The following is a 57,671-nucleotide window of genomic DNA, read 5'->3' as shown; positions in this document are numbered from 1 at the left end:
ATTCCAAATTCAATCGTAGAATGATTCCATGGACAGTTCCTTCTTTTTTGCTGGCTTCCAGGATTCTCTCAAATTCCACTCTTCTTCCCAGAAATATTTCCAACACAACTGCTACCGGAACATAATCTTCCAGCTTGGGAAGTTCTCGATGATCCTTCAGGGAGTTGATCAGATAATCCACCATGCCCGTGTTGGATGGAACCTTCTTCTTCCATTTTCTGATTTGTTCCTGAAATCCTCTCAGGGTTTCGTTCAAAGGTAGTTCCGCAGCACTTTCTAGGTATTCCTGAATTTGCTTAAAGGAAATTTGTTCGGTCAAAGCAAAAAGTGCTTTTTCCAATTTGATATAAAGCAGCCCACTTCCTTCTTTTTCATATTGGTCTTGACTCATTTCCAAACCCAAGAGCTCACGTTCTTTGGTTTCCAGAAGGTAAATATCACTATAGTTGGAGATGAACTTTTGGTCAATTAATGCTCGAATTCTTTCTGTTCCCAATGAATCAATATCCATGGCTCTTTTAGAAACAAAGTGCTCAATTCTTCCCAAAACCTGAGGAGGGCAGGATTCAGCATTGGGACAAAAGTGCTTTGCTTCACCTTCTTTTCTCTCCAATGCAGTTCCACATTCAGGGCAGGTTTGGATGTATTGAATAGGCTGGGTGCCAGCTTTCCTTTTTTGAAGATTAACCGCTGTTATTTTAGGGATAATTTCACCGCCTTTTTCAACGGCTACTATATCACCCTCATGTATTCCTAATCTTTCGATTTCGTTGGCATTGTGGAGGGAAGCACGTTTTACAGTGGTTCCGGCTAGGCTAACCGGAGCTAAATTGGCAACAGGTGTGATAGCTCCTGTTCTCCCGACTTGATAAGTAATAGACAGCAGTTCGGTCTCTGCACTTTCCGCTTTGTATTTGTAAGCAATCGCCCAACGAGGAATTTTAGCAGTAAACCCTAATTCTTCCCTTTGCTCATAATTATTGATTTTGAGAACTACACCATCAGTATCCAAGGGTAAGGTATGGCGCTTTTCTCTCCAGGTTTCAATGTATTTTAAAACCTCTTCCACATTAGAGGCTTTTGTGTAGGTCTGTGAGACATTAAAGCCCCATTTTTCAATTAGATGAATAGCTTCTGCATGGGTTTCAACCCCAATATTTTCTCCCAAAAGCTGATAAAAATAGCAATTCAACCTCCTTTTGGCGACGACAGAGGAGTCCTGCATTTTCAATGTTCCCGAAGCTGCATTTCTAGGATTAGCCAGCAGCGCGTCTCCCTTTTCCGTCCTTTCTGCATTGATTTTTTCAAATTCTTTCAATGGCAAAAAGATCTCTCCTCGGACTTCAAACTTTTCAGGAATATTTTCTCCTGATACTGAAAGTGGGATGTTTCGGATGGTTCTCACATTGGCTGTGACATCATCTCCTTTGGTACCGTCTCCACGTGTCACTGCCCGGATTAATTTGCCATTTTCATAGACTAAACTGATGGCCACTCCGTCGAATTTCATTTCGCAGAAATATTCGTAATCCGAATGCCCCAATCCTTTTTGTACGCGTTCGTCAAAGGCTTTAAGCTCTTCGATCGTATAGGTATTGCCCAAAGAAAGCATGCGGTATTCATGCGCGACAGTTTGAAATTCCTTGGTAATCGTACCACCAACTCGCTGACTTGGACTATCTGGATCCAACAAATCCGGATATTCGGTTTCAAGCCGAATTAATTCTTCCAGCAACTGATCAAACTCATAATCAGATATTTCAATTCTGCTCTCTTGATAGTACAAGTGATTATGATAATTGATTTGTTGGCTGAGTTCTGCGATCCTTTTGGCAGCTTCTTGGTGGTTCATGGATTGAAAAGAATTTTGGGTGGGTAAAAATACCCCTTTGCATTTGGCTTCACAAGGAGATTATCCTTCAAAATATGCAACTAAAAATAAAGATAGCTGTTGGATACCTTTGTATATATATTTGTTTCTAAATCTGTTCCTATGAGCAAAAAGACAAGTGTAGAAAGTAAAATTTTGGAAAAGGCTTATCAGCTTTTTTTGGAAAAGGGATATCGTCATACAACTATGGATGATATAGCTCAGGAATTGACGATGAGCAAAAAAACGCTATACAAGTATTTTCCTGGCAAACTGGAATTGCTTTCCGCATCCTTTGATAAGCTTAAAACTAAAATGACAGCGAAAGTGGAGGCTATTTTGGATAATAGATATATCACATTTCCACTAAAGCTGAAGTCTACACTTTCAGTGATTGCTACCCATTTGGCCCCCATCAATCCAGACTTATTTGAAGATTTAAGGGAATATGCCCCTGAGATTTGGGTGGAATTGCAAGAGTATATCAATGAGTCAGCTTTTCTTCGATTTCAAAAGCTGATAGAGCAGGGGAAGGAACAGGGTTTGGTGAAAAACAACCTGAATGTCAGCTTGGTAGTGACTTTGTATGCAGCTGCTGTTCAGTCATTATTGGATCCGAAATTTTTGAGCCAGTTTCCGGAGAATATCCGAAAGGATATGAGTTTGCCACCCTCTGATATTTATGATCAGGCGATCACGATTATCTACAATGGGATTTTGACGGAGGATGCCAGAGATGAATTTACCAATGCATAAAGGCCCCTTTAAGGGTTTTTCCTATCTTTGCGACCTGATTAGAAATTTGTGATCACCCATTCAGACATGTCTAAGAATTTCAAGCGATATACAGTTACCTCAGCTTTACCTTATGCCAATGGGCCCTTGCATATCGGCCATTTAGCGGGATGCTATGTTCCTTCAGATATTTATGTACGCTACCTTCGATCCAAAGGAAAAGATGTAGCCTATATCTGCGGATCTGATGAGCATGGAGTAGCCATTACAATCAAAGCGAAAAAAGAAGGAAAAACTCCCCAGGAAGTAGTGGATCATTATCATGAAATGATGAAAAAAAGCTTTTCCGAATTCGGAATCAGCTTCGATCATTATTCCAGAACTTCCGCCAAAATCCATCATGAAACGGCTCAGGGATTTTTCAAGGATTTGTATGAAAAGGGAGAATTCTTGGAGCAAAGTACTGAGCAGTATTTCGACGAGGAAGCCGGGCAATTCTTGGCCGATCGCTACATAGAGGGTACTTGCCCTAAGTGCGGAAATGAAAGTGCCTATGGAGATCAGTGTGAGCGATGTGGATCTTCTTTAAGCCCTACTGATCTGATTAATCCTAAATCCAAATTGAGTGGGGCAACACCGGTCCTGAAAGAAACCAAGCATTGGTTTTTAGACTTGGCTCGCTATCAGAATTTTTTGAAAAAATGGATTTTAGAGGAGCATGCTCAGGATTGGAAAAACAATGTATTGGGACAATGCAGATCCTGGTTGGAAGCTGGCGATGGCTTGCAGGCAAGGTCCATGACAAGAGATTTAGATTGGGGAATCAAAGTACCCTTGCAAGATGCAGAAGGGAAGGTGCTCTATGTGTGGTTTGATGCACCAATTGGCTATATCTCCTCTACGAAGGAGTGGGCTGCCGAAAAGGGAGTTGACTGGAAGCCTTATTGGAAAGATGAGGAAACCAAGCTAGTTCACTTCATCGGAAAAGACAATATTGTATTCCATTGCATTATTTTTCCTGCTATTTTGAAGACTCACGGAGGCTATATTCTTCCTGAAAATGTTCCGGCCAATGAGTTTTTGAATTTGGAGGGAGATAAGATCTCTACCTCCAGAAATTGGGCAGTGTGGTTGCACGAATATTTGGAGGAATTTCCTGGAAAGCAGGATGTGCTTCGCTATGTTTTGACTGCCAATGCCCCAGAGACGAAAGACAATGATTTTAGCTGGAAGGACTTCCAGGCTAGGAATAATTCAGAGTTGGTAGCCATCTATGGGAATTTTGTTAATAGGGCAGTGGTTCTAACTCATAAATATTATCAAGGAGAGATTCCACAGCGAGGAGAGTTGACAGGCTATGATGAGGAAGTGCTTCAGGCCCTTTCTGAGTTTCCTGAAAAAATTGAGGCTTCCATTGAACGATATCGATTCAGAGAGGCATTAGGAATCATGATGGATTTGGCTCGATTAGGGAATAAGTATCTTGCTGATACCGAGCCTTGGAAAGTCGTGAAAACGGACGAAGTTCGCACAGCCACCATCATGAATATTGCCCTCAATATCGCTGCAAATTTGGCGATCGTTTCCGAGCCATTCTTACCATTTACAGCCCAGAAACTAGTGGAGCTTTTCGGCTTGGAAGCTCCAGACTGGACTCAGGCAGGTAATGGACAGCTTTTGAAAGAAGGCTCAAGCATTGGTCAAATGGGCCTTTTGTTTGAGAAAATTGAAGATGAAGTAGTAGATAAGCAATTGAATAAACTCCAAGAATCCAAAAAGATGAACGAAGCAGCAAACGCACCAGCAGTACCGATGAAAGAGATTATTACTTATGATGATTTCGCAAAATTGGATATGCGTGTAGTGACCGTTTTGGAAGCTGAAAAGATGCCTAAATCCAAGAAATTGATCAAACTGAAAGTAGATACCGGCTTAGGATATAGAACTGTTTTGAGTGGAGTAGCTGAGCATTTTGAACCGGAGTTTTTGGTGGGTAAGCAAGTGACTATGCTGATCAACTTGGCGCCAAGAAAAATGATGGGTATTGATTCCGAGGGAATGATTTTGATGGCTGAAGACAAAGATGGTAAGCTGAAGCTATTGACTCCTCATGAGGGAACGGCGAGCGGTTCGACAATCTCATAATATTGAGATGCTAGAGACTAGAAGCGAGAGATGAGAGTTTAGAATCTAGAGCCTACTAAAAAAAGAAAGCCATCGGATTTAACCAGATGGCTTTCTTTTTAGATATACCTGTCTAATTTCTAACATCTAACTTCTCGCTTCTGTCAACTAGGTATATTTTTTTGATTTCTAGCATCTCGCTTCTCGTCTCTCAAAATCAATGCAGTGGCCTTTTTTTAATCATCCCTCCCTTGGTATCCTTGATCGGATATTGGATTACAAATGCTTTGGGGTCAATTTTGTCGATTTCGGTTAGGACTCTGGTGACTTCCAGTCGGGTTACCACACAGAATAATACATTTCGGTCAGGATTTTTCGCCTTTTCACCGAATCCGCCATCTGCTTTGAAAGCAGTCACTCCTCTACCTAGATCATAGGTGATTTTGGTTTTGATATTTTCATTGTATTCTGATATGATCATCACGCCAATGTATTCTTCCACTCCGTTGATTAAGAAGTCAACTGTTCGGGAAGCTGAAAAATAAGTTAACATTGAATACATGGCCGTTTCCAAGTTGACCATCAATGCTGCTACCAAAAACAAGCACACATTAAAAACAGTGATAAAATCACCTACAGTTAAGCTGGATTTTCTTGATACCTGAATGGCCAATACTTCCGTACCGTCAATGACTGCTCCTCCTCGAATTGCAAAGCCAATTCCACTTCCCAAGAAAAAACCCCCAAAAACAGCTATAAGTAGCTTATCAGCAGTAATCGTGGGTAATTGTATATAATGGACCAACAGTGCTAAGGCAAATATGGCTAGGGTGCTTTTCAGTGCAAATCGAAGGTTGAGTTGCTTGTAGCCTAGATATATAAATGGAATATTGACCAAAATAATGAGGTAGGAGAGGTCCAGAGGTGTCAGGATTTCCAATAGCAAGGAAACCCCCATAGCACCGCCGTCAAAAAATCCATTGGGCAATAAAAATCCTTTTAGCCCAATACTCGCCATAATTACTCCTATTCCAATGAATAAAACGTCCTTAATTTGTCTCCAAGTTGTCACTTGTTGTACCCAATTTTTGTCCGTTACTTTAAGTATACCTTTCGCCATATGCGAAATTAATCTAAAAAGGGGAAACAATTTTATTTTATGGATTAGCAGTTTTTTTCTGATATTATTCAGATAAATGAAATTTTAAGCTGTTCTATTGAAAAAGTCTTAATCATCGCTATGATTTTTGAATTAATGTAAAATTCATTTATCTTATCCGAGGACTCCGTAAATTTTTGAAATGCCCATGAGGAAAAATTTCACACAACTTGTCCCGTCCGCCGCGGCGGATAGGGAGGGGGATGCCCCGATAAATCGGGGTAGGGCATTCCATCTGACTTCTAAAAAACAAATTATAAACAGATGAAAATAGAAGGATATAATGCTGGAGAGCATTATGATGAGATGTTTACACCCCAAGGAGAAATACGCCCTCATTATGAGGAGTTTTTTCAAAGCCTGAAGAAAATTCCCAACAGGAAGATGAATCACCTGCAGTTTTCTGCCAATCAAACTCAGCGGGCAATGGGGATGACCTTTAATGTGTATCACGACAATCAGGGATTGGAGAAGATTCTGCATTTGGATATTGTCCCACGAATTATCCCTAATCAGGAGTGGAAACACTTGGAGGCAGGACTTAAGCAAAGGACATATGCTCTAAATCTTTTTCTTCAGGATATTTACAATGATAGAAAAATACTCAAGGATAAAATCATTCCGGAAGAATTAATATTAGGCAGTAAGGATTACCTCAAGCCTTGTATTGGCTTGACGCCTCCTAAAGGAATTTGGTGCCACATCACGGGGACAGATTTAATCAAAAATAAGGATGGGGAATATTATATTTTGGAGGATAATCTTCGCTGTCCATCAGGGGTATCTTACATGTTGGAAAGCAGGGAAATTATCAAACGGGCTTACCCTAATTTGTTTAATAAAAAGGGAGTGATGCCTGTCTCTGATTATCCTGCTAAGTTGCTTCGGATGCTTCAAAATCTCTGCAATAAGGCCAAACCTGTGGTAGGCGTATTGACTCCTGGTATTTACAATTCTGCTTATTATGAGCATTCCTATCTGGCTCTGCAAATGGGGGTGGAATTGGTCAATGGGGTAGATTTAATCGTGCAGGATAAGAGGGTATTTATGCAAACCACCCAAGGTTTGCAGCAAATAGATGTGCTGTATCGTAGGATTGATGATGTGTTCTTAGATCCTTTGGCTTTTAGACCAGATTCTATGTTAGGGGTGCCCGGGTTATTTGAAGCCTATAAGGCAGGTAATATAGCTTTAGCAAATGCACCGGGAACAGGGGTGGCAGATGATAAGGCGGTGTATGCTTACGTTCCCAAAATCATCAAATATTACTTAGATGAAGATCCCATTCTCAATAATGTTCCCACCTATTTATGTAGAGAGGAAAAGGACCGGAAATATGTTCTTGAGCACATTGGTGAATTGGTAGTAAAAGAAACCAATGCGGCGGGAGGATACGGGATGCTGATAGGGCCTAAAGCCAGTAAGGAGGAACACAATAAATTCCGTGAATTGATCAAAAATAATCCTACTAATTATATAGCTCAGCCCACTTTATCACTATCTACTGTTCCAACACTCACTGAAGAAGGACTGGGAGCAAGACATGTGGATTTACGCCCTTACATTTTGTATGGTAGTGAAATTGAGGTAATTCCCGGAGCTCTGACAAGAGTGGCATTGAGGGAAGGCTCTCTGGTAGTCAATAGCTCTCAAGGAGGAGGAAGTAAGGATACTTGGGTCTTATACAATTAATCGAAAACTATGTTAAGCCGCGTTGCAAACCATATATATTGGCTGGGAAGATACCTGGAAAGGGCAGAAAATTATGCCCGATTCATTGATGTAAACTTTAACCTGATGCAGGATTTGCCTGTAGATCTCAAAGAACAATGGCAGCCTTTGGTAGCTGCCACTGGGGATTGGGAGTTATTTACTTCGCGGTACCAGGAATTCGAAAAAAACCAGGTCCTGTTTTTTTTAGCATTTGACTTGGATAATCCCAATTCCATGTTTTCTGCCATTTCTAGAGCTAGGGAAAATGCACGGATTATCCGTGAAAATTTGAGTAAAGAGACTTGGGAAAAGACCAATCAGCTTTATATGATGATGCAGGAAGGTTGTGAGAAAAAAGTTTGGAAGAAACCCGATCCCAGGCCATTCTTTGAAAAAATCAAGAATCAAATCCTGCTAATCTATGGAATTGCTGATAGCAGTGTAGCAAGGGTTGAAGGCTGGTATTTTAGGCAATTGGGTCAGTTTTTGGAAAGGGCAGACAAGACTTCCAGAATCTTGGACGTCAAGTACCATATTTTACTACCCTCCGGACAGGACATAGGTTCTCCTTTAGACTTTTTGCATTGGATGGCCTTGTTGAAGTCAGTTACGGGTTTCAATACTTATAGAAGAGCTTATGGAAATATTGACCCTTCCAACGTTGTGGAGTTTTTGGTATTGAATAAATACTTTCCAAGGTCTATATATTATTGTTTGAAAGAGGCAGAGTACTGCTTACATCATATTTCAGGTAATCTGGATGGAGGATTTAAAAACCCCGCCGAGAAGGCAATTGGTGAGCTCAGGTCTCATTTGGAGTTTGCAGAAGTTTCCGAAATCATAGACTTCGGTTTACATGAATACTTGGATAATCTGCAAATAAAATTGAATAAGCTATCAGAACTGATCGACAGTACGTACTTTCGACTTCGGGATAACTTTATCTCACAAAATCAGGATCAATAATGACATTTTGCCTCGGCATTAAGACCAAACAAGGACTGGTGGGTCTTTCTGACACCAGAATCACCTCTGGAAATGAGACTACCTCTTCCAAAAAAGTATTTACGGTAAACAGAGAAAAGCACTCCTTTTTTATCATGACAAGTGGTCTTCGATCTGTAAGGGATAAGGCTATTACCTACTTCTCAGAGGTCATCGAGCAGCAAGACGAATCTTTTACCAAATTGTACCATGCTGTCAATGAGTTTGGTAACCAAGTGAAAACAGTTGCCAAAGAGGATAAGCAATTTTTAGAAGAGGCTGGATTGAGTTTTAATTTATTTTCAATCATTGGAGGGCAGCTGGAGCATGATCCTGAACCCAAACTCTATCTATTATACCCTCAAGGAAATTGGATTGAAATTCGAAGGGGAACTCCCTTCGTGATCATTGGAAATTCAGGCTTCGGAAATCCGGTTTTGAAACGTTCTTTTCATTACGAGGATTCAATGGAGTACGCACTACGCTGTGCTTTTCTAGCTTTTGACGCTACAAGGATTTCTGCCAATGATGTAGACTTCCCCATTGATACAGTCGTCTTGAAAAATGACGAGTATTTTATCAAGGAAAAGAGGTTTGAACAAAAAGAGCTAGAGCATATATCAGCATTTTGGAATAATAGACTCAAAAATGCCATTGCCGAATTACCCGCTGAGATTCTCAATACTGCCATTTCTGATTTCCAGAAATTAGTTCAAGAGGAGAACGAATAATATGCTAATCCAAGTCAGGCACCTCAGCGAATATCATTACAACAATCCCGTGGGTTTGGGGGTACACAAGCTTTTCCTGATTCCTCAGCATCGTCCTTACTTTCGGATTGAGCATCAAAAAATCAAGATTGATCCAAAACCTGTGGATCATAATTACAGGCAGGACTTAGTAGGAAATTGGTATCAACAGGCTTGGTTTGTAGGAGAGACTGAATCACTCAAGATCGAAACAGACTGGATTTTTAGACTGGATTCCTTTAATCCCTTTGGGTTTATATTGGATAAAGGATTTGAGGACTCTGGTTGGAATCATGAGTATCCCCATTTTAATTATCAGGACGTGGAGAAGTTTTTAATTCCATTTCTGGACCGTCCTGAGCCTGTTAAGTACCGGGATTTCATCATTCCTATTAAAAGTAAGTCCTCTGGTTTAGTCGATTTTTTAGTCAGGCTGACAGAAAAGGTACATCAAAATTGGGGGCATATCATTAGACACGAACAGAATATTTGGGCTGCTAGCCTGACTTATTCCTCCAAAAAGGGATCCTGTAGAGATTTATCCTTGATGCAGATGGATATGCTGAGATCTCTGGGACTCGCTACCCGTTTTGTCAGTGGATATGCTTTCAACCCTGAACTGGATGAAGGCCATGAGTTACATGCTTGGCTGGAAGTCTATCTTCCAGGTTCTGGCTGGGTAGGAATGGACCCAAGTTTGGGGCTTTTTACAGACCATAATTATATACCACTGGCTGTGCATGCTGACCCTGATGCAACTATGCCAATTCAGGGAGCATTTTTAGGTTCGGGTAAATCCGAGCTACACACTCACGTTGAACTCAAGCTAATTCGTGCCTGATTAGTTGGCCACTACTGCCTGTTTTTCAGGCATTTCAAAAATATCCTCATTCAAGGGGTCTTCGCTAAGGACTACATCAGAAAAGCTTACCTGATATCGGATCCTTCCTGTAGAATCTCCTTCCAAAGTATAACCTGTCATAATTCTAGGAAATACCAGCCCTCCTGCATCCCGATAATCTTCATATTTCAAGGCATTAAACTGACTGTTGGATTGATCGAAAAAAGTCACGGTATAAAGCAACCAATGAAGTCTTTTGGTTTCGGGATCAACTAGCATGACATATTGATCTTCTGGACTATCTCCTTTTCCTTCATCAAAGGAAACCTCAAAGGTCTCAAACTCTTCCCCATTCAAAGTTTTATTGTCAACCTTTTTTACATTAACTCCTGGGTCAGTGAAAATGTAGGGAATGGAAAAAAAGTAGAAATAAAGATTATGATAAAACCGTACGGAATTACCGGCAAAAGCTTGTCTGTTTGGACTGATCCAAACTTTTTCTCCATCAAACCCAACCTGAAAATTCTGAGCGTCAATTCTTCCTTTTCTACTGTCTAAATTAAAAAAGTGATTTTCTTGGGTCAGATTAGTTTCATGAATCATGGTATAGGAAAAAGCCTTGGAGTCTACCCATTTATTCCAATCTCCATGAGCATCCAATACCTGCTTGAATTCCTCCGGTTGCTCAAGTCTTGGATCAGGAGTTTTTTCTGCACAGGAAATTATTAGAATGATGATGATAGAACAAAGAAAGGTTGAGAGGCTACGCATGAGATTCATATTTGATCGGGAAGATAAAAACTTTCTATGCTTTTTGCCCATTTAATCCCCTCGTTTAAATAACAAATCAGTCGATTCAAATTATTTTTTAGAATTAGTCTTAATAATAAAGATTCTTCTTTTAATTTTGACCAAATCTAAATAAGAAAGATGTCCATGGCTCAGAAATCTACTCTTTGGAAGAAAGTTCGCTCAGTATTTAATCAAATTCACCTCTATGCAGGACTAATATCCGGCTTAATAGTCGTTGCAGTATGTCTGAGTGGAACAATCTATGTTTACAATACAGAAATTAAAGAATGGGCTGATTCTGATAGATATTTTGTAGAAAAAGGAGAAGAATCAATGTCCTTGGATGTGCTGAAATCTCAGATGGAAAGTAAGTTGGAAGGAAAAGTCACTTCCGTCTTTGTATCTGAAGATCCTGAGAAGTCCGTTCAAATTGGATTTTTGAAAGCAGGAGAAGAGGGTAGAGGTACTACCTATTATGTAAATCCATATACTGCTGAAATTTTAGCAGATAATTCCGAGCGAACTTCTGCAGAGGAATTCATGAGTTATATGTTTTCTCTACACCGCTGGCTGATGATTGATAGAGTGGAGGAGCAGATTTTGGAAAGTATGGGAAATCGGGATTTAGGAAGATTTATAAATGGGATCGCCACTTCTTTATTTTTGCTGGGAGTTATTACCGGAATTTTCATTTGGGTTCCACAAAAAGTGAAAGGCTGGAAGCAAGGATTGAAAGTGAAATGGTCTGGAAACTGGAAGCGAATTAATCACGACCTACATAATACCTTAGCTTTTTATTCACTGATAGCATTGTTTATCATGTCCGCAACCGGTCTTTTCTGGTCATTTCAATGGTATAGGGAAGGCTGGCAGAAAACCTGGGATACTTATCAGGCACCGCAGGAAGAAAAATCTGAACCAGAAGAGATTATTGTTCCTGGACCAGCCAAAGAGTTCTCTTTGGATGCAGTTTTGGCTAGTTCTGAGGAAATATTGCCTTATTCGGGCAATACCAGGATTTCTCTACCTTCTGATGATTCCGAACCGATTGAGGTAGCCAAGTATAGAACAGGATTTTTTGCAAGAGCAGGTTCGGATCAGCTTTCTTTGGATCAATCTGATTTGGCATTAATAGATCAAAAACTTTTTTCTGATATGTCAGTAAGGCAGCAAATCGGTAGATCCGTAAAAAGCCTGCACATGGGAGATATCTTTGGGCCTTTTACCAAGTTTTTATGGTTTGTGGCATGTTTGATAGCTACTTCTTTGCCAGTTACCGGAACCTTGATTTGGTGGAATAAAAGGAGGAAGAAAGGGAGCAAAAATAAATTAAAGAAAAAGGTTAAGGATTTAGAAATGGCTTGATATTTCAGCAGTAAGCAAGTTCAACCGGGGTCAGAGAGATTTCCGGTTTTTTTATTTTTTTCAACACTTAAAACCTTATTTACCACACTTTATTTCAAAGTTTTCAGGGCTTTTCGGGAATCACTTAGCTTAGAGTGTATTCAAATAAAAAGTAAAATTATGTCTTTTAAGAACAGATTATTTTCGAAGGCTGGACTCGTCATTGTAAGCTTTTTCTATTTTTCTTGCCAATCCCAGGAAAAGGGTGCAGAATTAAGTAATTCTTCAAATATTGGGGAGCCTACTCACGAAGAACTCGTGGCAAGAGGTAAATATCTGATAGGAATTATGGGTTGTAATGATTGTCATTCTCCCAAAAGAATGGGCGAAAGGGGGCCTGAAGTTATTCCAGAACTTGCGCTTTCGGGGTATCCTTCCGACAGGCCTATCATCAAATTTGACAATCCTTTAGTTAAGGAAGGGTTTGGAATGTTTTATCCAGACTTGACAGGGGCTGCCGGCCCTTGGGGGATTTCTTTTGCTGCTAACCTGACTCCTCATGAAACTGGCCTTGGAAATTGGACTTTGGAACAATTCACCGTTGCACTAAAGGAAGGAAAATCCAAAGGTCTACGATCCAATCGCATGCTTTTGCCTCCCATGCCTTGGGAAAATTATGTTGCCATGGAGGATGAGGACATCAAGGCAATGTTTGAATATTTACAAAGTATTCAGCCTGTGGATAATGTAGTTCCGCAGCCAATATCCCCTGATAGAATGTGATTTATCGAGGATTTCGATGCGGAGAGGGCTATGCTTAGAATTTATTAAGCATAGCCTTTTTTATAGTTTTTTGCTGAACCATAATTTATTTTGTTTCATGCATATCTCATGTAATATTCATTTAGATTCCTGGGGGAAAGTAGAAAGATATTCCTACTTTATTTAATCAAATAATGGTTAAAATTGAAGTATGAAAAATCTTCTAATTCTAATTTTCCTTATAGCAGCTATTCCTGAGTCAGGCTTTTCTCAGGATAAAAACTGGATGTTGGGTCCTTTCTTAAGGCCGGAATCTGGAAAGCCTATAATCAGTCCTAAGAATGAATCTACTTTTGAAGACCCTATGACGGGTAGGAAAGTTTACTGGGAATCCATGGCCACTTTTAATCCTGCAGCAATTGTCAGGGAAGGAAAAATTAACGTGTTATATCGCGCAGAAGAAAAGTTGGGAGAAAAAGAGATAGGAGGACATACTTCCAGAATAGGGATGGCTATTTCTTCTGATGGAATCAATTTTGAAAGAAAATCAAGTCCCATATTTTTCCCCGATAATGATAATCAAAAAGAGTTTGAATGGCCAGGAGGTACAGAGGATCCTAGAATTGTGGAGACTGAGGACGGCTTGTATGTTCTAACCTATACGCAATGGAATAGGGATGTGCCAAGACTTGCTGTGGCTATCTCAAAGGATTTGTATAACTGGGAGAAAAAGGGTCCCATTTTCATCAATTGGAAGGAAGGCAAGTACCACAATATTGAGTCAAAATCCGGAGCCATAGTAACCAAATTGGTAGACGGGAAATTGGTGGCTGCTAAAATCAACGGAAAATACTGGATGTATTATGGTGTTCCGCATATTTGGTTAGCAAGTTCTGAAGATTTGATTAACTGGACACCGGTGGAAAATCATGAAGGAAACAGGGTTCCAGTTCTAAGCCCAAGACCTGGATATTTTGATTCTTGGTTGGTGGAAGCAGGACCACCACCTGTTTTGACTAAAGATGGAATTGTGGTTCTTTATAATGCCGGGAACTCGAATGTTGTTGGTATTCAGGAACTCGGAAACCGGGTTTATACAGGTGGTCAGGCGCTTTTTGATTCGAATGAACCTTGGAAATTAGTAGATAGAACTGATGATCCATTTATCCAGCCCGAACTACCATTCGAGAAGTCTGGGCAATATCCAGAAGGTACTACCTTTTTGGAAGGCTTAGTTTATTTTCAAGGAGCTTGGTACCTGTATTATGGTACAGCAGATAGTATGGTTGGGGTGGTTGTGGATAGAGATTAGAAGTTAGAGACTAGATGCGAGAAGCGAGAGACTAGAAATTAGATTAATTAGAAAAATTAGCTAGAAATTATGGCTAGGTATAATTTCTAGGGGAGTTGCCTAGGTTTGAGTGAAAAATTTGAAATGAATTTTTAAGAAAAAATTCCTTCAATTGCTATGAATAGTAAGTTGCTTTTTACAACCATCCTATTGGTTTTATCGGGCTTGGTTCAGGCTCAAGAAACCAAAAACATCATATTGATTACCTTGGATGGCTTAAGGTGGCAGGAAGTTTTTTCGGGAGCTGATTCTTTATTTCTCAGAGATGCCGAAATGGTCAAATATCCTCAAAGTTTGTATGAGGAATTTTGGGATTCTGATCCTACCAAACGAAGGGAGGTTTTGCTACCATTTTTCTGGAGTACTATTGCTTCACAAGGACAGCTTTATGGGAATCGTCAGTTGGGGAGTTTAGTCAATACAAAAAATACCCATTGGTTCTCATATCCTGGTTATAATGAAATTTTGACCGGCTTTGCTGATGATGAGCGAATTTCCTCGAATGATAAAATTAACAACCCCAACACGACCTTCTTGGAATACCTGAATCAAATGGAGGCTTTTCAAGGAAGGGTATTGGCATTTGGCTCTTGGGATGTTTTTCCTTATATCATCCATGAGGAAAGAAGCGGGATTCCAGTGAATGCAGGTTTTAATCAGGCTGAAGGAGAGAATTTGTCTGATAAAGAAGAGTTGCTAAATAAATTACAGAAAGAGATTATAGGACCTTGGACAGAAGTTAGATTGGATGCCTTTACCCATCATTTTGCTATGGAGGCTTTGAAAAACCAAAGACCAAGAGCATTGTATATAGCCTATGGTGAAACGGACGATTGGGCGCATGAGAACCATTACGATAGATATCTTTGGGCCGCAATGCAGACAGATGCTTACATCAAAGAAATTTGGGAATGGGTTCAAAGTGATCCTGAATACCGTGATAACACCTCCCTTATTATCACTACTGATCATGGAAGAGGAGTTAGAAAGGATACCTGGTTGGGGCATGGTTCTTCCATTCCAGAATCCAGCGAAACTTGGATTGCTCTATTGGGAGCAGGGGTAAATCCTCGAGGTGAAATTGCAGAAAAGGGACAATGGTACAACGCCCAAATAGCTAGGACAATTTTTGATTTGTTGGGTATGGATTATCCAGATCAAAAAGCAGCTTCACCTTTGAAGTGAGTACAGCCGTAGAAGCTGCATTACCCTGAATAAAAATTATTCCGAGCCACTGTAAAACTGGAGTTTTTGAAATTTGCTACTTATCAGACGTAGCCTTAAAAATAGCTACGTCTGATTTTCGCGATTTAACCCGGATTATGCATTAGAATCTGTAGTGAGAGATCAAACCGCAATAAAATCAAGTATTTAGCGAATGAAGCATAGCACCGCTACGGTGATTGAGCTAAATACAGCAAAGCGATTGATTTTGAAGCGGTTTGGACTCGTAATAAGAAGTCTACTGCATATTTCGGGTCTAAAATTAGGATTTAGAACCCATTAACATCACTTCACTGACCACCACCTCTGTGATATATCGCTTTACTCCTTCTTTGTCTGTATAATTCCTGCTACTGAGTTTTCCTTCAATGCCGATCTCTGAACCTTTATCAGTATATTTTTCCACGATTTCCACCTGTTTTCCCCAGATGACTAAATTGTGCCAGGTAGTCTCTTCGACCTTTTCTCCCTGTTGATTTCTATAGGTTTCATTGGTTGCCAATCGAACTTTTCCCAGCTTCTTGCCGGACTCCAAAGTCTTTACTTCAATTTTGTCTGCCATTCTTCTGATGAGTTGAACTCTGTTTCTTAGTGCGTTCATAATAGTTATAGTTTTAGTGTGAAATAATTTTTCGCCAGAGGCAAATTGATGAGTCAAAGGTGTAGGGCCGTTGAGAAATTAGTCGGGAGGCAGTCGATAGTATCCGATAGCAGTCGTTTGCTGTCGGATAATTGGGCTTTGGGAGACCAAATTCAAAAAATTCAAAAAAAAGTTTAGTGAATTTTTGTACTTACTTGTAGGATAGGTCTTTTATTACTTGGCTGAACCTAGCTAAGGACTTATTTGATTAATAAGGGAAAGGTTGACAAAGAATAAATTTCAGTTCAATTATTTATTTACTGTATCATTACTAATAAGTTGGTCATAAATGCATTTTTATAAATAATCTGATTATCCGCAATCATACTAGTTGACAAATAGTCTTAATTAGTAGTTCTTGGTAAGAAAGCGGAAATCCATATTAAATAAGTTGAAATTGAAAAAGTCAGTTTTCTTATCTTTACTTATATCAAAATTGATTTGAAATATGAGTTTGAACCTAGCATATTACAGAAAATCAGACTGGAGCAAATTGATAGAGATGATTGATGATCCTGAAAAAATGCATGATACTTGGGAAGAGTGGTACCAAGACTTTTTGAAGGTCGAAAAACAATTGAAGTCCTCCGGTTTTTTGCCCAATCGAATTGAAATTGATTTGGATGAATTAAAAGCATTTTGTGTCCAAAAAGGATTGAAAATTGACGGAAAAGCAAGGTCATTATATGTTAGTTCTTTTCAATAAACTTTAATTCTTTTTTCCCCTGACATAAAATCAAAAATAATTTGGAAGACCTAAATGGGAGATATTAGATTATTGGTAATTTATATTCATGCTTGTTCAACTAGATTCAACCATCACTTGCCCAAATTGTGGATTTCAAAAAAGAGAGCATATGCCTGAAGATGCCTGTGTTTTCTTTTATGAATGTGAGCAATGTAAAACTATACTCAAACCTCTTCCAGGTGACTGTTGCGTTTTTTGCAGCTATGGAACAGGGAAATGTCCACCGATTCAAAAAGGCAATTCTTGTTGTTGATTTAGTCACTACTTAATAAAATTAAATTCTATGCTCACAGCCATACACCCCAAGCTTCCCATGAGGGACAAGACCCTAACTCAAAAATATTATTGTGATCAATTAGGTTTTGAGGTGCTGGGGAAGGCAGACTATGAGGATTACCTCATGTTAAAAAAAGATCATATTGAGATTCATTTTTTTAGGTTTAAGGATTTGGACCCTAAAGAGAACTATGGACAGGTTTATATCCGTGTCACGGGTATCGAAAAATACTATCAAACCTTAATTGAGAAAAGAGTAGCTATTCATCCCAATGGACCGCTACAACTCAAGCCTTGGGGTCAAAAGGAATTTGCTTTGCTCGATCCGGATAATAACCTCTTGACTTTTGGTGAGTCTATCTGAAAAGCTATTTGAAATTTTACTTCGATCTTTTTAGACTGAGTAGAAGCCCTTATTTTTCCAGAATGAAAGCAATTTTGCTACTATTTCTTCTTCTATCACCACTCGCTCTTCTTGGCCAAACAGGCTATAAAGATGAAATGGGAAGGGATGTAAGCAGAGAGTATTTTGAAAATCAAATTTTGGAAGGGCCCTATTTTGGTATTCCTGATGGAGAAGGAGGAAAAATATTGGTTCATAGGATGCCGTTTGGAAAGGTGGATCCCCAAGCATTTTTTGAGAAAACAGGAAATCTGGATGCGCTGAATCAAGATAAATCACTGATTGTGATTTTTTATCCAGGCCAAGATGAATGTAATTCCACTGGTTCGGGAGATCGGACCAAATCCTTTGAGAAGGAGCACAAAACTTTAATTAAATGGGCGGAAAAAGCTACTGCAGCTCCACCGATTTATCTTTATTCCAATCCTTCTGGTTTGGAAAGGTTTCAGGATGTAGTTACCTGGAAACCTGATCCGGATGGAGTATTTTCCCAAACATTTTTTCGATATCCCTATCCTTGCGGAAGTTTTGTAGTGATACATCCATCGGGAGAGTTTCGAGGAATCTTAGGGGGATACCCTCTCAACCAAATTCAAGTTGCACTTAAAAAACTTCAGCGTGCCAACCGATAAGATCGATCTCACTATCACTCCCCTAAAGAAGAAGGAGTTGCCTAAGCTGGTGAATGTGGCTCGGGAGGCGTTTTTACAGGCTTTCACAGAAGGGAATAAACCTGAGAATGTAAGTGCATACTTAGATGAAGCATTTGCGTATTCCCAAATTGCCAAAGAATTTCAAGAAGCTGCCTCTCATTTTTATGTTGGCAAATTAGAGGATACCATCATAGGCTATACCAAGATAAATGAAGTACCTGCCCAAACTGATATCCATGATCCAGTGAGTTTGGAAATAGCTCGCCTGTATGTTTTGGAAGAATATCTGGGGAAAGGAGTAGGAAAGAAACTATTGGATTTTGGGATCGATTTCGCCAAGGAAAAAGGTAAAAAATACCTTTGGTTGGGTGTTTGGGAGCATAATGCCAGAGCGATCCGGTTTTATGAAAAAAATGGATTGAGAATTTTTGATTCACATCCCTTTCCTTTTGGAGATGAGATGCAGACAGATTATTTGATGCGGATTGATTTCTGAATAGTTTAACGGGTCTTCTTTTCCTCGTAAATTCTTCTGTTCTTTTAGTGATTTATTCTCAAGATGATTACTAAATCTTAATTTTTTAATATGTTCATATTTTCTCAGTAGAAAATGGAAAACGAAGAGTTAGAAATACCCAAGCTGTATTCATATTTAGGAATTTGCTTAGCCACATTTTTAGGAGGGCCTTTAGCAGGAGGAATAGTGATTTATAAGAACCTCCAAGTTTTGGAAAAACAAAGAAAAGGACTTACGATTGTTATATCATTTTTCATCTTTCAGACCCTATTGTTTTGCTCAATAATCTTCATTCCCAAAAATTTTGTCAATCAGATTCCTAACTTTCTAATTCCATTTATAACTGCTCTGATTGTCTACCATACTTCAAAAAAACTATTTGGTGAGGAATTAAAGTTTAGAGAAATAAATCATATAAAATCCAAAAATAACCTGAAGGCTGTAGGAATCGGATTGTTGGTTTTACTGATTTCCAGTTCAGTTTTTTTATCATTTGCCATTCCAATGAGACTTTTAAGTGAGCCTGAAGAGTTTGAAGAATTCAAGAGCGAGTTTGCCCTTAATGAAGCTAAAACATCAGATTTTAATGAACATTTCTTTAATCTTTCAGACTCAGAACTGGCCTCTTATTTTCAAAAAGATTATTTGCCAATTTGGTATGAAAACAAAGAATTGATTCAGGAAATAAAAGAATCAGACGTCTATTTGAATTGGGATATGGAAAAGAAGCTAGAACTTTTAGAAGAATACACTGATAAAAGAATTTTAATTGGGGAAGTGTTTTTGAAAGATTATAAAAATAGACATGCTACCTATATAGAAGATATAAATCTAATAATGGGCGATATACAGGACATTCTAAGGGAGCTTGAGGAGCTTTCTTAAAATGTTTTTTATAAAATCTAAGCCTTCAAACTCTTACTGCAAGAGAAGTTGATACGCATATTTTTTATTGAGGAACCTGGTACTCAAATCCCAGTTTATTCAATCCAGCCTGAATCTCAGGAGCATTCATAAATAGTTTCCAACCTAATCCAGTACGGTAATTTTCTATCATGGTCACCATTGGACCTTGATCTATAGCCAAGTAGCGCTGTGGGAAAAAGTTATGATGAGGACTCATGGCATCGTAAAATCCATAAGGCCCAAGTACTTGGTCTCCGTAATTTTCATATAAATTTCTAATCACTTTCATGGACTCTTCCGGAGTATATACTATGGAAGAAACAGCTGCAGTCGGAGAAATGACTCCTGTGTCATTTCCAGGCCGATGTGCATCGTAAAAGTTGATAGAATAAGAAGCGGTAAGTCCCCAAAGATTTTCTCCATACCCGGAAAATTTATTTGGGTTTGCAATACACCATGCTCGATTAATCAGTGTTTGGTTGGTGTTTTCCTGCCCATAATCTGCATAAGCATCTTTTAGCCCAAAAGGATGTAAGCCCAAATAGGAGTAATGTGCCCAAAATAGCGGTCCTCCCAACTCTTCCGCTCCATTATGGCGAAGCTGAAGCGGGAAACCGTATCCTCCGGCGGAAGGAGCTTTAATATCTCCTGATCTGGCCCATCCCTGATGGTAAACCTCTGAGCTAATGCTATGTGTAGGAGAGGAGGCTGCTAGGATGTAAGTGATTAATACCTCATTGTAGCCCTCCAAGGCAAAATTCATATCCCATCCAAAATTAGGAGACCAGTGCCAGTATAAAACATTCTGTCCTCCTCTTGTAAACCAGCTCCAATCCATTTCCCTCCAGAGTTGATCTATTCTTTCAGCAATATTTCTTTCTAATTCATTACCATCTTTATAGTATTCCCGCACAGCCAACAGGCCCTGCATCAAAAAAGCGGATTCTACCAAATCGGCTCCATCATCCTTTGGAGAGAAAGGAACAGTTTTTCCGGTTTTTCCATCCAACCAATGTGGCCAAACTCCGTGGTAACGGTCTGCTTTTTCCAGAAAGTTTAAGATTTTCTCAAATCTCCCTGCAGCCTGAACTCTGCTGATCCAACCTCTTTCAATTGCTCCAAGAATTCCTATTAAACCCATGCCTGTTCCTCCAGTAGTGATCACATGGGAATCATTGGCCGGATAAACGCCATCCATGTGAATTCTTTCAGGTGCCATTCCAGAGTTAGGTTCAGCCCCATCCCAGAAATATTGAAAAGTGTAATATTGAATTGTGTCCAATAGTTCTTCATCACTGAGTTTCGTGACATTCTCATCCGGTGCCTGGTCCACAGGGTCAGTTTTTGGCGAATCGCATGCAAACAACAATAGGAAGGGTATAATATAAATGGTTCTCATAGGAGTTTCTTAGCTGGGAAATAAGTTAAGGAATAGATAGGTAAAAACTTATTCAGACCATATTTTTGACAAAAAATAAGTTTATGAGGCTATTACTCTTAGGTTTTGTCATCGGTCTTTCAACTATTTTGAAAGCTTTTTCCCAGGATAAAGAAGATCAATATGTGATTTTGATTTCTCTGGATGGGTTTCGATACGATTATGTTAATCGATTTAAGCCAGAAAACCTAAGTAATTTCATAGCAAATGGAACAGCAGCGCAGGGTCTGATCCCTTCTTTTCCCAGCAAGACATTTCCCAATCATTATACCATTGCTACTGGTTTAAAGCCTGAACATCATGGCTTGGTTGATAATAGCTTTTATGATCCCAAAAAGGATAAGCAATACTCCATTTCCAACCGGGAGGTGGTGACTGACGGCTATTGGTATGGGGGAACTCCGCTCTGGGTTCTAGCTGAGCAAAATGGGCTGACAGCTGCGAGTTACTTTTTTGTAGGAAGTGAGGCGGCCATCCAAGGAGTTAGGCCTAGTTATTATTATGATTACGATGGTAAGGTCCCTAACCTGACTAGAATCTCAAAAGTTTTTGAATGGCTACAACTTCCCGAAAATGAAAGACCTCGGCTGATTACGCTTTATTTTTCTGATATGGATGATACGGGGCATGCATTTGGTCCATCTAATGATGCAGCACTGAAGCAGACACTCACACGTTTGGATAGGGAGTTAGGAGCTTTGTTTGAAGGTTTGAAAAGTTTGGGTCTTCCCATCAATGTAATTTTGGTATCTGACCATGGAATGGTGGAGGTGCCTAGGGAAAATTTGATTAATTATGAACCCTTGGTGGATGGGGTAGAAGCACGAATTGTAAACTCGGGGGCTTTGTTGCATATGCACCTAAAAAATCCAGATGAAAAGGCTGAGATTAAAGCCTTGATAGAATCCAGAGGTAAGCATATTCATGTCATTGATATAGCCGATCGTGAGTACTATCAGGATTTAAGTCTGCATGAGGATTTGATGGGAGATCTTTTGATTATACCTGATTTGGGATATTATCTAACAGATGATCGCGGGATGTTCCGATATCAAAATCGTGCTGCCATGTCCAAAACTGAAGTCTTCGGAGAGCATGGATTTAGTCCTGATTATCAGGAAATGCAGGGGATATTTTATGCGAATGGTCCTGCTTTCAAAGAAGGACTTGTAATTGAGCCCTTTGAAAACATTCATATTTATCCGATTATCTGTGAAATATTAGGCTTACCTAGTCCTGATTCTATAGATGGTCAGCTAGAAGTTTTAAAGCCAATTCTCAAAGAAAACTGATGGATAGGGCTCTGATATCAAGTAGAAAGGAAGTCGATTTTTTAGTTCGCCGCTTTTATGATCAGGTTCGAAAGCATGAAGTTTTGGGACCGGTTTTCAATCATGTGGTTAAGGATTGGGAGCATCACTTGGTGCATTTGAGTGACTTTTGGGAAATGATCTTACTCCAAACAGGGCCGGGAAGGGGGAAATTTAATCCTACAAAGGTGCATAGAGATGTAGATGCTCAGGTCAATCATCAAATTGAGCAGTCGCATTTTGGACATTGGCTAGAACTGTGGTTTGCAACCATCAATCGATATTTTGAGGGGGAAGTGGCTGATTATGCTAAAGAGCATGCCCGTCGTATGGGACATATGCTTTTTATGAGAATTTGGGAGGCCAGGAATAATTCCTAATTCTTAATCCTTTGAATATCTGGCCTTTTTTGTTAGCTTGATTGTACTATTTCAGGATTTTTTAATGCCTGACTCAATGGGCTGAATCTTGAATATTTTTACCTAATCAATGACTTATGAAACTCAGATTTGCACTCATTCAGCTTTGTTTATTTTTCTTTTTTTCAGTCCCACTTTTAGCTCAGGGAGACTTATTTACCAATCAGGAAACCTTGGACTTGAAGATGAAATTTTCCATCAAGGATATGAAGAAAAACACCAATGATTCTACCTATGTAGATCAAGTGATTTGGTATAAAAATGAAGCAGGTGAATGGGAGGAATTGGAAGTTGAAATGAGGACTAGGGGGAATTTCAGGCTCAATAACTGCTATTATCCACCTATGCGTTTGAAGGTTAAAAAGAAGCAGCGAAAAGGAACTCCATTTGAAAACAATAAAAGTCTAAAACTTGTCATGCCTTGTAATCGGGCGAGCAATGCGGATTCCTATGTGATCAAGGAATTGATATGTTACAAGCTTTTTGATGAAGTTAGCGAGTATACTTTTTCCACCCGAATGGTCAGACTCTATTTCGAAAATGAGGATGATAAAAAAGGCGAACAGGAACTAATAGGCTTCTTGATTGAAGATGATGATGATGTGGCAGACCGCTTCAATGCTAAAATTGTGGATGACAAAAAGATTCTTGGTACCCTATTGGAAGATTCTGCAGCCTTAAGGCATGATTTGTTTCAATTGATGATTGGGAACACCGACTTTTCAGGATTGTATAAGCATAATCAAAAAGTCATGCAATTGGACGAACGCACAGTGGTTCCCTTGGCATATGATTTTGATATGACTGGCCTTGTCAATCCACCCTATGCACAGGTGAGTAATCTCGTCGATATTGAAAAGGTGACAGATAGATTATATCGTGGTTTTTGTAGAGAAGAGGCAATCACCCAGACGATTCGAAAAGAATTTATCGCCAAAGAACAAAGTATCTATTCTGTAGTTAATCGATATAGTGATTGGTTAAGTACAGGAGACAAAAAAGAAATTGACAGATTTCTGAGAGATTTTTTTGAAATCCTGAACAATGATCGGTCTTTTGAAAAGTTCGTGGTCAAGGCATGTAGAAGCTATTAAACTTTTAGCTTGAAATTCATCTTTATTAAATAGCCGTGTTCAATTCATAAATGCAACACCTAATTTTTGTTTGAGTTTTTGTAATGGACTAAGGTAATCAAACTTTCTAACGGGTCTGTTATTGATTTTTAATTCTATGGATTGAATTTGTTCCACCGAGTACTGATTCAGGTCTGTTCCTTTGGGTAAAAAAGCCCTGATCAATCCAATTCTGTTTTCCACCGTTCCTTTATCCTGAGACGTATAGGGCCTTGTAAAAAAGGTTGGCAGGTTGAATTTATCCCTGATTCGATGGTGGTTTGCGAAGGCTTTGTCATTATCGAACGTGATTGATTTAAAAAATGAGGCGCCAATCCGTTCGATTCTTCTGGTTATTTTCTGTTCAATGACATCGGCGTTCTTACCCTCTAACTTTTCCAACGTGGTGATTAAAGTAGCCCGGTCTACCAGTACCAGAAGTGCCGATTGATGGTTTTTACCCATCATCAGATCCACTTCAATATCACCGATCCGCTGCCTCTGCTCCACTACGGGAGGCCTTTTTTCAATGGAAACTCTTTCTTTGATCAGTCCTCTGGAATCCCTGTAATTACCTCTTTTACGTTTTCTTTTACCGTGTCTGAGATGTTTGTATAATCCTCTATCCTTCCTGAACTGCCAATGGTTACTTTTTTTTGCCAGCCAGATCCATTGGTAGAGGGTCTCATGGGACACTCCCGGTTGGCCATTGACTCTCCACCTGGCGGCAATCAGTTCCGGACTCAGTTTTTCATCTTCCAGCCAGATTCTGCTCTGCTCCTTCATTACCTCGGTAAACCGTCTGTGTTTGGGTTTGTATTTATGGCGTTCTTGAGCCCGGTTCATTGCTATGCGTGCTGAGTAATTTCCTGCACTACGTCCCCGTTTCCCAGTGTTTCTTTTCAGTTCCCTACTGATGGTACTTTTGTGTACGCCGACCCGACAGGCTATTGCAGTTTGACTGAATCCCTCTTTGTTTAAAACCTCGATTTGATATCTTTGCTCTAGGCTGAGCTGATTGAATTTTTGCATGTCAACACTAATTTAATTATTCAGCCTAAGGAAGGAAGCCTAGGCTTCCTTCCTTAAACTATTAGTGTTGCAATTATTACTTGAATCTGGGATAAATAATTCTTTATGATCTGGAAAAAGGAGAAAAGTCCTGAACAGCAGGAAAAGGAGCGTCAAGAAGAAATTGACAAGGAAATCCATAACTCTGCTGAAGAAAAAAAAGACGGGACTAAGACTCATGGGGAGGTTCTCCGCGACCAGATTACTGATGCACTAAAGACCTACGACAAAAACTCCAGTAGTATTCTTCTCAGCTCTTTGACCGCAGGAATGGAGATTGGGTTCAGCTACTTACTGCTCGCTACGCTTTTTTACTTTTTGGAAGGGAAAATGGCAGAGGATACCATTTTTAAAATGATCGCTTTTGTCTATCCCATGGGATTTATTTTGGTGGTGTTAGGTCAGTCTATCCTGTTTACCGAGCAAACGGCCCTACTAACTCTTCCGGTTTTAAATAAGAAAAGGACTCCTCTTTCTATGCTCAAATTATGGGGACTGGTGATTAGTGGAAACTTGGTTGGAGGCTATTTTATTGGCCTATTACTGGTTTGGCTAGGTCCTAGATTGGAAATTTTCGATTTACATGTTATCGAAACCATCGCTCTCCACGTTCTCAAAGCAAAAATCCATGTAATATTGGTTAGTGCCATGGTTGCAGGTTGGTTGATGGGTTTGTTATCCTGGTTACTCGCATCGGTAAGGGACACCATCAGTCAGATTGTGATTATCTTTCTGATTACCTCTGTCTTGTCTTTTGCGAGCTTACACCATAGTATTATTGGAAATATTGAGGTATTTACAGGAATGATCAGTTCGGATAAAGTTCACCTGATAGACTACCTTTCTTTTCAATCCACAGCACTTTTAGGGAATGCATTTGGTGGGGCAATTTTCGTAGCATTACTCAAATACAGAGCTTTTGTGTTTAATATTGGGAAATAAAAATCTGATTATCCGCAATCATGCCAGGTGCCTTATTTTCTTTGCTTGACTGGTTGGAAGACCGATGACCCAGCCACGGCCTTTAGGTTTGCAAAGTAGAATTATTTGAGAAAATCAGAGCTAATATCTTTACGATTATTAAGTGACTCAGATATTGAATAAATTGAAAAAGAATGGGGTGAACTTTCGCCACGGCTAGGCTAGCGACCTCTTGCCAGTATCAGTCCCCATTCTTAGTTGAGTTGCCAGTAACCAGTTAGAATTTTAGGCTTTAGGCCTGTTAAAGGTTTTAGTTTCCGCAACTCTCATTTGTTAAACTTCAATGTCTAAATTATGAAATTCAAATCAATTATTGGAGTCGATGTAAGTAAATCTACACTTGATGCTTATCTGAAGATCAACCAATGCCACGCAGTCTTTGAAAATAATGAGAAAGGTTACCAGGAGCTGGTGGAATGGGTAATGGAAAACTCTGGGTTAATACTCGCAGAAGAACTGCTTTTCGGATTTGAATCCACTGGGATTTATTCTTCAGAACTTGCTTTGTTTCTTGAAAAGCACTCCCTACCATTTTATATCATCTCAGGACTTGAATTAAAGCGATCCTTGGGAATAAGAAGAGGTAAGTCAGACAAGGCAGACTCTAAAGACATAGCTGAATATCTTTATGAAAAGCAGGAGAAGATTATCCCCACTGTTCCTCCCAAAAAGGTCATCCAGGATCTCAAAAAGCTGTTTAATTACAGAGAGCGACTTGTAAAAGACAGAGCAGCTTACATCACCCGTATCAAAGAATATGAAGCTGTAGTTTCAGAAAACAAATTAAAAGTCTATCAAAAATCCAATACCGAAGTAATCGCTTGTTTAGATAAACAGATCGAAACCGTAGAGAAAGAAATAGACAAACTTTTACGCAAAGATGAACTGTTAATGAACCAATATAAGCTGATTAACTCTATCAAGGGCATAGGCCCACAGACAGCTGTTGCACTTATCGTCTTAACAGAAGGGTTTACCCTATTCGATAGCTGGAGAAAGTTTGCCAGTTATGCAGGAACAGCACCGTTTCCCAACCAGTCAGGTACATCCTATCGAGGGAGAACCAAAACCAGTCCGCTGGCGAATAAGAGAATTAAAACACTGCTGACATTATGTGCAGGCACAGCCATCCAATACAGCACTGAGATGAAGACCTATTACAAGAGAAGAACCGGTGAAGGGAAAAGCAAAATGAGCACACTTAATATTATCAGAAATAAACTTATTGCAAGGGCTTTTGCTGTTGTCAACCGAAATTCCAGCTATGTAGACATATTAAAATATGCCGCATGAAAAAAAACTGAAAATCTTCTTGCTTAAACCTTAGAATACTGGCAGGCGAAGCTTCCAGATTCTGATCCTTTTAGCGGACAATAATCCGTATTTTTGTCAATACTGGTAAGAAAGCGGGAATCCATAATAAAAAATCTGATTAAGCGGAATTTAAATACTTTTAAAATTATTCTTTCTTTTTGGGATGGGAGACCATTTCCTGTACCTAGAGGCAGGAATGACCAAAGTTTCAGTAATCAAGTTCTTCAATCTGTTTGTAGACACTTATATTAAATCTATTTAAAAGCAGCAATATCAATCATGTTTCAAGCATCTTTTTGCACTATAAATAATCCGGTATCCAACTTTCTAAAAATAGGTTTTCTCATAATTTTCATATCATCCTGTAATGATGCCAAAGATTCAAAAAAATACTCAGAGACTAACTTTCAAGTCAAAGTAGTTGACTCGTTGGAAATTGATTATCTGGGTAATCTTTGGTTAATCAATTATGATCCTGCAAGTCAAAGATACCTAGGCTTTGGAAATGGGAATCAAGAATTGGTTGTATTGGATACGAGTGGAGTTATCCTAGAGCAATTTGAAGTGCCCCATGATGGGCCAAATTCAGTTTCTATGATAAATGCAATCAGTATGGTTGATGGCAAAATTCAAATCCTTGAGTTTGGTAAAGGCTTGGTGAAACTCGATCAAAAGGGAAATAAAATATGGAATCTCCGTTTTCCCTATTTTGCTTTTTATCTAAACGGAATTGCGGGGCTGCCATTCTTTAACATGGGAAAAGAAGTGGCATTTTTAAGGCCTGAAAAAGGAGACTCTAAGGAAATAGATTGGGATGAAGACCTAAAAGGTATTTTTGAATCTGTTTACCATGCACCCATTTTGGAAATAATGGATACTACCAGCCTTGAAAGTCGTCAGACTATGCCTTTTCCTCCCGGGTCTTTTTATCAAGATGGGAATTTTTATGGATGGACTTTTCCCACTGTTTTAAGAAGAGAAAAAGATTGGTTCCTATACTTAGGAAGTGAAATGAAGTTTTACCACTACAAAGAAAGTGCTGGCGAGATAGATTTTGTTAAAGAAGTTTCTCTTCAGGTCAAGGATGCTGTCCCTCAATTAGGGGTGCCTTTCGAAAAACAAGATGATTTTTTGGATATAGCAGGGAAGAGTTATTCCGGTAGAATTAACTCAATAACTTTTGACAAAAATCACATCTATATGATCTATGAAAAAGGCTTTTCTGAAGACTTTATGAATGGTTTGGATAAAGATGCGAGAAAAAGGAAGAAACAGATTGAAGACGAAAAGCAGAATTATTTGGCAGTTTTTGACCAAACTTTAACTCTCCAAGAAAATGATATCCCTCTTCCCAAAGGACTGATTTACACTAATATTGTCACTGAAGAAGGGGAGATTTTGGGGCTGAAAAATCAGGATTATTTTGAAGAGGAAAAAGATCAGGTTGTTTACTATAAACTGAAAGTTATTAGGAGTTAAATGCAACTTCTGATTAATTGAAATTTAATTCTTTCAATTCAATAAAATCTCGTCTATAAATACCCAGCCTTTCGCTCCGGCTCCAGGATGCCAGGCTGGGAGTGAGGAAATTGGATTGAGCTTGACTTTTATTTTTTGAGGACTATTGCCTTGGATCTTGTATTGAAGTAATTCCGATCTGATTTCACCAATCTTTTCAGACTGTTTGGGTTGATCCCGAATGATACTTTTCCATCTACCATCTTCCCAGCTAAATATTTCAACCTGCGTAGGAGGGAAGATATAGGCACTTTCATGATATAATAAGCTCAAGCCTAAACTTTCCACATTTTGATTTTCAGGAATTTCAAACTCAGCTTCAAAAGCTTGATCACTGTATCCCAGCCATTCCCCGGAAGTGTGATTGTTTTTTCCCTTGATTTGATCAAAAAGGGTACTGGCTCCCTGAGCTTGATATCTTGGATTTGGAGCATTTAGAAGTTTTGAATCTGAAGGACTCAGGCCTGACTTCATGTATACTGAGGATACAGTCGGCGAACTTTTCCAATCAGGAGCAAAGACTTTGGCTTGGATTTTTCCGGATTGATTGATCCAAATAGGTTGCGCATAGATAGGGCTATTGAGGCTATCAGGCTCAGTTCCGTCTAAAGTGTATCGAATCTCAGCCACTGGAATCGGATGACTGAGCTCTAATTCCAAACTGTCTTTGAAAAGTGTTTTTGCCTGTGAGATTTTAGGAGGATTCAATTCATAAATTATCCCTTTCCCATCAAATCCAAAATCAATTCTCGTGGTTGGTAGATTTTTTTTCAATTCATTTTTCTGCGAATCCGAAAGCCCAGTTTGCCATAAGAAAAGCTTTTTCAAATGATTCATTTGAGACAAAATTTTTACACTTTCCTGCTGGAGGTTATTTCCTGAAAGCGCTAATTCTTGAAGGGATGATAATTTTCCCAGTTGCTCAATTTGTTTAGAGGATAGGCCAGAAAAATTTAGTGTAAGCTTTTCCAAGTTATTGAAATCCTCCAAAAAGCCTAGATCCAGATTTTCCAGAGGCATTTTGTTAAGGCTTAGCTCTACTATCTGGGTTTTAACTTTTTTCAAATCATTGAGTGATGCAGTGTCGAAGGCAGCTATTCCGAAGTAAGAAACAACCAAGGCTGGAGACTCAGGGTAAAGAGGCATGACCGTTCTATAAAAATTATTGAGCTCCTTTACAGTTTCAGGTGATGCCGCTTCGAACTCATACGTTTTTTCTGGCTGAAAGCGCAAGCTTGCAAATTGATATAGTTTACTTTCCTTCTCCAGCTCTTCCATTTTCTGGTTAAACTTTGCCCCATTCGCCACCCATTCCTTTAAAATACTTAATTCTTCTTCAGAGAGTTGAGCCTTGTTTTTAGGAGGCATATGTTCTTTAGCATCCATAGGGAGGCCAATGCGCTGAACCATCATGGAGTTTTCCAAATCTCCGGCCAATGCAAAAGGCCCTGTTTTACCTCCTTTTTGAATTCCTTCTAAATGATCCAGTCTTAATTCGCCTTTAATTTTGCCCTCTCTATGACAAGTCACGCATTTTGCCTCCAGAATAGGTTGAATAATATCTCTGAAGACTTCTGCTTCCGCCATGGTAGGAACTTGACTTTCCTCTGTATTTAATGGGGCTAATAAAAAGTCTTCTCCATGAGTAAGATTAGCTCCCCAGTGTCCAGTTAAAATAACTCCAATTGCTAAAATCATGGCAGAAAAGCCTATGGTTTTTGAGCTGATATTTCTGAAGAAATAGATGAAAACAGAAAAAGCAAATACCAAAAATCCAGCCCATTGATGCCAATTTAGAGCCTCTCCTTCGTAATCTTCTTTTGCCAAAATTAAACCTGCGACTACGGTAATTCCTGCAAAATTAGCCCCTGCAAGAAAGATCAATTCGCCGATATTTTTGACCTCATTGTTTTCGCGGAGACTGGGGACCAAGAAAAATATGATGCCTGCAAGTAGTAGGACTATAGGGAAATGCAAGAGTAGGGGATGGGATCTGCCTACAACTTGAAAGAAGGACGGAAACTCCGTGCTTTCTGGAGAAAGACTGAGCACAAAACTGAGTCCTAGCCAAACAAAAAGACAGTTTTCAAGCAGGTTACGGAGCGTTGATTTTTCTCTCATACATTAAGCGATCAGGTCTTTCACCACTTTGCCGGATACGTCAGTCAGTCTATACCTTCTGCCGAGATGTTTGTACGTCAGCTTCTCATGATCTATGCCCAAAAGGTGTAAAACGGTAGCTTGAAAATCATGAACATGCACTGGGTTCTCAGCGATATTATATCCGAATTCATCTGTCTCGCCATATACCATTCCGGATTTTACTCCTCCTCCTGCCATCCAAATGGAGAAAGCCCTAGGATGATGATCTCTCCCGTAATTTTCCACTTGGATTTTGCCTTGACAATAATTGGTTCGGCCAAACTCTCCACCCCATATCACCAAAGTTTCGTCTAATAAACCTCTTTGCTTCAAATCTGTGATCAAAGCAGCAGAGGCCTGATCCACATCTTTGGCTTGCATGGCCATTTGATTGGGTAAGTTATCGTGTTGATCCCAACCCTGATGGTATAATTGAACAAATCGAACTCCGCTCTCAGAAAGCTTTCTGGCCAAAAGACAATTGGCAGCGTAAGTTCCTGGAACCAAACAGTCTGGTCCGTATAATTTGATTATAGAGTCGGGCTCTTTAGATACGTCCGTGATTTCAGGTACAGCAGTTTGCATTCTATAGGCCATTTCATATTGCTGAACTTTCGCTGTGATGGCCGGATCATTAAACTCCCGGAAACTCAAATCATTCATTGCAGCAATCTGATCAAGCATTTTTCTGCGCTCATCCCGGCTCATGGATTTAGGGTCTTTCAGGTATAAGACCGGGTCTTCGGAGTTTGAAAATTGTACACCCTGATGAGTTGCATCTAAAAATCCATTGCTCCAAAGCTTAGAATAAACCCCCTGCCCATTTCCTTTTCCTCTGCTTAGTAACACACAGAATGCCGGTAAATTGCTATTCTCACTTCCCAAACCATAACTCAGCCATGAACCCATGCTTGGGCGATTACCGACTTGAGCACCAGTTTGGAAAAATGTCAAAGCAGGATCATGGTTGATTGCCTCTGTATGCATAGACTTAACTATGCATATATCATCCACTATGCTGGCTGTATGAGGGAAAATGGATGAAATCCATGCTCTGCTTTCCCCGTATTGTTGAAAATCAAAATAGGAACCCACTAAAGGAAATTTTTCCTGTCCTGCGGTCATTCCCGTCAATCTCTGACCCATGCGAATAGACTCTGGGAGATCCTGTCCATAGTTTTTTTGCAGAAGAGGCTTATAATCGAAAGATTCTAATTGAGAAGGGGCACCATTTTGAAAAAGATAAATCACTCTTTTTGCTTTTGGAGCAAAATGAGGAAGAGCTGCCATAATTGCATCTTCGGATTCATTTCTTCCTGAAAAAAGATCGGGGACCAGCAATGAACCCAATGCTGCACTCCCAAGCCCAAGACTTAATCTGGAAAGAAATTTTCTTCTATTGAGATTTAATCCCTGTTCTAAGATTTCTTTTTCCATGTTAGATTTTGGTTATTGTTTCTTCCAGATTGTAGAGGCTCACAATTACCTGCATCAAAGCAGCAGTCTCGGCATTAATATGTTTTTCTTCCAAAGGATATTCTCCTACCTCTAAGCTTTCTTTGATCTGGCTTGGATTGGATTGAAACCTTTTCAGCTGATCATCATAATAACTCATCAAAAGCTTCGATTCTTTTGAGCTCATTGGCCTGCATAGAATTCTTAGAAATGCCTCTTCTATTGCAGTTTTGGATTCAGTTTCCTGAGTCATTAATCTGGAGGCTAATACTCTAGAAGCTTCGAGAATTAAAGGATCATTCAGCATGACCAAAGCTTGCAAAGGAGTATTGGTTCTCCCTCTTCCTACCTCGCATCTATCTCTATTACTTGAATCAAATATGATGGCTTTGGGGGGAGGAACTGTGAGTTTGATGAAATTGTAAAGTCCTCGTCGATAAAGGCTTTTTCCATGATCTTGAACATAAGTTGCCAGCACTCCACGTCCCGATGATGCTGCCTCCCAGATACCTTCCGGCTGATAGGGTTTGACGCTAGGTCCACCCACCTGATTAACCAATAAACCGCTACTGGCCAGAACCAGATCTTGAATGTTTTCAGCTGGTAATCTTAATCTAGGTGCTCTTGCTAGGTAAATATTTTCCGGATCTTTATTGAGGTGCTGCCTGGTGATTTTTGCGGATTGTTGATAGGTGGCAGAGCTGACAATCTGTTTCATTAAACGCTTGATATCCCAGCCATTTTCCATAAAATCTACTGCGAGCCAATCCAATAATTCCGGGTGGGAAGGAAGATCTCCCTGCATTCCAAAATCTCCCGCTGATTTGACTATTCCAGTTCCGAATATTTCCTGCCAAATAAGATTAACAAAAACTCGGGCTGTCAATGGATTATCTCTATTGGTAGCCCATTGAGCCAATCCCAGTCTGTTTTGGGGAAGATTAGCGGAAAATTCAAGGATTGAAGCTGGCGTAGAAGGGTTCACCGGACTAGTGGGAGCATCATATACTCCTCTATCTAAAATGTAGGTTGTTCTGGCTTTCTCACCTTCTAACTCACCCATGACAGAAACAGATAATTTGCTAGTGTCTGGATAATTGATGAAGTCTAAAATTCCGCCCAAGTCTTCTCGTTCTATCCAAAGAATGGGAGTTTTAGCGGGCTTTGAAATACTCACATCTCCCTCGTAGCCTTTTTCTGGACTATTATTGAAGAAGGCGAAAAATTCATAATATTCTTTCTGAGAGAATGGATCATATTTATGATCGTGGCATTGAGCACATTCCATAGTAATGCCCAGTATTCCTTTACTGAAGGTATTGGTCTTATCCAGCACATATTCTACTCGATATTCTTCATCAATAACACCGCCTTCTTCAGTGTATTTATGGTTTCTATTGAAAGCGGTAGCTAAAATCTGTTCCTTGGTTGGGTTGGGCAATAAATCTCCTGCAATCTGCCAGGTGATGAATTGATCATAGGGAAGATTAGAGTTTAATGCATGGATCACCCAATCCCTGTATGGCCACTGGGTTCGAATATTGTCATCCTGATATCCATAGCTATCGGCATATCTGGAAATATCCATCCATAGAATTGCCAGTTTTTCTCCAAAAGAATTTTGTGCAAGTAAATTGTCAATCAACTTTTCATAATTGCCAGACTCGTCCAGGTCAGAAAATTGCTGTAGAATCGCTGGGCTTGGAGGGAGCCCCGTTAAATCCAGACTTACACGCTTGATCAATTCATAGGATTCTGCTTTTGGGTTAGGCTTTAAACCCTTTTCCTTCATCTTTTGAAGAGTGAATTGATCTAATTCATTCTTGGTCCATTCAGTTTTTGGAGGGAGTTTGCCCTTTTCTGCTTTTACAAAAGCCCAATGAGGCTCGTATTTTGCGCCTTGTTCTATCCATTTTTTAATCAGTGCAATTTCTCTTTCGCTCAGCTGTAGGTTGGATTCAGGCGGAGGCATCATTTCCGAAGGATCAAGAGAACTTATTCTATGGTACACCTCCGATTCTTCAGGTTTTCCTGATACCAAAGCAAACTTTCCCGGATTTTCCTTCAAGACTTTAAATGCAGAACTTTCCAAGTCTAATCTGAGATCAGCTTCCCTTTTATTAGCATCAGGACCATGGCAGGCAAAGCACTTATCAGATAAGATGGGTCTGATATGGAAATTGTAACTGACTTGGTCTATGGGTTCCAGCGAGTCATATTCTGTATTGTGTGGTTCACATGACCAAAAAAATGGAACTAAAAGAATTAAAGCATAAATATTTCGCCTCTTGAAAACCATAGAAGGGATTATTTTGGTATTTCAAGTTATGGAAAAATTTTAAAAAAGTATAAGTCGTTTTTGATTAATTTTTATTTTCTCTGGCAATGAAAAGAGGCTGTCTCAGAATTAGTTCTAGTGTCAGCCTGAGGGGAGTCGAAGGCCATTTCTATCGTTTTGGCCTACATTTCGACTTCGCTCAATGTGACAAATTGCACTTTTGAGACAGCCTCCTAATTATTTTTATTTATTCAATATCAGCTCTTTATCACTGAGAAAGCAAAAGATTCCAAGAATTTGGTGGTAAAGTTTCCTTCCTTGAATTGTTCATTTTCTAACAAAGCAATGTGGAAAGGAATAGTGGTTTTAATACCATCAATCACAAACTCTTCCAAGGCTCTTTTCATTCTTACTATCACCTCTTCTCTACTTTGACCACTTACGATCAACTTGGCAATCATGGAGTCATAGTTTGGTGGAATGACATAGCCTGCGTAAACATGCGAGTCAACCCGAACTCCACGTCCTCCAGGGATATGAAGGTTTTGAATTTTTCCCGGACTTGGTCTGAAGCCATTGGCAGGGTCTTCTGCATTGATTCTACACTCCATTGCATAGAGTTTAGGGAAGTAATTTCTTCCTGAGATTTTCTCACCTGCAGCTACCTTGATCTGTTCTTTGATCAGATCAAAATCAGTTACTTCCTCTGTAATTGGATGCTCTACCTGAATTCGGGTATTCATTTCCATGAAGTAGAAGTTTCTGTCTTTATCGACCAAGAATTCAATAGTACCTGCTCCCTCATAGCCTATGGCTTCAGCGCCTTTGATAGCAGCCTTACCCATAGCTTCTCTAAGTTCATCTGTGATGAATGGGGAAGGAGTTTCCTCTACCAGCTTCTGATGTCTTCTCTGTATTGAGCAGTCTCTTTCTGATAAGTGACATGCTTTTCCTCTGCTATCGCCGACAATTTGAATTTCAATATGTCTAGGCTCCTCAACAAATTTTTCAAGATATAATCCATCATTGCCAAAAGCAGCTCCAGATTCCATTTTTGCATCATCCCATGCTTTTTTGAAATCTTTGTCTTCTTTAACAATTCTCATTCCTCGGCCACCGCCACCTGCAGTTGCTTTAAGGATAACCGGATAACCCATTTCATTGGCCAGTTTTAAGCCTTGCTCGATGGAGTCCAAAAGACCTTCTGAACCTGGAATAGTCGGGACACCTGCTGCTTTCATGGTTGCTTTAGCAGTAGCTTTATCACCCATCTGGGCGATCATATCCGGAGATGCTCCAATGAATTTGATTCCGTATTCATCACAAATTCTTGAGAACTCAGCATTCTCAGAAAGGAACCCATAACCCGGATGAATAGCGTCTGCATTGGTGATTTCAGCAGCGGCAATTATTCTGGGAATATTGAGATAAGATTCTCTACTTGGAGCCGGGCCAATGCAAACTGCTTCATCTGCAAAGCGAACGTGCAGGGAATCCTTGTCTGCTGTAGAGTATACAGCTACAGTTTTAATTCCCATTTCCTTGCAAGTTCGAATTACTCTTAGAGCAATTTCACCTCGGTTGGCTATTAATATTTTTTTAAACACAGCGATTTATTTTTAGTGGAAAAATTAACCTGCTGGATCTACCAAGAACAATGGTTGATCGTATTCAACTGGTGTTGCATTGGAAACTAAGATCTTTACAATCTTACCGGAAATTTCGGATTCGATTTCGTTGAAAAGTTTCATCGCTTCGATGATACAAACGGTCTGTCCAGCCTTGATGGCGTCACCTACATTCACAAATGCAGGAGAATCTGGGTTAGGAGTAAGATAGAAGGTTCCGATCATCGGGGACTTAATTTCTACCAAATTAGAGCTTGCCGCAGCTGGAGCCTCAGAAGCAGCAGGTTGAGGTGCTGGCGCTGGCGCTGGAGCAGGTGCTGCAGCTGGCTGAGGAGCCGGAGCTGATTCCACCACTCTCACTTGAGCAGACTCTGCATATTTCTTGATAGAAAGTTCGAATTCTTCTGTTTTGATTTTTACTTCAGCCAGACCAGAATTCGAGATATAGTCGATTAATTCCTGAATTTCTTTTGCTTTCATAGGTTTCATGTTTTGGATTGCCTCTCGGCAGGGTTGGGTTTAAAACAATAAAGCTGTGTAATTTACTAAAATCACACAGCTTTTGATTTTATTTTACTCGTTCGGAATATGAACCATCACGAGTGTCTACCTTGATCATGGTGTCCTGATCTACAAAAAGAGGGACCATCACAGTAGCACCTGTTTCAACAGTTGCCGGCTTCAAGGCATTAGTAGCAGTATCACCTTTGATACCCGGCTCGGTATAGGTGATCATCAATTCAACAAATGGAGGTAATTCCACAGAAAGTGGAGTTTCAGTCTCATCGTGGATCAAAATATCCACAAGCTGACCATCTTTCAATAAATCAGAACGCTCGATCAGTTTTTCTTCGATCATGATTTGTTCGAAGGTATTGGTATCCATGAAGTTGTAACCCATGTCGTCCTTGTACAGGAATTGATGAGGTCTTTTTTCAACTCTCGCAGTGGTTACCTTTTCACCTGCGTTGAAAGTCTTATCCAAAGTTTTGGCAGAGGTAAGACTTTTCAATTTTGTTCTGACGAAAGCAGCTCCTTTTCCTGGCTTTACGTGCTGAAATTCTACAATGGTCCAAATATCATTGTTCATTTCAAGGCACAATCCATTTTTAAAATCTGCAGTACTTGCCATATATATTTGAGTTTATTTTTTTCCTTATTTGGGGTCGTAAGCCCATTTTACATAAATAGAACCCCAGGTAAATCCACCCCCAAAAGCAGCCAAAATCAAATTGTCTCCTTTTTTGAGTTGACTTTCATAGTCCCAAAGGCAAAGTGGAATAGTGGCGGCAGTGGTATTACCATAGCGTTCAATATTCATCATTACTTTTTCTGGACCAACTCCCATTCTGTTGGCTGTGGCATCTATGATTCTCTTATTTGCCTGATGGGGAACAAGCCAAGCTACATCGTCTCCAGTCAATCCGTTTCTCTCCATCACTTCAGCACTTACATCTGCCATGTTGGTTACAGCAAATTTAAACACTGTTGAACCTTCTTGGTAAGCAAAATGCTCTCTTGCTTCAACTGTTTGATGAGTGGCTGGCTTACGGCTTCCTCCTGCTTTCATGTGTAGGTAAGGTTCTCCTGATCCATCAGATCTCAAAATCGCATCTCTGATACCATATTCACTGGTGGTAGCTTCCAGTAGTACTGCTCCTGCACCGTCTCCGAAGAGGATACAGGTTGTTCTATCCTGATAATCTACGATGGATGACATTTTATCAGCACCTACTACCACTACTTTTTTGTGGGTTCCCGCTTGAATAAATTGAGCCCCTAACTGAAGTGCGTAAAGGAAGCCTGAACAAGCGGCAGAAATATCAAAGCTGAAGCTCTTTTTTGCTCCGACTTTGTCCGCTATGATGTTGGCTGTTGCCGGAAAGGGCATGTCAGGAGTGACAGTCGCACAGATGATCAATTCCACATCCATTGGGTCGGTACCGGTTTTTTCCAACAGTCCTTTGACTGCTGCTGCACCCATTACCGAGGATCCTTGGTTTTCTCCTTTGAGAATTCTTCTTTCCTTGATTCCTGTTCTCGAGGTGATCCATTCATCATTGGTCTCGACCAGTTTTTCAAGTTCTTTGTTTGTCAGACGGTACTCAGGTACATATCCCTGAATCCCGGTGATCATGGCTCTTAGTTGCTCCATTTGATTTTGTTTTTCCAAAGACAATTCAAAAAGTCTTTGATTTTCTTAGGTTGATAGGTTTTGCTAAGGAAGGTCAAAAATATTACAATTGCTTCTTACCACCAAAATTAATCCGTTTATGACTGCTAAGTCATTGGTTAAATGAGTCTTGGAATTAGCTGAAAAACAAAAATCCATCCCGTTTCGGGGATGGATTTCAATTTTATGAGTTAAATATTGGATTAAGCCAATACCTCTTTTTCGATGATCACCTGACCTTTGTAATACAACTTACCGTCCAACCAGAATGCTCTGTGAGGAAGGTGCATTTCGCCAGTTGTAGGACATTTAGCCATACCAGGAGCCTCTAACTTGTAATGAGTTCTTCTTTTATCTCTTCTGGTTTTCGAAATTTTGCGTTTAGGATGTGCCATTTTATGCGTGGTTTATGATTTCTCGTTCTTTATTTTTTTAATTTTTTCAGCATCTCCCAACGGGGATCTACTGGTGTGTCCTCATTTTCTTCTGAGTTTTCCTCTTCTTCCTCCCAGTCTGACTGATCATCGATATAAATGTATTGTCCATCTATATCCGAATCGTCTTCCTCATCCAATTCATTGCGGTGATCAGGGTGGATTTTCTTGGCTGGAATAGCCAATAAGATAAACTCGTAAATCAACTGAGCTACATTGATTGAAGGAGTATCCCTCGTAATCATGTAGATATTATCGTCAATTTCTTTTTCTTCAGAGCCATATTTGAAAATGATCTCCTCTTGAATATCAAGCGGATAATCAAATTCTTCGAGACTTCTATCACAAGTCAGTCTCACATGACCCGCAATATCAAATTCCATCTCTATCAAATTTGCTCCTTTATGCATGATAACCCTTGTGGTCAACTTGCCTTTTTCAACCAGTTCATTATCCTCGAAAGCCGAAAAGAACTGATCGTCAATCAGAAACTCGATTTCGTGCTGTCCTTCTTTGAACTTAATTACCTCAATATCAAAGCTTCGTAAGAATTTCACACTTCCTCCTTCTGATTTAAGACCGCAAAAATAGGTATAATTTTGTTTTATCTAAAATAGTCAGGGAAATAATATTTGGTTAAACCGAAATAATTATTCCTCCTCGACTAATGATTCATGGTATTGGATGATATCAGAGGCCAAATAAATGGCCGCACGCATCGACCCCTCATCTGCCAGATTCTTTCCTGCAATATTATATGCAGTGCCATGATCCGGCGAAGTACGAATAACAGGCAGCCCTGCTGTGAAGTTCACTCCATTGCTAAATGCTATTGATTTGAAAGGAATTAGTCCCTGATCATGATACATGGCTAGAATCCCGTCAAACTTACTTTGATGCACCATTCCGAAGAAACCATCAGAAGGGTAGGGACCAAAGACCAGTTTGTTTTGGTCTTTCAATTCATTGATAGCTGGTCTGATTACTTTTTCTTCTTCCTCTCCTAGCAGTCCATCTTCTCCGGCATGTGGGTTTAGTCCCAGAATTGCAATTTTTGGTTTGGCAATTCCAAAATCCTTCTCAAGGCTTTGTAGCATTAAATTTGCTTTCTCTTTGATCTTCTCACCTGTTACGGCTTGAGCTACTTTTGATAAAGGAATGTGTCCAGTGACCAAACCAACTCTCAATTGTTCAGCCACCATAAACATCAGGCTTTTTTTCGCACCAACAGCTTCAGTTAAAAATTCAGTGTGTCCTACAAATTTTAAATCCTCAGAGTTGATGTTGTTTTTATTCAATGGAGCAGTGACCAAAGCCTGAATATTTCCAGCTTTTAAGTCTTCAACTGCCATTTTTAGCGCTTCTAGAGCCATTTTACCAGCTTCCTGAGTTTCTACTCCAGGGATAATCTCCGGACATTCTTCTACAGCATTGATCACATTTACTCGCTTGTGCTGTATTTCGTCCAGAGAACGAATTTGCACAAAATTGAAATCTTCCATGCTGAGAAGCTTTCTGTAATAACTCAGTGCTTTTCCATGCCCATAGATCAATGGAGTGAAGTTTTTATAAGTTCTATTGTCCTGAAGAGCCTTCATAGTTACTTCTGCCCCAATGCCATTGATATCCCCTATGCTGATCCCTATTATGGGTTTTGAAATTTTAGCGCTCATAAAAACTTGATTGTTGAAAAGAATGGCCTAATCTTGAACTTAGGCCTTTAGGAATATTGTCTTAATTTTAGGCTGCAATTTATAAAAATTTATCTGAGCTATTCGATGCAGAACGTCAGACCCAAAAAACATCTGGGCCAACATTTTCTGACCGACCTTAGTATTGCCGAGCGAATAGCTCAAGCAGTGCAAGGCCATGGAGATGTAGGCTGCGTATTGGAAATCGGCCCCGGAATGGGAGTGCTGACAGATTTTCTGTTGAAAAACCCCTTGGAACTATATCTAATAGATATTGATTCTGAGTCCATAGCTTATCTGCATCAGAAATATCCCCAGCTTGGAGGGAAAATCATTGAAGGGGATTATTTAAAGGAGAATTTAGATGCTGTTTTACCGGAGCGTTATGCCATAGCCGGAAACTTCCCTTACAATATTTCTTCTCAGATCTTTTTTAGGGTTTTGGAAGAAAGGCAAAAAGTAACTGAGGTAGTTTGCATGCTTCAGAAAGAAGTCGCGCAGCGAATTGCTTCTCCAAAAGGAAATAAAGATTATGGTATTTTGTCTGTTTTGCTTCAGGCATATTATTCTATAGAATATTTGTTTTCCGTTCCTCCCGGTGTTTTCAATCCCCCTCCGAAAGTAAATTCCGGAGTGATTCGCTTGACAAGAAACCAAACAGATAAACTGGATTGTAATGAAAAGCTTTTCTTCCAGGTTGTCAAAGGTGGTTTTGGAAATAGGAGAAAGACATTACGGAATTCTCTGAAATCATTTCAGCTTGCTGAGGAGTTTAAAAGCCATCCTATTTTGGATAAGCGAGCAGAACAGTTAGATGTGGCTGATTTTGTGTTTTTAACCCAACAAATCGAAGCTTCCCGTGGAAATCATTAAGCAATTTGAACTTTCAAAAGAATACCTAGAAAGCCTTAGGTTGGCGATCGAGTCTGAAGACCTCGTGTTCATCGAGGAGTCTTTGGAAGGGGTAAATGTAGCTGATATCGCAGCCATCCTCGACGAGCTGTCGATGGAGGAGTCTATATATGTGCTCCGTGCTTTAACCAAACAGACAGCTGCTGATATTCTGATAGAGTTGGATGACAATACGCTTTTCAGGGTTTTGAAAGAAATCAATGAAGCTGAGATAGCATCCTACATCGAGTTGATGGATTCTGATGATGGAGCGGATATTTTAAATTTACTGGGTGAGCGTGAGCGGGAGGAAGTTATTTCTCATTTTCAGGATAAACTCAAGTCTGAGCAAGTCTTGGACTTGTTGCGCTATGAAGAAGACACCGCCGGTGGTATCATGGCCAAAGAATTTATCCGAGCCAATAAAAACTGGAATGTCATCCAAACCATCAATGAAATCCGGAGACAGGCTGAGAACGTTGAAAAGATTTTTTCCATTTATGTTGTAAATAATAGACAGCAACTTTTAGGGAGAGTGTCCCTTAAGAAAATAATTTTGGCTGGTGAGAATACCAAAATAGAGGATATTTATGAGGAAGAGGTGATTTCTGTTCCTACCTATATGGATCAGGAGGAGGTAGCTTCTATCATGAGAAAATATGACTTGGAATCTGTCCCGGTTGTCAATGCCAAAAACAAATTGGTGGGTCGGATTACAGTTGATGATATCCTTGACGTAGTGCAGGAAGAAGCTGATGAGGATATCCAAGCTATGGCCGGTATCTCCGGAGATATCGAAGAGTCTGATTCCATTTTTTTGATCACTAAAGCAAGATTGCCTTGGCTATTAATTGGTGTAATGGGAGGATTGATGGGGGCTAAAATCATTGGTTTCTTTGAAGAAGGTTTGAATAAATATTTAGCCTTGGCCTCCTTTATTCCACTGGTGGCAGCTACTGGAGGAAACGTTGGGATTCAAGCAAGCTCTTTGATTGTTCAATCTCTTGCCAATAAATCCATATTTGATGACACACCACTTCAGCGATTTTTTAAAGGCTTACTAATTGCCTTGATCAATGGAGTTGTATTGGGAGGTTTTGTTTTCTTGGTGGTCGTCTTTCTTTATGGTTTTGAGCCAATCTTCGGGGTTACAGTTGGGATTGCCCTGTTCTGTGTGGTACTATTAGCCTCATTTATGGGGACAGTTACTCCGTTAGTCCTAAACCGATTTGGTATCAATCCAGCCATAGCATCCGGTCCATTCATCACCACCACCAATGATTTATTAGGCTTGGCTGTTTACTTCGGCGTTGCCATGCTATTACTCAATTTGTGATTAAATGAAGATTTTGATTATAGACGAGATGCATTTGAGCATCATCGATTTATTGGAAAAAGAAGGTCACCAAGTAGATTATGAGCCTAAAATTTCCAGGTCTGAGATTTTGGAAAAAGTAGCAGGTTATCATGGGCTTGTAATCCGTTCTAAAACTTCCATGGATAGGGAATTATTGGAAAAGGCCAGTCAATTGCAATTTATAGCCAGAGCTGGAGCAGGTTTGGATCAAATTGATTTGGAGTACTTGGTGGAGCGGGGAATCAAATTATTTCATGCTGCCAAAGGAAACCGCGACGCAGTGGCAGAGCATGCAATAGGAGGCTTATTAGCCTTGTTCAATCATGTCATTAAAGCTGATTCCGAAGTGAGAAAAGGAATTTGGGATAGAGAAGGAAATCGAGGACATGAACTAAAGGGGAAAACGGTAGGGATCATGGGTTATGGCAATATGGGAAGCCAGTTTGCCAAAAGGCTTAAAGGTTTTGGAGTTCGAGTGATGGCCTATGATAAATATAAATTGGGCTTTGGCTCGGATGAAGTAGAAGAAGTCATTTGGGAAAAAGTCAAAGCAGAGGCTGATGTGTTAAGTTTGCACATTCCTTTGACTTCGGAAACAAGGAATTTTTTCACCTACGAAGAATTAAAAAGCTTCTCCAAACCTTTTTGGCTGATCAATACCGCAAGGGGTGAAGTCATCAGCTTTGAGGTACTTAATAGAGCATTGGATGAAGGGATACTAAAAGGAGCTGTTTTGGATGTTCTGGAAAATGAAAAATTCAAGAAGTTTACCGATAAGCAAAAAGAGGAGTTTGAAAGACTGACCGCTCGAGATAATGTAATATTTAGTCCACATGTTGCTGGCTGGACTTTTGAATCCTATGAAAAAATCAATAAAGTTCTGGTAAATAGGATAAAAAAGGCTTTTAATTAGTGAATTGAGTGAAAAAACAGGAGGCTTTTATTTTTGAGGCAATTTTGCTTTCTGATTAGAGTTTTTCTATTTTTGCTTTACAAATTCAGGAAGAAAACAAGGTAACGGTCCCTTTCACGCGACCGTTACTTTGTTTTTTGTACCTACTTAACAAAGTGATATTATATGTCAAAAGTACAATACTACACAGAAGAGGGTCTCAAGAGGTTGAAGGATGAACTTCACGAGTTGAAGACCAAAGGAAGATCTGATATTGCAAAGCAGATTGCAGAGGCACGTGACAAGGGGGATTTATCCGAAAACGCCGAGTATGATGCCGCGAAAGATGCACAGGGCCTATTGGAACTTAAAATCGCCAAGTTAGAGGCAGTGGTAGGGAATGCCAGAGTTTTGGATAACTCTCAAATGGACCAATCTAAAGTTGGGATTTTGAGCACGGTAAAAATCAAAAATGTAAAGAATGGGATAACAGTTTCTTACACTTTGGTATCTGAGGAAGAAGCTGATTTGAAAGCGGGGAAAATTTCCTTAGCCTCTCCATTTGGAAAAGGTTTAGTAGGTAAGGCTGTGGGAGATATTGCCGAAATCAACGCTCCAGCAGGAAAGCTTCAGTTTGAAGTTCTAGAGATTTCTTATTGATTTAAAATATTAACAGTTAGGAATCCCGGTTTTCGCCGGGATTTTTTTATTTTAATGATATGTATATCTACTTTTCTACCTATAAGAAAATTATCAGTATAAAAGCTAAGCCTGATGGCTATCAGGGACAAACTTCGGTCTTCGGTCTTCGGTCTCCATTAGCAAAGGGAGATAAGGCTGCTTGAAAAATTCCGAATAATCATATTTAAAAATTATGGCAAGCATATTTACAAAAATCATCAATCGGGAAATTCCCGGACATATCATCGCTGAGGATGAAAACTACATAGCCTTTTTGGACATTATGCCTTTGGTGAAAGGGCATGTTTTGGTAGTTCCCAAACAGGAAGTAGACTATATTTTCAATCTGGAGCCGATGGTCTTATCAGGATTGATGACATTCGCTCAAAAGGTGGCGAAGGCAATGGATAAGACGATCAAGTGTACCCGTATTGGAGTAGCAGTGATAGGATTGGAAGTTCCTCATGTCCATGTGCATTTGGTTCCTTTGAAAACCATGGATGATATTAATTTCACTCGACCTAAACTTAAATTGGAGAAGGAAGAATTGGCAGAAATAGCAGAGCAGATTAAAAAAGGATTTTAAGGGACAGAGAATAAAAGTTAGAATCGAGAAGCTAGAGACGAGAGAATAGAAGAGAGAGGAGTGGCTCAGATTTTCGAGAAAATAAAAAACCGAAGCTTTACAGGCTTCGGTTTTTTTTGGAATTTGTGTGTATGTGTTCTCATCAATAAGATGATAAATATAACTTAGAATTAGCTCAAAGGATCAAAATCCGGAAGCTTCGGTCTCCTGTCTTCGGTCTTCCATTAGGATGAGCAAAGAAGATATGAATACTGGCATGACTACGGATAATCAGTTTTTGCAATTACCCTAACCAATTAGCCCAAGGAATTCTGCTGAGAATTAACACCAATCCTATGGCATACATCATGTAAACACTTCTGAACCTAGCACGGTCACTTTGCAGTTTTTTTGCTCGGATATAACCAATGCTGATCAATACGATAGCAATGATATTGATTAATGGATGCTCTAAAGCAGTTAATCTCGCAGCTGGGTCAGACATTGCCCCTCCCGAAGTTAATAGGCTAAATCCAACTGGGCTGACGAAGTACAAAATCAAACCCACTAACAATTGGGTATGGGCAAGAATAAATGCGACCATTGCGATTTTCCTGTCCTTTTCTGTGAATTCTTTTCCACTGAGAGAACCGATTAGCATCAAAACGATGACAATGATCAAGGCGATTAGAGCCAAATAAGCAAGTCCTGAGTGTAAATGTTGGATTCCTGTATACATATTCGATGATGTTTATAGGGTGAAATTACTTCAAAAGAAATAATACTTGACTAAAATTGTTTGAAATTTACTCCACGTAAAGAACCAGGCCTTTGAGATACTCAGTTTCCGGATGATAAATATTGATTGGATGATCAGCCGGCTGACTTAAGTGATGTAGCACTTTTACTTTTCTGCCAGTTTCCATAGCTGCAGCGGTAATGGTATTGGCAAATAGAATTTTATCGACTACCTGAGAACAGGAAAATGTAAATAGAATTCCCCCGGATTTAATTTTTTTCAATGCCTCTGCATTCAGTCTTTTATAAGCCTGAACAGCATTATGTCTTGCTTTGATATTTTTGGCAAAAGCTGGGGGATCCAGCACGATGAGATCATAATCATCACCGATTTCCCGAATGTATTTCACAACATCTGCCACCTTCGACTCATGTGATCCCTGGATTTGAGGATTGAGCGAGATATTCTCTTCTGTCAGTTCAATAGCTTTTGGAGAAATATCTACAGAATGCACCTCATTTGCTCCTTCTAAGAGCGCTAAAACCGAAAACCCGCCTGAATAGCAGAAGGTGTTCAGGACTTTTTTTCCCTTGGAATAAGAGGCCAAAAGCTTTCTGTTTTCTCTTTGATCAATGAAAAATCCAGTCTTTTGTCCTTTCTCCCAGTCAATTTTATAGGCAGCTCCGTATTCTTTTACTAAATCAGTGGAGGCTTGTCCCCAAACCCATTCATTGCTGCTAATGCCCAGATTTTTTGGAAGGGTTTCTGAACTTTTATCATAAATTCCTTGGATATCCTTGCCGTATACTTCCTGAATTGCTTCAGCTATCTCTCGAATATGTGCATGCATGCCTACATGATGGGCTTGAATGACCGCCGTTCCATTATAAAAATCCACAATCAAACCTGGCAGAAGATCACCTTCCCCATGAATCAGTCTGTAGACATTGGTTTCAGGATTATTGATCAGTTCTAAAGCCTTTCTCAATTCATAAGCGGATTGAATTCTTTTCTTCCAAAAGGAAAGATCAATTTGCTCTTCCTCGAAACTGATAATCCTGACCATGATTGAGCCATGGGAAAAATGACCGATTCCCAAAAAAGTATTTCTTGAAGAGTAAACAGCCACTAGTTGACCTGATTCAAGATCGGAATCCATTTGGGCAATGGCACCTGAAAAAACCCAATGATGCTTTCGGATCAGTGAAATTTCTTTTCCTTTTTTTAAAATTATCTTAGGATAGTTCATAGTTCGGTTTTGATTTGTCAGGGAAGAAATAGCTTCCTGCTATCATGGAAATAATGCTGGCAAATAGTCCATATATGTGAGCATCTACAGAAAGCTCAAAGTTGGGAATGACCAAATAAACGATCATGCCAATTACCATTGACATCAAGGCTCCCACCTTAGAAGCGTTTTTCCAATAAAGTCCTGCTGTCAAGGGTACAAATAAAGATACTAGCATCAAGATAGAGGCTCCAGCGACTAATTCATAAATATTGGATTCCCAACTTGCCATTATTGTTGCGATGATGGCCACAAAGACCACATTCAATCTTAGAATCCATAAGAAATGTCTGTCATCCAGTCTGTCTCCAAAATAGGGCTTAATGATATTCTCTGAAATGATGGCAGCAGGCGCCAGAAGCCCACTACTCGTGGTGCTCATAATTGCTGAAATTAAAGCCCCAAAAAAGACAATCTGTACAGGCAAGCCCCCATGCCTTAATATCATGGAAGGGAGAAGCATTTGCTTATTTTCCAAATAAAGTTCTGGATAGAGCACCTTAGCTCCCAATGCGATAAATAAAGGCAACAAGCCAAAAGTCAAATAAAATGTGCCCGCCAAATAGGTAGAGCGCACCGCTACTTTTTCTGATTTGGAAGCCATGACTCTTTGATAAATATCCTGAGATGGAATAGAGCCTAAGCCCAAAATGATCCACGCTCCGAAATAATTGACCCAGGAAGTGAAATCGGGCTCAGGAAAAAACTGAAAGCTTTCTTCGGGGGCTTGAGAAAGTATTTCCTGAACGCCTCCTGCTTCTTGAGCCACCAATATTGCAACCCAAACCAGTCCAATAACTATCATAGTGGTTTGGATGAAATCGGTAATCGATATAGCCCACATACCGCCCAAAAATGTATAGAATACTACAATTCCTGCAGCGATGAGAATTCCTTCTAAAAGGCTTAAATCAGTTACTGCTCCCAGCACCAAACTTAAGGCGACAAGCTGGGCCGCTACATAGCCAAAGTAGGCTGGAATCATGAAAACCGAGGCGAAAAACTCAACTCTTTTCCCGAAAATTCTTTTAAATACATCACCGATAGTAAGAACTCCCATTCTGTACATGGGGCGTAAATAAAACATACCGAATAAAACCAAGCATAGTGCTCCTCCGAATGGATCTTCAATAACTCCAATTAAGCCTTCTTCTAGGTATACAGAGGATGCTCCAAAGATAGTTTCAGAGCCAAACCAAGTCGCAAATAGGGCAGAGGCAGAAAGAAAAAGCGGGAGAGATCGTCCCGCTAATACAAAATCATTGGAGTTTTTAACCAGCTTGGAAGACCAAGCCCCGATTCCCACCGTGATAGCGAGATAAGCTATGATGGCAAGAAGCAGCAAGGCAAATTAACTTTTAGCGTACATTTTCTCGCGAAGTGCCTTGATCTCCTCACTTTCCAAATAGTCATCGTATGGCATTCTGCGATCGATGGTTCCATTTGGGGTAAATTCTATGATTCTATTGACAGATGACTGTACAAATGCATGGTCATAAGATGACATTAAGACTGTTCCTGGAAACTCAATGACTGCATTGTTGAAAGCAGTAATAGATTCCAAGTCCAAGTGGTTGGTAGGCTCATCCATTACCAATAGGTTAGGATTTTGCAACATCATCTTAGAGATCATGCATCGAACTTTTTCACCACCGGAAAGAACCGTACATTTTTTCAAAGTTTCTTCTCCCGTGAAAAGCATTCTTCCCAAGAAGGTTCTAACGGATGCTTCTTCCTGATTACTGGAATATTGTCTCAACCAATCGATCAGGTTAAGATCTGAATTGAAGTACTTGGAGTTATCATTCGGCAAGTAGGCCTTATTGATGGTAACTCCCCATTTGAAAGAGCCTTTGGTAGCAGGAATCTCTTCCATAATGGTTTGGAAAAATTTATTTACCGCCTGCTTGGTCTTAGAGATAAAGGCAATTTTATCTCCTATGTCTACCATTAGATTTACATCGGTAAAGTAAGTAACCCCATCCTGCTTTAATTCCAGGTTTTCGGTCATAAAAATCTGGTCCCCGGCTTCTCTTTCCGGTTTGAACATAATGCCCGGATACTTTCTAGAAGATGGCTCAATATCATCCACGTTCAATTTCTCCAACATCTTCTTTCTGGCAGTTGCCTGCTTGGACTTTGCCACGTTGGCAGAGAATCTGGCAATAAATTCCTGTAATTCTTTTCGCTTTTCTTCAGCTTTCTTGTTTTGATCAGAACGCTGTTTCAAAGCTAATTGGGAGGACTCATACCAGAATGTATAGTTACCGGAGTAAATCTTAATCTTTCCGAAGTCTATGTCCACAATGTGTGTTGATACGGCATCTAAAAAGTGACGGTCGTGAGAAACTACGATAACGAGGTTTTTGAAGTTGACCAAGAAATCTTCTAACCACACGATGGTGTCAGCATCCAAGTCGTTGGTTGGTTCATCCAAAATCAAGATATCAGGATTCCCGAATAAAGCTTGAGCTAGGAGAACCCTTACTTTTTGATTACCCGCCAGGTTTTTCATTGGCTGATAGTGCAAATCCTCCGAAATCCCCAAGCCTGAAAGTAGGGCAGCGGCATCAGATTCTGCATTCCAACCATCCATTTCAGCGAATTCTGCCTCCAACTCGGAAGCTCTGATTCCGTCCTCTTCAGAAAAATCAGCTTTCATATAGATAGCATCTTTTTCAGACATGATGGAATATAGCTTTTTATGGCCCATCAAAACCGTTTTAAGAACTTCTACTTCGTCGAATTCAAAATGGTTCTGCTTCAAAACAGCCATTCTTTGACCAGGAGTGATGTTGATGGATCCTGAGGTACTATCTATATCTCCGGAGAGGATTTTAAGAAAGGTAGATTTGCCCGCACCGTTTGCGCCAATCACACCATAGCAATTGCCGGGAGTAAATTTAAGATTGACATCTTCGAAAAGGGTTCTTTTTCCAAATTTGAGGGAAAGATTATCTACTGAAATCATGTATTAGCTTCTTTTTTTTGAAGGCGCAAAGATAGGAATTATTATATTCCTTTTCCTGTAATACCAGACCATTTACATGATAATCCCTAACATCTGACACCTTTTACCAACAATATTTTAATCAGATGCTTATATTGAAAAATTATAGTTCCCTTAACTGAGCAGAATGAGGAAATTTTACCTGACAACAATTCTTTTAATCATTTTTCTGGCGAAAAGTACTTTCTCTTTTGCTCAGCTTTCTACTGTGGGAAAAGAATTCTGGGTGGGATTCATGGATAATAACCGAGTACCACCTTCAGGAAATTCAAATGGAGCACCTGATTTTGCCGTTTTGATTTTAACAGCCAGCGAAAATTCAACAGGAACTATTGAGTACTTGGGACAATCGGTAAGTTTTTCCATGACAGCTGGACAACAATACACCCTCAGAGTACCTTCTGAAGATTTAGATTTATTGCATAGGAACTCAGCAACCACAGAAAATAAGGGAATTTATATTTCAAGTACTGGAAAAATTGCTGTTCACGCATATAATGAACGCTTTAGAAGTGCTGATGGAACTGTGGTTTTGCCGGTTGGAGCATTGGGAACGGACTATTACATTACTTCTCACTATGAGACTTTGACCGCAGATGTGAATTTCAATGGGAATATCAACGATGAGAGTACCATGTTGGTCATCGCAACCGAAGACAATACTCAGATTGAAATCACTACTTCTGTCAATACCTTAGGAGGAGGAAACCCGGGAGTGCCCTTATCAATCAACTTGAATAGGGGGCAGAGTTATCAGCTGAAAGCCAAAGAAGATATGACTGGAACCCGGGTTAGGGTGATAGGAGAAAATGCTAATGAGTGTAAAAAGATTGCAGTTTTTGGAGGAAATAAATGGACCTCAGTAGGGAATTGTGGTGCGGCAAATGATCATTTGTTTCAGCAAGCTTATCCAGTGAATACTTGGGGGACTTCATTTGTTCATGTGGCACTGTCAGGTAGAACTTCTGGGGAATTAGTCAAAGTTTTAGGCTCTGAGGACAATACAGGTGTGCGTGTCAATGGAGTTTCTGTTGGGACAGTAAATAGAGGAACTTGGATCCCCATCGAATTTGGCATTAACGAGTCTGGAAAAATTGAAACTTCTAAGCCTTCTTCGGTGACAGTGTTTTCAAAAAGCCAAGCCTGTAATCAGCCAAATTCTCCAAATTCGAATACTGGAGATCCCTTCATGATTACCTATAGCCCATCAGAGCAATTTTTAAAGGACTTAACCTTTCAGTCCCTTGCCTTGCCATCCATAGTTAATCATTATGTAAATATTGTAGTCAAGGCAGGAAGCCAAAATTCAACTATTCTGGATGGTCAAAATATAGGGGCATTATTTTCAACTCTTCCCGGAGATTCAGATTTTCAATATGCCCGTGTTAATATCTCGCAAGGTGTACATAGACTTTCCAATCCGGAAGGTTTTGCAGCCTACGCCTACGGTTTTGGGGATTTAGAATCTTACGGATATGCAGCTGGTGCCGCTTTGGATAATTTGAATTTCAAAACAGAATCCGAATATGAATTTGATGTCCAGGGTGAAAATATTGCCTGTTTAAATCAGGTAGGTGATTGGATCATCAATTCTGAAAACCCAGATTTCACCTATTTTGTCTGGGATTTTGGAGATGGTAGTGATATCCAAGAAGGTGCTCAGGTGACTCACACCTTTACCGAGCCAGGAGAATATGAGGTAAGTGTTTTGGCTGCTATCAGCCCTAATTCATGCGATCAAAGAGAGGAGGTAACCTTCAGTGTCACTGTTTTGGAAACAGAAGGAGAGTTGTTGGGAGCAGAGTCTGTCTGCCCTGATGTCGAGGAATTACTTTATTCATTCAAAGCTATTGAAAATGTCAGTAGGGTTGAATTTGAGGTAGAGGGTGGAGAAATTATCGAAACCACTGATAATTCAGTTCTAATTAATTGGGGGCCGGCCAATGATGCCGCCTTTGTCAAAGCAATTCCTTATTCCTTAAACGGTTGTCCTGGAGAACCAATCATAAAATCAGTAGTAATTAATCAGCGAATTGAAGCGGAAGATCCTGAGGGAGTAATGCAGGTTTGTTTTGATCCTATTGTTTTCCACACTTATTCTGCTCCAAATGCTTCTTCAGGAAGAGGATATACTTGGACTGTGACGGGGGGAGAGATTGTTTCAGGTCAAGGGAGTTCAGAGATTGAGGTTTCCTGGAATCAGCCCGGTGTTTTAGGGGCTGTTTCTTATAAGGTTTTTAGTTTGGTGGATGAACTTTGTGAAGGAGAATCTTCTGAAATAGAAGTGATAGTAGAAGATGAGTTTGTAGTCAATGTAGCTCGACTGCTTCCAATTTCCTGTTCGGGATTGAACTCAGGAGAAATTGGATTGGAAGTAATTGGCGGAGTTGCTCCATACACCTTTGAATGGTCCCATGATTCAGGACTAGCTTCTGCTGATGCTTTAGAATTGGTAGCTGGCCTATATTCAGTGAAAGTCACAGATCAGTTGGGCTGTGAAAGACTTTTAGAAAACCTGGAAATAATTCAGCCTGAACCTTTAGCTATCCAGTCTATCAGTCCCGTTGGGACTTCCTGTTTTGGTAAACCTGATGGAGCTGTAAGCTTTACAATAACTGGAGGTGTAGCTCCTTATACAATTGATTATCAGGGTTTAAATACCTTCAATGGAAGTATAACTTTATCAGGTATGCCTCAAGGTGTATATTCTTGGGAATTGTTGGATGCCAATGGATGTAGCATTCCGCTAGATTTTGAAATAACATCACCTATAGCTCTTGAAGTAGATGTAAGGATGGAGAAGCCTGCTTGCCCAGGTGGTAGTAATGGAGAATTATTTGCCTTTCCCGCTGGTGGAGTCGGACCTTATGTGTATACTTGGGAATTCCAATCCACCCTTGGTAATCAATTACTTGCTGTTCCGAAAGGAAATTATGCTGTTTCTGTCACAGATGGCTCAGGATGTGTAAGCTTAGGCGAAGGTATAGTCGAAGAAGCTGAACCTGAGGTTAGACTTCCAACAGGATATTTTCCTCAAAGAGATAAGGATCTCTTCGAAGGTATATCTAACTGTGAGTTGCAATTCCAACTCTGGATATACGATAGATGGGGTCAACTTATCTATACAGGTACTGAGGGATGGGATGGCACGGTTTCTGGAGTGAATGCGCCATCAGGAACTTATTCCTATGTCTTCCAATATTCATTTTTGTTGGAAGATGAATTAAAAGTAGAAAACAAATCCGGAGCTTTTGCTCTTATTAAATAGCTAGATCACCCTAATCTGCTTATGCCTTATATTTAAATGAAACACGCAAAAAGATTCTTTTTAATCTTTTTGGTGTTGAGTTCATTTTTCCTGAGCGAAGGTAGTTTCGCCCAGTTGAGCACCGTCGGTACGGAGTTTTATTTCGGGTTTATGGAAAATAACCTGAAAGAAAACAATGAGGATAAAGCCCTAATATCCATTACGGCTTCGGAAGACGCTATTGGCTATATTCAGTACTTGGGTAAGACGATAAACTTTTCAATAGCCAAGGGAAAAATATTTACTCATGAAATTCCCACCACAGCGACTGAAGACATCATTCATCGTTCTTCGGGTGTTATTAGAAATAAAGGCGTTTATATTTTTTCTTCCGGCAAAATAGCTGTCCATGCGTTCAACCTCAGGTCTACCAGTTCAGACGGAAGTGTTATTCTGCCATTTACAGCGATAGGCAAGGATTATATTGTCACTGCTCATTATAATGACATCAGTCTTTCCCCCAATAATTTTGAAAGCACCGTGCTGATTGTTTCGGCAGAGAATAATACAGAAGTTGAAATTAATCCTACCGTACCTACTGTCAATGGATTTGCAGCCGGTTCACCTGTGAAAATCACTCTAAATAAAGGTCAAAGTTATCAATTAAAAGGACAAGGCGATTTAACAGGAACACGAGTAAAGGTGGTCAATTCTGGCTCTGATGATTGTAAAAGAGTTGCCGTTTTCGGAGGGAATAAAATGACTCAGGGGGGAACCTGCGGTTCTACATCAGATCACTTATTTCAACAGACATATCCGCTTTTTACCTGGGGAAAAGAATTCATTCACATTCCTCTTTTGGAAAGGACAGCCGGAGAATTAGTCAAAGTGGTGGCTTCTCAAAATAATACCACCATCGAAGTCAGTGGCTTAGCAACTGTGACTCTGAATGAAGGTGAATTTTACATCTATGATTTTAAGTCTACTGATATTGCCACTATCAAGTCTGATAAACCCATAGCAACTACGGCAATTGCGAAAAGTCAGGACTGTGATACTCCGGGTCCTCTTAAATTTGGAGACCCTTTGATGATCACCTACAATCCAAATAATGAAAGGATATCTTCCATCGTTTTTAATTCCCTGCAGTCATATGGATTCCTTAGGCATTTTGTCAATGTGATTGTTCCAGCTGAATCAGTGAACGAAACGATTTTGAATGGAAAAAACATCGGAGATCAATTCAAAGCCGTTCCAGGAAATCCTAATTTTCACTATGCTCAGATCAAATTAAGTGGAGGTACAAATTCACTTTCTAATCCTAAAGGATTGATTGCCTATGCCTATGGAACCGGTAATTTGAATTCCTACGGCTTTTCTGCAGGAGCAAATTTTGAAAGTTCTGAATACGAGGCAGATAGTAAATATGAATTTGAGGTAGTAGGTGAAAGAGTGGCTTGTTTTGGTCAGGAGGCTACTTGGATGATTCAACCTGAAAGTAAGATTTACACTCAGTTTAAATGGGATTTTGGTGATGGTTCTGACCCTGTTTTTGGGCAAGAAGCCAAGCATACATTTACAAAAGAAGGGAAATTCACTGTTTCTGTCTTAGCTTCCAACGGAGCAGCCAGCTGTGCCTTAGAAAGAACCTATTCTTTTGATGTGGAAGTTCTAAAGGTACTAGCAGAGATCAAAGGGGAAACCAATGTTTGTCCCGGAAGTACTCAAGTTTACGAATTAGGAGAGACTGCCAATTTCGAAAAGCTGGAATGGCTTGAGGTAATCGGTGGAGAAATAGTGAGCCAATCAGCTAATTCTTTAACGGTGAAATGGAGTGAAACTTCTGATGCCGGTCAAATCAAAGCGGTGGCTTTTGCACCAAATGGATGTAGAGGAGAAGAAATAATTCTGGATATAGAACTTGGAAGTACAGGGCTTGATGTAATTCCACTCGGCCCTGAAAGTATTTGTGGAATACAAGATGAGTCTCTGGTTTATGAAATTCCCGCAGATTTTGAATTCGCTGGGTCAATCTTGTGGGAAGTGATAGGGGGAAAGATTACTGGTGAGGCAGATCAAAAGCAAGTTGCAATTTTATGGGATGATGATGCAGAGGTGCGCAAGGTATTTTTTACGCTTTCCAATACAGAGGATGCATGTGGAGGTATTTCTAAGAAATTGACTGTTGAAAAACTGGATAAAATACTTTTTGAGAATGCCCAAATAATTGGAAATCAAGAAGTTTGTCTGGGTTCAGAAATTACCTACACTTTTTCATCTACAACTCCATTTGGAAATTTGGATTGGGTAGATGTAAGAGGAGGTTCAATCTTGGAAACAGGCAATGATTTTGTGAAAATTCGATGGATTGAGGAAACTGAAAATATGGGGCTTTCACTGATACCATACAATGAATCTGATTGCCCTGGTGATTTGATATCTCTGGACGTCCGAATAAAGGAATCAGAAGTTTTACCGAAGCCGAAAGGAATTGAAACCCTTTGCGGACCCGATTTTCCTGATCAAGTCTATGAAGTCCCAAATCCTCAGACAGGAGTTCAATATTCTTGGGCTATTCAAGGAGGAGAAATCATCGGTGAAAATACCGGTAAATCAGTTACCGTAAGATGGAAGAATTCCAGCGAAGGGAAAGTCATTTCTTATTCGGAGCAAATCCAGGATCCAAGCATTTGTCCTAGAAGCTCAGAGGTTCTTAAGATTAAGTCAGGAGAACCAATTTTGCTTCAAGAGCAGATAGAGACATTGGCTTCTTGTCCAGGTGAAACCAATGGTGCTTTGGAGATCAAAGTGAAAGGGGGGACAGGTAATTATGAATTTGAATGGGAAGGATATCCTACTGTAAAAGGAAATAAGCTTGAAAATATTGCTGCCGGTGAATACCAAGTAACTGTTAAAGATGTATCAGGTTGTGGGATAGCCGAATTTAGCTTGACCTTATCAGAGCCCAAAGGATTGGAGTTAACCCGAGAATTGGAATACATGAGAACCACTTGCTCAGATTCGGGTGATGGTGGTTTTATCGCTTATTTGACAGGAGGCAAGGCACCTTATAAGGTGGAAGGTTTTGATTCTACTTGGGATGGTGAAAAACTGACCGTGAAAGGATTGTCAAAAGGTCCATTTACCCTTTTCGTCCTAGATGCTACCAATTGTAGCTTAGCAGTAGATGGGGTGATTGGAGGTACTGAGGAGTTAAAGGTCAGCTTCGTAGAAGAAAGTGAAAGTTGTCCCGGAGGAAGTTTTGGAAGGTTGGCTGTAAAAGTTGAAGGTGGTGTAGGACCTTATCAATATGCTTGGGACTTGGGCTCTGGAATCGCAGAGGTCCGCTCTACTTCTAGTACCTCAAATTTTGGATCTAACTTCATCAGTGATATGCCTTCCGGAGAGTATGCTGTTACGGTGACGGATAGTAATGGCTGTCAGGTAATGGCCTATGGAAGGATTTCAGAAACTAGTCCGCAGGTTCGAATGCCTACAGGATACCTGCCTTCTGATGGATTGTATTATCCTGTTTCTAATTGCTCTCTGGACTATACCCTCAAAGTTTTCGATAGATGGGGAGGGATGGTCTACGTCGGAACTGAAGGTTGGGATGGTATGATTAAAGGAAATGAAGCTCCAGTTGGAACATATACTTTTGTCTTGAGTTACACATTCAGCAAAGAAGGTGAAATAGAGACAGAAGAAAAGTCTGGAATTTTCACCTTAATCAGGTAAATTTCTGATTCAGGAGACTTTAGCAGATGAATTCAGTGTGGAAAAGGGCGATTTGGACATTCTTGCCAATTTTTTTGGTATGCTTTTCCGCTTTTTCCCAAAATAGTACCCTAGGTAGAGATTTTTATATTGGTTTCATGGATAATAACCGCAGGAACTCTCAGCCTGATAAAGTCGTGGTTATCATAACAGCCAATGAAAAAGCCTCAGGAATCATTCAAACCCCCAAACAGGCAATCTCATTTTCTCTAGAAGCCGGTCAGCAACTGATCCGAGAATTTGATGGAGAAGATGAAGGAGTTATTCATAGAGAAAGTGGACAGGTAGAGTATAGACCCTTTAAAATCACCTCTTCGGGCGATTTGGCTGTCCATGCGATCAATGGAAGACAATACAGCACAGACGGAACTGTGGTGCTTCCTTACAGCTCATTAAGCACCGAATACCTGGTCATGGCTCATTATGATGTTTTCGGACCAGGTCAAAATCCAGGAAGTAATCAAAATTT

50 protein-coding genes (2 of these 50 cut by a window edge) are annotated in these 57,671 nt (G+C 39.8%); 30 read left to right on the top strand and 20 right to left on the bottom strand.

The window, feature by feature from the left end; all coding sequences use genetic code 11:
- Nucleotides 1–1,852, bottom strand: partial view of an NAD-dependent DNA ligase LigA gene (gene ligA / locus GYM62_RS10055; protein ID WP_219959312.1) — the 5' portion only. Its footprint begins 602 nt before the window's first position; the window shows 1,852 of its 2,454 coding nt (coding positions 1–1,852); it begins with the start codon at nt 1,850–1,852; its stop codon lies beyond the left edge, outside the window.
- A gap of 141 nt (nt 1,853–1,993) precedes the next feature.
- Here ligA and GYM62_RS10050 point away from each other — a divergent pair, with 141 nt between their 5' ends.
- Both GYM62_RS10050 and metG read left to right on the top strand, forming a co-directional pair.
- Nucleotides 1,994–2,626 (top strand): TetR/AcrR family transcriptional regulator, encoded by a 633-nt coding sequence (locus tag GYM62_RS10050; protein WP_219959311.1) that lies wholly within the window; start codon nt 1,994–1,996, stop codon nt 2,624–2,626.
- A 66-nt stretch (nt 2,627–2,692) separates the two neighbouring features.
- Nucleotides 2,693–4,750, top strand: coding sequence for a methionine--tRNA ligase (gene metG, locus GYM62_RS10045; protein WP_219959310.1), 2,058 nt, complete (start codon nt 2,693–2,695; stop codon nt 4,748–4,750).
- 196 nt (nt 4,751–4,946) lie between these two features.
- Here the strand turns inward: metG and GYM62_RS10040 are convergent, their stop codons facing one another.
- Complete coding sequence (locus GYM62_RS10040; protein ID WP_144605363.1) at nt 4,947–5,849, bottom strand: YitT family protein; 903 nt, start codon at nt 5,847–5,849, stop codon at nt 4,947–4,949.
- Between the two features lie 303 nt (nt 5,850–6,152).
- On the opposite strand from GYM62_RS10040, the gene GYM62_RS10035 reads away from it, so the two are divergent.
- The 4 genes from GYM62_RS10035 to GYM62_RS10020 are packed head-to-tail and all read left to right on the top strand — an operon-like array spanning nt 6,153 to nt 10,175.
- A complete protein-coding gene (locus tag GYM62_RS10035) occupies nt 6,153–7,580 on the top strand; it encodes a circularly permuted type 2 ATP-grasp protein (RefSeq protein WP_219959309.1) in 1,428 nt (475 codons plus the stop codon).
- A gap of 9 nt (nt 7,581–7,589) precedes the next feature.
- Nucleotides 7,590–8,567 (top strand): alpha-E domain-containing protein, encoded by a 978-nt coding sequence (locus GYM62_RS10030; protein ID WP_144605365.1) that lies wholly within the window; start codon nt 7,590–7,592, stop codon nt 8,565–8,567.
- Nucleotides 8,567–9,316 (top strand): peptidase, encoded by a 750-nt coding sequence (locus tag GYM62_RS10025; RefSeq protein WP_144605366.1) that lies wholly within the window; start codon nt 8,567–8,569, stop codon nt 9,314–9,316. The genes GYM62_RS10030 and GYM62_RS10025 overlap by 1 nt, the downstream gene beginning before the upstream one ends.
- Nucleotide 9,317: 1 nt before the next feature.
- Nucleotides 9,318–10,175 carry a transglutaminase family protein gene (locus GYM62_RS10020; RefSeq protein WP_219959308.1) on the top strand — a complete coding sequence of 286 codons (858 nt, stop codon included), beginning with the start codon at nt 9,318–9,320 and terminating at the stop codon, nt 10,173–10,175.
- On the opposite strand, the gene GYM62_RS10015 is transcribed toward GYM62_RS10020, so the two are convergent.
- Nucleotides 10,176–10,946 (bottom strand): DUF6503 family protein, encoded by a 771-nt coding sequence (locus GYM62_RS10015; RefSeq protein WP_219959307.1) that lies wholly within the window; start codon nt 10,944–10,946, stop codon nt 10,176–10,178. It lies immediately after the preceding gene.
- A gap of 165 nt (nt 10,947–11,111) precedes the next feature.
- Here GYM62_RS10015 and GYM62_RS10010 point away from each other — a divergent pair, with 165 nt between their 5' ends.
- The 4 genes from GYM62_RS10010 (at nt 11,112) to GYM62_RS09995 (ending at nt 15,609) form a co-directional block, all read left to right on the top strand.
- Nucleotides 11,112–12,332, top strand: coding sequence for a PepSY domain-containing protein (locus GYM62_RS10010; RefSeq protein ID WP_219959306.1), 1,221 nt, complete (start codon nt 11,112–11,114; stop codon nt 12,330–12,332).
- Nucleotides 12,333–12,491: 159 nt separating this feature from the next.
- On the top strand, nt 12,492–13,094 hold the full coding sequence (locus tag GYM62_RS10005) for a c-type cytochrome (protein ID WP_219959305.1): 603 nt from the start codon (nt 12,492–12,494) through the stop codon (nt 13,092–13,094).
- Nucleotides 13,095–13,284: 190 nt separating this feature from the next.
- Nucleotides 13,285–14,385, top strand: a complete 1,101-nt coding sequence (locus GYM62_RS10000) for a glycoside hydrolase family 130 protein (protein ID WP_219959304.1) — start codon at nt 13,285–13,287, stop codon at nt 14,383–14,385.
- 156 nt (nt 14,386–14,541) lie between these two features.
- Nucleotides 14,542–15,609: a phosphoglyceromutase gene (locus GYM62_RS09995; protein WP_219959303.1), complete on the top strand. Its 1,068-nt coding sequence runs from the start codon at nt 14,542–14,544 to the stop codon at nt 15,607–15,609.
- A 301-nt stretch (nt 15,610–15,910) separates the two neighbouring features.
- Here the strand turns inward: GYM62_RS09995 and GYM62_RS09990 are convergent, their stop codons facing one another.
- On the bottom strand, nt 15,911–16,249 hold the full coding sequence (locus GYM62_RS09990; RefSeq protein ID WP_219959302.1) for a single-stranded DNA-binding protein: 339 nt from the start codon (nt 16,247–16,249) through the stop codon (nt 15,911–15,913).
- Nucleotides 16,250–16,736: 487 nt separating this feature from the next.
- On the opposite strand from GYM62_RS09990, the gene GYM62_RS09985 reads away from it, so the two are divergent.
- From GYM62_RS09985 to GYM62_RS09965, 6 genes are all read left to right on the top strand, one after another.
- On the top strand, nt 16,737–16,994 hold the full coding sequence (locus GYM62_RS09985) for a hypothetical protein (protein ID WP_219959301.1): 258 nt from the start codon (nt 16,737–16,739) through the stop codon (nt 16,992–16,994).
- Between the two features lie 88 nt (nt 16,995–17,082).
- Nucleotides 17,083–17,289: a GDCCVxC domain-containing (seleno)protein gene (locus GYM62_RS21000; RefSeq protein WP_144603784.1), complete on the top strand. Its 207-nt coding sequence runs from the start codon at nt 17,083–17,085 to the stop codon at nt 17,287–17,289.
- Between the two features lie 30 nt (nt 17,290–17,319).
- On the top strand, nt 17,320–17,676 hold the full coding sequence (locus GYM62_RS09980) for a VOC family protein (RefSeq protein WP_144603783.1): 357 nt from the start codon (nt 17,320–17,322) through the stop codon (nt 17,674–17,676).
- Between the two features lie 62 nt (nt 17,677–17,738).
- The gene (locus GYM62_RS09975; RefSeq protein WP_219959300.1) at nt 17,739–18,347 is read left to right on the top strand and encodes a hypothetical protein; all 609 of its coding nucleotides are present in this window, start codon (nt 17,739–17,741) and stop codon (nt 18,345–18,347) included.
- Nucleotides 18,334–18,864, top strand: coding sequence for a GNAT family N-acetyltransferase (locus GYM62_RS09970; protein WP_219959299.1), 531 nt, complete (start codon nt 18,334–18,336; stop codon nt 18,862–18,864). Before GYM62_RS09975 ends, GYM62_RS09970 begins: the two co-directional genes overlap by 14 nt.
- A gap of 114 nt (nt 18,865–18,978) precedes the next feature.
- Nucleotides 18,979–19,770, top strand: a complete 792-nt coding sequence (locus tag GYM62_RS09965; RefSeq protein WP_219959298.1) for a hypothetical protein — start codon at nt 18,979–18,981, stop codon at nt 19,768–19,770.
- 64 nt (nt 19,771–19,834) lie between these two features.
- On the opposite strand, the gene GYM62_RS09960 is transcribed toward GYM62_RS09965, so the two are convergent.
- On the bottom strand, nt 19,835–21,190 hold the full coding sequence (locus GYM62_RS09960) for a glucoamylase family protein (RefSeq protein WP_219959297.1): 1,356 nt from the start codon (nt 21,188–21,190) through the stop codon (nt 19,835–19,837).
- An 83-nt stretch (nt 21,191–21,273) separates the two neighbouring features.
- Between GYM62_RS09960 and GYM62_RS09955 the strand changes: the two genes are divergently transcribed.
- The 3 genes from GYM62_RS09955 (at nt 21,274) to GYM62_RS09945 (ending at nt 24,052) form a co-directional block, all read left to right on the top strand.
- Nucleotides 21,274–22,521, top strand: a complete 1,248-nt coding sequence (locus GYM62_RS09955; protein WP_219959296.1) for an ectonucleotide pyrophosphatase/phosphodiesterase — start codon at nt 21,274–21,276, stop codon at nt 22,519–22,521.
- Nucleotides 22,521–22,919, top strand: a complete 399-nt coding sequence (locus GYM62_RS09950; RefSeq protein ID WP_219959295.1) for a group III truncated hemoglobin — start codon at nt 22,521–22,523, stop codon at nt 22,917–22,919. The genes GYM62_RS09955 and GYM62_RS09950 overlap by 1 nt, the downstream gene beginning before the upstream one ends.
- A gap of 116 nt (nt 22,920–23,035) precedes the next feature.
- The gene (locus tag GYM62_RS09945; protein WP_219959294.1) at nt 23,036–24,052 is read left to right on the top strand and encodes a hypothetical protein; all 1,017 of its coding nucleotides are present in this window, start codon (nt 23,036–23,038) and stop codon (nt 24,050–24,052) included.
- A gap of 39 nt (nt 24,053–24,091) precedes the next feature.
- Here GYM62_RS09945 and GYM62_RS09940 read toward each other — a convergent pair whose 3' ends face one another.
- The gene (locus GYM62_RS09940; RefSeq protein ID WP_144602280.1) at nt 24,092–25,102 is read right to left on the bottom strand and encodes an IS30 family transposase; all 1,011 of its coding nucleotides are present in this window, start codon (nt 25,100–25,102) and stop codon (nt 24,092–24,094) included.
- 105 nt (nt 25,103–25,207) lie between these two features.
- Here GYM62_RS09940 and GYM62_RS09935 point away from each other — a divergent pair, with 105 nt between their 5' ends.
- The 3 genes from GYM62_RS09935 (at nt 25,208) to GYM62_RS09925 (ending at nt 28,915) form a co-directional block, all read left to right on the top strand.
- Complete coding sequence (locus tag GYM62_RS09935) at nt 25,208–26,083, top strand: formate/nitrite transporter family protein (protein ID WP_219959293.1); 876 nt, start codon at nt 25,208–25,210, stop codon at nt 26,081–26,083.
- 333 nt (nt 26,084–26,416) lie between these two features.
- Nucleotides 26,417–27,415 (top strand): IS110 family transposase, encoded by a 999-nt coding sequence (locus GYM62_RS09930; RefSeq protein WP_144602881.1) that lies wholly within the window; start codon nt 26,417–26,419, stop codon nt 27,413–27,415.
- 300 nt (nt 27,416–27,715) lie between these two features.
- A complete protein-coding gene (locus GYM62_RS09925; protein WP_219959292.1) occupies nt 27,716–28,915 on the top strand; it encodes a hypothetical protein in 1,200 nt (399 codons plus the stop codon).
- Nucleotides 28,916–28,948: 33 nt separating this feature from the next.
- Here the strand turns inward: GYM62_RS09925 and GYM62_RS09920 are convergent, their stop codons facing one another.
- The 10 genes from GYM62_RS09920 to pdxA form a co-directional block, all read right to left on the bottom strand.
- Entirely contained in the window at nt 28,949–31,075 is a 2,127-nt protein-coding gene (locus tag GYM62_RS09920) for an FN3 associated domain-containing protein (protein WP_219959291.1), read from the bottom strand.
- A 3-nt stretch (nt 31,076–31,078) separates the two neighbouring features.
- Entirely contained in the window at nt 31,079–32,533 is a 1,455-nt protein-coding gene (locus tag GYM62_RS09915; RefSeq protein WP_219959290.1) for a DUF1501 domain-containing protein, read from the bottom strand.
- A 1-nt stretch (nt 32,534) separates the two neighbouring features.
- A complete protein-coding gene (locus GYM62_RS09910) occupies nt 32,535–34,850 on the bottom strand; it encodes a PSD1 and planctomycete cytochrome C domain-containing protein (protein ID WP_219959289.1) in 2,316 nt (771 codons plus the stop codon).
- A 236-nt stretch (nt 34,851–35,086) separates the two neighbouring features.
- Nucleotides 35,087–36,436 carry an acetyl-CoA carboxylase biotin carboxylase subunit gene (gene accC / locus GYM62_RS09905; protein ID WP_219959288.1) on the bottom strand — a complete coding sequence of 450 codons (1,350 nt, stop codon included), beginning with the start codon at nt 36,434–36,436 and terminating at the stop codon, nt 35,087–35,089.
- Nucleotides 36,437–36,460: 24 nt separating this feature from the next.
- The gene (accB, locus tag GYM62_RS09900) at nt 36,461–36,937 is read right to left on the bottom strand and encodes an acetyl-CoA carboxylase biotin carboxyl carrier protein (protein ID WP_219959287.1); all 477 of its coding nucleotides are present in this window, start codon (nt 36,935–36,937) and stop codon (nt 36,461–36,463) included.
- Between the two features lie 88 nt (nt 36,938–37,025).
- Nucleotides 37,026–37,589 carry an elongation factor P gene (gene efp / locus GYM62_RS09895; protein WP_091655236.1) on the bottom strand — a complete coding sequence of 188 codons (564 nt, stop codon included), beginning with the start codon at nt 37,587–37,589 and terminating at the stop codon, nt 37,026–37,028.
- 24 nt (nt 37,590–37,613) lie between these two features.
- Nucleotides 37,614–38,612 carry a beta-ketoacyl-ACP synthase III gene (locus tag GYM62_RS09890; RefSeq protein WP_091655265.1) on the bottom strand — a complete coding sequence of 333 codons (999 nt, stop codon included), beginning with the start codon at nt 38,610–38,612 and terminating at the stop codon, nt 37,614–37,616.
- A gap of 221 nt (nt 38,613–38,833) precedes the next feature.
- Nucleotides 38,834–39,025, bottom strand: coding sequence for a 50S ribosomal protein L32 (gene rpmF / locus GYM62_RS09885; RefSeq protein ID WP_091655237.1), 192 nt, complete (start codon nt 39,023–39,025; stop codon nt 38,834–38,836).
- 29 nt (nt 39,026–39,054) lie between these two features.
- Nucleotides 39,055–39,621, bottom strand: a complete 567-nt coding sequence (locus GYM62_RS09880) for a DUF177 domain-containing protein (protein WP_091655238.1) — start codon at nt 39,619–39,621, stop codon at nt 39,055–39,057.
- A 93-nt stretch (nt 39,622–39,714) separates the two neighbouring features.
- Nucleotides 39,715–40,737 (bottom strand): 4-hydroxythreonine-4-phosphate dehydrogenase PdxA, encoded by a 1,023-nt coding sequence (pdxA, locus tag GYM62_RS09875; protein WP_219959286.1) that lies wholly within the window; start codon nt 40,735–40,737, stop codon nt 39,715–39,717.
- 105 nt (nt 40,738–40,842) lie between these two features.
- On the opposite strand from pdxA, the gene rsmA reads away from it, so the two are divergent.
- From rsmA to GYM62_RS09850, 5 genes are all read left to right on the top strand, one after another.
- Entirely contained in the window at nt 40,843–41,628 is a 786-nt protein-coding gene (gene rsmA / locus GYM62_RS09870) for a 16S rRNA (adenine(1518)-N(6)/adenine(1519)-N(6))-dimethyltransferase RsmA (protein ID WP_219959285.1), read from the top strand.
- Nucleotides 41,615–42,982 (top strand): magnesium transporter, encoded by a 1,368-nt coding sequence (gene mgtE, locus GYM62_RS09865; protein WP_219959284.1) that lies wholly within the window; start codon nt 41,615–41,617, stop codon nt 42,980–42,982. Before rsmA ends, mgtE begins: the two co-directional genes overlap by 14 nt.
- Nucleotides 42,983–42,986: 4 nt before the next feature.
- Nucleotides 42,987–43,916 (top strand): 2-hydroxyacid dehydrogenase, encoded by a 930-nt coding sequence (locus tag GYM62_RS09860; RefSeq protein WP_219959283.1) that lies wholly within the window; start codon nt 42,987–42,989, stop codon nt 43,914–43,916.
- 165 nt (nt 43,917–44,081) lie between these two features.
- On the top strand, nt 44,082–44,555 hold the full coding sequence (gene greA / locus GYM62_RS09855) for a transcription elongation factor GreA (protein ID WP_219959282.1): 474 nt from the start codon (nt 44,082–44,084) through the stop codon (nt 44,553–44,555).
- Nucleotides 44,556–44,769: 214 nt separating this feature from the next.
- Nucleotides 44,770–45,162 (top strand): HIT family protein, encoded by a 393-nt coding sequence (locus GYM62_RS09850; RefSeq protein WP_091655244.1) that lies wholly within the window; start codon nt 44,770–44,772, stop codon nt 45,160–45,162.
- A 283-nt stretch (nt 45,163–45,445) separates the two neighbouring features.
- On the opposite strand, the gene GYM62_RS09845 is transcribed toward GYM62_RS09850, so the two are convergent.
- The 4 genes from GYM62_RS09845 to GYM62_RS09830 form a co-directional block, all read right to left on the bottom strand.
- Nucleotides 45,446–45,880: a hypothetical protein gene (locus tag GYM62_RS09845; RefSeq protein ID WP_144603753.1), complete on the bottom strand. Its 435-nt coding sequence runs from the start codon at nt 45,878–45,880 to the stop codon at nt 45,446–45,448.
- A gap of 67 nt (nt 45,881–45,947) precedes the next feature.
- Complete coding sequence (locus GYM62_RS09840; RefSeq protein WP_219959281.1) at nt 45,948–47,129, bottom strand: class I SAM-dependent rRNA methyltransferase; 1,182 nt, start codon at nt 47,127–47,129, stop codon at nt 45,948–45,950.
- Nucleotides 47,116–48,513: a sodium:solute symporter family protein gene (locus GYM62_RS09835; protein WP_219959280.1), complete on the bottom strand. Its 1,398-nt coding sequence runs from the start codon at nt 48,511–48,513 to the stop codon at nt 47,116–47,118. The genes GYM62_RS09840 and GYM62_RS09835 overlap by 14 nt, the downstream gene beginning before the upstream one ends.
- Before the next feature lie 6 nt (nt 48,514–48,519).
- A complete protein-coding gene (locus GYM62_RS09830) occupies nt 48,520–50,139 on the bottom strand; it encodes an ABC-F family ATP-binding cassette domain-containing protein (protein WP_219959279.1) in 1,620 nt (539 codons plus the stop codon).
- A 166-nt stretch (nt 50,140–50,305) separates the two neighbouring features.
- Between GYM62_RS09830 and GYM62_RS09825 the strand changes: the two genes are divergently transcribed.
- The 3 genes from GYM62_RS09825 to GYM62_RS09815 form a co-directional block, all read left to right on the top strand.
- Nucleotides 50,306–53,446 (top strand): PKD domain-containing protein, encoded by a 3,141-nt coding sequence (locus GYM62_RS09825; protein WP_219959278.1) that lies wholly within the window; start codon nt 50,306–50,308, stop codon nt 53,444–53,446.
- A 36-nt stretch (nt 53,447–53,482) separates the two neighbouring features.
- The gene (locus GYM62_RS09820; protein WP_219959277.1) at nt 53,483–57,163 is read left to right on the top strand and encodes a PKD domain-containing protein; all 3,681 of its coding nucleotides are present in this window, start codon (nt 53,483–53,485) and stop codon (nt 57,161–57,163) included.
- Between the two features lie 137 nt (nt 57,164–57,300).
- Nucleotides 57,301–57,671, top strand: the 5' end (the start) of a protein-coding gene (locus GYM62_RS09815; protein ID WP_219959276.1) for a PKD domain-containing protein. 2,638 nt of this gene lie beyond the right edge of the window; the window shows 371 of its 3,009 coding nt (coding positions 1–371); it begins with the start codon at nt 57,301–57,303; its stop codon lies beyond the right edge, outside the window.

The organism is Algoriphagus sp. NBT04N3, assembly GCF_019443765.1.
Taxonomy (GTDB): domain Bacteria; phylum Bacteroidota; class Bacteroidia; order Cytophagales; family Cyclobacteriaceae; genus Algoriphagus; species Algoriphagus ornithinivorans.
The sequence above is the reverse complement of the archived record's forward strand: the minus strand, read 5'-3'. Positions and strand labels throughout refer to the sequence as shown.

Bases quoted from the DNA above. Each gene is read 5' to 3' on its own strand.
- GYM62_RS09955 (WP_219959296.1), top strand. From the start codon at position 21,274: ATGAGGCTATTACTCTTAGGTTTTGTCATCGGTCTTTCAACTATTTTG.
- GYM62_RS09850 (WP_091655244.1), top strand. From the start codon at position 44,770: ATGGCAAGCATATTTACAAAAATCATCAATCGGGAAATTCCCGGACAT.
- GYM62_RS10050 (WP_219959311.1), top strand. From the start codon at position 1,994: ATGAGCAAAAAGACAAGTGTAGAAAGTAAAATTTTGGAAAAGGCTTAT.
- GYM62_RS09910 (WP_219959289.1), bottom strand. From the start codon at position 34,850: ATGGTTTTCAAGAGGCGAAATATTTATGCTTTAATTCTTTTAGTTCCA.
- GYM62_RS09915 (WP_219959290.1), bottom strand. From the start codon at position 32,533: ATGGAAAAAGAAATCTTAGAACAGGGATTAAATCTCAATAGAAGAAAA.
- greA (WP_219959282.1), top strand. From the start codon at position 44,082: ATGTCAAAAGTACAATACTACACAGAAGAGGGTCTCAAGAGGTTGAAG.
- GYM62_RS09945 (WP_219959294.1), top strand. From the start codon at position 23,036: ATGAAACTCAGATTTGCACTCATTCAGCTTTGTTTATTTTTCTTTTTT.
- GYM62_RS09840 (WP_219959281.1), bottom strand. From the start codon at position 47,129: ATGAACTATCCTAAGATAATTTTAAAAAAAGGAAAAGAAATTTCACTG.
- GYM62_RS09995 (WP_219959303.1), top strand. From the start codon at position 14,542: ATGAATAGTAAGTTGCTTTTTACAACCATCCTATTGGTTTTATCGGGC.
- GYM62_RS10015 (WP_219959307.1), bottom strand. From the start codon at position 10,946: ATGCGTAGCCTCTCAACCTTTCTTTGTTCTATCATCATCATTCTAATA.
- GYM62_RS09860 (WP_219959283.1), top strand. From the start codon at position 42,987: ATGAAGATTTTGATTATAGACGAGATGCATTTGAGCATCATCGATTTA.
- rsmA (WP_219959285.1), top strand. From the start codon at position 40,843: ATGCAGAACGTCAGACCCAAAAAACATCTGGGCCAACATTTTCTGACC.
- GYM62_RS10010 (WP_219959306.1), top strand. From the start codon at position 11,112: ATGGCTCAGAAATCTACTCTTTGGAAGAAAGTTCGCTCAGTATTTAAT.
- GYM62_RS09950 (WP_219959295.1), top strand. From the start codon at position 22,521: ATGGATAGGGCTCTGATATCAAGTAGAAAGGAAGTCGATTTTTTAGTT.
- GYM62_RS09925 (WP_219959292.1), top strand. From the start codon at position 27,716: ATGTTTCAAGCATCTTTTTGCACTATAAATAATCCGGTATCCAACTTT.
- accB (WP_219959287.1), bottom strand. From the start codon at position 36,937: ATGAAAGCAAAAGAAATTCAGGAATTAATCGACTATATCTCGAATTCT.
- GYM62_RS10040 (WP_144605363.1), bottom strand. From the start codon at position 5,849: ATGGCGAAAGGTATACTTAAAGTAACGGACAAAAATTGGGTACAACAA.
- GYM62_RS09825 (WP_219959278.1), top strand. From the start codon at position 50,306: ATGAGGAAATTTTACCTGACAACAATTCTTTTAATCATTTTTCTGGCG.
- GYM62_RS09935 (WP_219959293.1), top strand. From the start codon at position 25,208: ATGATCTGGAAAAAGGAGAAAAGTCCTGAACAGCAGGAAAAGGAGCGT.
- GYM62_RS09920 (WP_219959291.1), bottom strand. From the start codon at position 31,075: ATGAGAGAAAAATCAACGCTCCGTAACCTGCTTGAAAACTGTCTTTTT.
- GYM62_RS10000 (WP_219959304.1), top strand. From the start codon at position 13,285: ATGAAAAATCTTCTAATTCTAATTTTCCTTATAGCAGCTATTCCTGAG.
- GYM62_RS09980 (WP_144603783.1), top strand. From the start codon at position 17,320: ATGCTCACAGCCATACACCCCAAGCTTCCCATGAGGGACAAGACCCTA.
- GYM62_RS10035 (WP_219959309.1), top strand. From the start codon at position 6,153: ATGAAAATAGAAGGATATAATGCTGGAGAGCATTATGATGAGATGTTT.
- GYM62_RS09975 (WP_219959300.1), top strand. From the start codon at position 17,739: ATGAAAGCAATTTTGCTACTATTTCTTCTTCTATCACCACTCGCTCTT.
- GYM62_RS21000 (WP_144603784.1), top strand. From the start codon at position 17,083: ATGCTTGTTCAACTAGATTCAACCATCACTTGCCCAAATTGTGGATTT.
- GYM62_RS09845 (WP_144603753.1), bottom strand. From the start codon at position 45,880: ATGTATACAGGAATCCAACATTTACACTCAGGACTTGCTTATTTGGCT.
- GYM62_RS09965 (WP_219959298.1), top strand. From the start codon at position 18,979: ATGGAAAACGAAGAGTTAGAAATACCCAAGCTGTATTCATATTTAGGA.
- GYM62_RS10030 (WP_144605365.1), top strand. From the start codon at position 7,590: ATGTTAAGCCGCGTTGCAAACCATATATATTGGCTGGGAAGATACCTG.
- rpmF (WP_091655237.1), bottom strand. From the start codon at position 39,025: ATGGCACATCCTAAACGCAAAATTTCGAAAACCAGAAGAGATAAAAGA.
- efp (WP_091655236.1), bottom strand. From the start codon at position 37,589: ATGGCAAGTACTGCAGATTTTAAAAATGGATTGTGCCTTGAAATGAAC.
- GYM62_RS09930 (WP_144602881.1), top strand. From the start codon at position 26,417: ATGAAATTCAAATCAATTATTGGAGTCGATGTAAGTAAATCTACACTT.
- GYM62_RS09820 (WP_219959277.1), top strand. From the start codon at position 53,483: ATGAAACACGCAAAAAGATTCTTTTTAATCTTTTTGGTGTTGAGTTCA.
- GYM62_RS09960 (WP_219959297.1), bottom strand. From the start codon at position 21,190: ATGAGAACCATTTATATTATACCCTTCCTATTGTTGTTTGCATGCGAT.
- GYM62_RS10005 (WP_219959305.1), top strand. From the start codon at position 12,492: ATGTCTTTTAAGAACAGATTATTTTCGAAGGCTGGACTCGTCATTGTA.
- pdxA (WP_219959286.1), bottom strand. From the start codon at position 40,737: ATGAGCGCTAAAATTTCAAAACCCATAATAGGGATCAGCATAGGGGAT.
- GYM62_RS09990 (WP_219959302.1), bottom strand. From the start codon at position 16,249: ATGAACGCACTAAGAAACAGAGTTCAACTCATCAGAAGAATGGCAGAC.
- GYM62_RS10020 (WP_219959308.1), top strand. From the start codon at position 9,318: ATGCTAATCCAAGTCAGGCACCTCAGCGAATATCATTACAACAATCCC.
- GYM62_RS09985 (WP_219959301.1), top strand. From the start codon at position 16,737: ATGAGTTTGAACCTAGCATATTACAGAAAATCAGACTGGAGCAAATTG.
- GYM62_RS09890 (WP_091655265.1), bottom strand. From the start codon at position 38,612: ATGGAGCAACTAAGAGCCATGATCACCGGGATTCAGGGATATGTACCT.
- GYM62_RS10025 (WP_144605366.1), top strand. From the start codon at position 8,567: ATGACATTTTGCCTCGGCATTAAGACCAAACAAGGACTGGTGGGTCTT.
- GYM62_RS09940 (WP_144602280.1), bottom strand. From the start codon at position 25,102: ATGCAAAAATTCAATCAGCTCAGCCTAGAGCAAAGATATCAAATCGAG.
- metG (WP_219959310.1), top strand. From the start codon at position 2,693: ATGTCTAAGAATTTCAAGCGATATACAGTTACCTCAGCTTTACCTTAT.
- GYM62_RS09830 (WP_219959279.1), bottom strand. From the start codon at position 50,139: ATGATTTCAGTAGATAATCTTTCCCTCAAATTTGGAAAAAGAACCCTT.